The sequence below is a fragment of the Streptomyces sp. NPDC020958 genome (genome assembly GCF_055562175.1).
In genome coordinates, this window is the sequence record NZ_JBVHFU010000010.1 from 110,472 (window position 1) to 157,575 (window position 47,104).

General features: G+C 71.8%; 40 protein-coding genes and 1 tRNA gene (1 of these 41 running past the window's edge). 22 read left to right on the top strand and 19 right to left on the bottom strand.

Annotated features, from left to right (window positions below; genetic code table 11):
- Window positions 1-494, bottom strand: partial view of an acyltransferase domain-containing protein gene (locus ACZ3KP_RS26500; protein WP_467502187.1) — the 5' portion only. 421 nt of this gene lie to the left of the window's left edge; the window shows 494 of its 915 coding nt (coding positions 1-494); it begins with the start codon at window positions 492-494; the stop codon falls past the left edge of the window.
- Window positions 495-566: 72 nt separating this feature from the next.
- Here ACZ3KP_RS26500 and ACZ3KP_RS26505 point away from each other — a divergent pair, with 72 nt between their 5' ends.
- Window positions 567-860 carry a DUF6343 family protein gene (locus tag ACZ3KP_RS26505; RefSeq protein WP_358975490.1) on the top strand — a complete coding sequence of 98 codons (294 nt, stop codon included), beginning with the start codon at window positions 567-569 and terminating at the stop codon, window positions 858-860.
- A gap of 66 nt (window positions 861-926) precedes the next feature.
- On the opposite strand, the gene ACZ3KP_RS26510 is transcribed toward ACZ3KP_RS26505, so the two are convergent.
- From ACZ3KP_RS26510 to rpsA, 4 genes are all read right to left on the bottom strand, one after another.
- Entirely contained in the window at window positions 927-1,313 is a 387-nt protein-coding gene (locus ACZ3KP_RS26510) for a tetratricopeptide repeat protein (protein WP_358975493.1), read from the bottom strand.
- A gap of 299 nt (window positions 1,314-1,612) precedes the next feature.
- Window positions 1,613-2,224 (bottom strand): dephospho-CoA kinase, encoded by a 612-nt coding sequence (gene coaE / locus ACZ3KP_RS26515; RefSeq protein WP_467502190.1) that lies wholly within the window; start codon window positions 2,222-2,224, stop codon window positions 1,613-1,615.
- Between the two features lie 62 nt (window positions 2,225-2,286).
- Window positions 2,287-3,225: a PAC2 family protein gene (locus ACZ3KP_RS26520; protein WP_467502192.1), complete on the bottom strand. Its 939-nt coding sequence runs from the start codon at window positions 3,223-3,225 to the stop codon at window positions 2,287-2,289.
- A 228-nt stretch (window positions 3,226-3,453) separates the two neighbouring features.
- Window positions 3,454-4,950 (bottom strand): 30S ribosomal protein S1, encoded by a 1,497-nt coding sequence (gene rpsA / locus ACZ3KP_RS26525; RefSeq protein WP_046729628.1) that lies wholly within the window; start codon window positions 4,948-4,950, stop codon window positions 3,454-3,456.
- 227 nt (window positions 4,951-5,177) lie between these two features.
- Here rpsA and ACZ3KP_RS26530 point away from each other — a divergent pair, with 227 nt between their 5' ends.
- Both ACZ3KP_RS26530 and ACZ3KP_RS26535 read left to right on the top strand, forming a co-directional pair.
- Window positions 5,178-6,134, top strand: coding sequence for a class I SAM-dependent methyltransferase (locus ACZ3KP_RS26530; protein ID WP_467502194.1), 957 nt, complete (start codon window positions 5,178-5,180; stop codon window positions 6,132-6,134).
- 72 nt (window positions 6,135-6,206) lie between these two features.
- Window positions 6,207-8,975 carry an ATP-dependent RNA helicase gene (locus ACZ3KP_RS26535; protein WP_467502195.1) on the top strand — a complete coding sequence of 923 codons (2,769 nt, stop codon included), beginning with the start codon at window positions 6,207-6,209 and terminating at the stop codon, window positions 8,973-8,975.
- Here ACZ3KP_RS26535 and pgfA read toward each other — a convergent pair.
- From pgfA to ACZ3KP_RS26550, 3 genes are all read right to left on the bottom strand, one after another.
- Window positions 8,965-9,957, bottom strand: coding sequence for a cell envelope lipid trafficking protein PgfA (gene pgfA, locus ACZ3KP_RS26540; RefSeq protein ID WP_467502197.1), 993 nt, complete (start codon window positions 9,955-9,957; stop codon window positions 8,965-8,967). The two genes, ACZ3KP_RS26535 and pgfA, sit on opposite strands and share 11 nt — an antisense overlap.
- A 21-nt stretch (window positions 9,958-9,978) precedes the next feature.
- Window positions 9,979-10,113, bottom strand: coding sequence for an SPW_0924 family protein (locus tag ACZ3KP_RS26545; RefSeq protein ID WP_467502199.1), 135 nt, complete (start codon window positions 10,111-10,113; stop codon window positions 9,979-9,981).
- A gap of 164 nt (window positions 10,114-10,277) precedes the next feature.
- Window positions 10,278-12,077: a lytic transglycosylase domain-containing protein gene (locus ACZ3KP_RS26550; RefSeq protein ID WP_467502201.1), complete on the bottom strand. Its 1,800-nt coding sequence runs from the start codon at window positions 12,075-12,077 to the stop codon at window positions 10,278-10,280.
- A gap of 311 nt (window positions 12,078-12,388) precedes the next feature.
- Here ACZ3KP_RS26550 and ACZ3KP_RS26555 point away from each other — a divergent pair, with 311 nt between their 5' ends.
- On the top strand, window positions 12,389-13,225 hold the full coding sequence (locus ACZ3KP_RS26555) for a DUF4184 family protein (RefSeq protein WP_467502203.1): 837 nt from the start codon (window positions 12,389-12,391) through the stop codon (window positions 13,223-13,225).
- Here the strand turns inward: ACZ3KP_RS26555 and ACZ3KP_RS26560 are convergent.
- Together ACZ3KP_RS26560 and polA are read right to left on the bottom strand one after the other, a co-directional pair.
- A complete protein-coding gene (locus ACZ3KP_RS26560) occupies window positions 13,164-13,532 on the bottom strand; it encodes a hypothetical protein (RefSeq protein WP_467502204.1) in 369 nt (122 codons plus the stop codon). The genes ACZ3KP_RS26555 and ACZ3KP_RS26560 overlap by 62 nt on opposite strands.
- Before the next feature lie 167 nt (window positions 13,533-13,699).
- Window positions 13,700-16,426, bottom strand: coding sequence for a DNA polymerase I (polA, locus tag ACZ3KP_RS26565; RefSeq protein WP_467502206.1), 2,727 nt, complete (start codon window positions 16,424-16,426; stop codon window positions 13,700-13,702).
- 143 nt (window positions 16,427-16,569) lie between these two features.
- On the opposite strand from polA, the gene ACZ3KP_RS26570 reads away from it, so the two are divergent.
- The 9 genes from ACZ3KP_RS26570 to ACZ3KP_RS26610 all read left to right on the top strand — a co-directional run bounded on the left by ACZ3KP_RS26570 (window position 16,570) and on the right by ACZ3KP_RS26610 (window position 26,476).
- The gene (locus ACZ3KP_RS26570) at window positions 16,570-18,849 is read left to right on the top strand and encodes an FdhF/YdeP family oxidoreductase (protein ID WP_467502208.1); all 2,280 of its coding nucleotides are present in this window, start codon (window positions 16,570-16,572) and stop codon (window positions 18,847-18,849) included.
- A 50-nt stretch (window positions 18,850-18,899) separates the two neighbouring features.
- Complete coding sequence (locus ACZ3KP_RS26575) at window positions 18,900-19,385, top strand: PaaI family thioesterase (RefSeq protein WP_132886180.1); 486 nt, start codon at window positions 18,900-18,902, stop codon at window positions 19,383-19,385.
- 54 nt (window positions 19,386-19,439) lie between these two features.
- The gene (locus ACZ3KP_RS26580) at window positions 19,440-19,832 is read left to right on the top strand and encodes a hypothetical protein (protein WP_467502210.1); all 393 of its coding nucleotides are present in this window, start codon (window positions 19,440-19,442) and stop codon (window positions 19,830-19,832) included.
- A complete protein-coding gene (locus tag ACZ3KP_RS26585) occupies window positions 19,829-20,419 on the top strand; it encodes a Tat pathway signal sequence domain protein (RefSeq protein ID WP_467502212.1) in 591 nt (196 codons plus the stop codon). Before ACZ3KP_RS26580 ends, ACZ3KP_RS26585 begins: the two co-directional genes overlap by 4 nt.
- Before the next feature lie 304 nt (window positions 20,420-20,723).
- A complete protein-coding gene (locus ACZ3KP_RS26590) occupies window positions 20,724-21,962 on the top strand; it encodes a branched-chain amino acid ABC transporter substrate-binding protein (RefSeq protein ID WP_358975533.1) in 1,239 nt (412 codons plus the stop codon).
- Between the two features lie 113 nt (window positions 21,963-22,075).
- Entirely contained in the window at window positions 22,076-23,008 is a 933-nt protein-coding gene (locus ACZ3KP_RS26595; RefSeq protein ID WP_467502215.1) for a branched-chain amino acid ABC transporter permease, read from the top strand.
- A gap of 5 nt (window positions 23,009-23,013) precedes the next feature.
- Window positions 23,014-24,855 (top strand): branched-chain amino acid ABC transporter permease, encoded by a 1,842-nt coding sequence (locus ACZ3KP_RS26600; protein WP_467502217.1) that lies wholly within the window; start codon window positions 23,014-23,016, stop codon window positions 24,853-24,855.
- 5 nt (window positions 24,856-24,860) lie between these two features.
- Window positions 24,861-25,763, top strand: a complete 903-nt coding sequence (locus tag ACZ3KP_RS26605; RefSeq protein WP_358975542.1) for an ABC transporter ATP-binding protein — start codon at window positions 24,861-24,863, stop codon at window positions 25,761-25,763.
- Window positions 25,760-26,476 (top strand): ABC transporter ATP-binding protein, encoded by a 717-nt coding sequence (locus ACZ3KP_RS26610; RefSeq protein WP_467502219.1) that lies wholly within the window; start codon window positions 25,760-25,762, stop codon window positions 26,474-26,476. The genes ACZ3KP_RS26605 and ACZ3KP_RS26610 overlap by 4 nt, the downstream gene beginning before the upstream one ends.
- 137 nt (window positions 26,477-26,613) lie before the next feature.
- Here ACZ3KP_RS26610 and ACZ3KP_RS26615 read toward each other — a convergent pair whose 3' ends face one another.
- Window positions 26,614-27,270 (bottom strand): ANTAR domain-containing response regulator, encoded by a 657-nt coding sequence (locus ACZ3KP_RS26615; RefSeq protein ID WP_467502221.1) that lies wholly within the window; start codon window positions 27,268-27,270, stop codon window positions 26,614-26,616.
- Window positions 27,271-27,370: 100 nt separating this feature from the next.
- Between ACZ3KP_RS26615 and ACZ3KP_RS26620 the strand changes: the two genes are divergently transcribed.
- Window positions 27,371-27,445, top strand: a tRNA-Leu gene (locus tag ACZ3KP_RS26620).
- Window positions 27,446-27,523: 78 nt separating this feature from the next.
- On the opposite strand, the gene pyk is transcribed toward ACZ3KP_RS26620, so the two are convergent.
- On the bottom strand, window positions 27,524-28,960 hold the full coding sequence (gene pyk / locus ACZ3KP_RS26625) for a pyruvate kinase (RefSeq protein ID WP_467502223.1): 1,437 nt from the start codon (window positions 28,958-28,960) through the stop codon (window positions 27,524-27,526).
- A 256-nt stretch (window positions 28,961-29,216) separates the two neighbouring features.
- On the opposite strand from pyk, the gene ACZ3KP_RS26630 reads away from it, so the two are divergent.
- A complete protein-coding gene (locus ACZ3KP_RS26630; protein ID WP_467502225.1) occupies window positions 29,217-31,013 on the top strand; it encodes a bifunctional metallophosphatase/5'-nucleotidase in 1,797 nt (598 codons plus the stop codon).
- Window positions 31,014-31,060: 47 nt separating this feature from the next.
- Here ACZ3KP_RS26630 and ACZ3KP_RS26635 read toward each other — a convergent pair whose 3' ends face one another.
- Together ACZ3KP_RS26635 and ACZ3KP_RS26640 are read right to left on the bottom strand one after the other, a co-directional pair.
- The gene (locus ACZ3KP_RS26635; RefSeq protein ID WP_467502226.1) at window positions 31,061-32,467 is read right to left on the bottom strand and encodes a lysine N(6)-hydroxylase/L-ornithine N(5)-oxygenase family protein; all 1,407 of its coding nucleotides are present in this window, start codon (window positions 32,465-32,467) and stop codon (window positions 31,061-31,063) included.
- Window positions 32,464-33,822, bottom strand: a complete 1,359-nt coding sequence (locus ACZ3KP_RS26640) for a pyridoxal phosphate-dependent decarboxylase family protein (RefSeq protein ID WP_467502228.1) — start codon at window positions 33,820-33,822, stop codon at window positions 32,464-32,466. The genes ACZ3KP_RS26635 and ACZ3KP_RS26640 overlap by 4 nt, the downstream gene beginning before the upstream one ends.
- A gap of 229 nt (window positions 33,823-34,051) precedes the next feature.
- Here ACZ3KP_RS26640 and ACZ3KP_RS26645 point away from each other — a divergent pair, with 229 nt between their 5' ends.
- A complete protein-coding gene (locus ACZ3KP_RS26645; RefSeq protein ID WP_467502229.1) occupies window positions 34,052-34,600 on the top strand; it encodes a GNAT family N-acetyltransferase in 549 nt (182 codons plus the stop codon).
- Window positions 34,601-35,063: 463 nt separating this feature from the next.
- Here ACZ3KP_RS26645 and pepN read toward each other — a convergent pair whose 3' ends face one another.
- The 3 genes from pepN to ACZ3KP_RS26660 form a co-directional block, all read right to left on the bottom strand.
- On the bottom strand, window positions 35,064-37,547 hold the full coding sequence (gene pepN, locus ACZ3KP_RS26650) for an aminopeptidase N (RefSeq protein WP_467502231.1): 2,484 nt from the start codon (window positions 37,545-37,547) through the stop codon (window positions 35,064-35,066).
- Window positions 37,548-37,721: 174 nt separating this feature from the next.
- Complete coding sequence (locus tag ACZ3KP_RS26655) at window positions 37,722-38,072, bottom strand: chorismate mutase (RefSeq protein WP_467502232.1); 351 nt, start codon at window positions 38,070-38,072, stop codon at window positions 37,722-37,724.
- A gap of 11 nt (window positions 38,073-38,083) precedes the next feature.
- Complete coding sequence (locus tag ACZ3KP_RS26660) at window positions 38,084-38,938, bottom strand: helix-turn-helix domain-containing protein (protein ID WP_467502425.1); 855 nt, start codon at window positions 38,936-38,938, stop codon at window positions 38,084-38,086.
- Window positions 38,939-39,060: 122 nt separating this feature from the next.
- On the opposite strand from ACZ3KP_RS26660, the gene ACZ3KP_RS26665 reads away from it, so the two are divergent.
- Window positions 39,061-40,812: a glycoside hydrolase family 35 protein gene (locus tag ACZ3KP_RS26665; RefSeq protein WP_467502234.1), complete on the top strand. Its 1,752-nt coding sequence runs from the start codon at window positions 39,061-39,063 to the stop codon at window positions 40,810-40,812.
- A gap of 68 nt (window positions 40,813-40,880) precedes the next feature.
- The gene (locus ACZ3KP_RS26670) at window positions 40,881-41,780 is read left to right on the top strand and encodes a hypothetical protein (protein WP_467502236.1); all 900 of its coding nucleotides are present in this window, start codon (window positions 40,881-40,883) and stop codon (window positions 41,778-41,780) included.
- 30 nt (window positions 41,781-41,810) lie between these two features.
- Here the strand turns inward: ACZ3KP_RS26670 and ACZ3KP_RS26675 are convergent, their stop codons facing one another.
- Both ACZ3KP_RS26675 and ACZ3KP_RS26680 read right to left on the bottom strand, forming a co-directional pair.
- Window positions 41,811-42,734, bottom strand: a complete 924-nt coding sequence (locus ACZ3KP_RS26675; protein ID WP_467502238.1) for an SDR family oxidoreductase — start codon at window positions 42,732-42,734, stop codon at window positions 41,811-41,813.
- Window position 42,735: 1 nt separating this feature from the next.
- Window positions 42,736-43,497 (bottom strand): SDR family oxidoreductase, encoded by a 762-nt coding sequence (locus ACZ3KP_RS26680; protein ID WP_467502239.1) that lies wholly within the window; start codon window positions 43,495-43,497, stop codon window positions 42,736-42,738.
- Window positions 43,498-43,598: 101 nt separating this feature from the next.
- Here ACZ3KP_RS26680 and ACZ3KP_RS26685 point away from each other — a divergent pair, with 101 nt between their 5' ends.
- From ACZ3KP_RS26685 to ACZ3KP_RS26700, 4 genes are read left to right on the top strand one after another with little or no spacing between them, the layout of a single operon-like run.
- Window positions 43,599-44,351, top strand: coding sequence for an enoyl-CoA hydratase family protein (locus ACZ3KP_RS26685; protein ID WP_467502240.1), 753 nt, complete (start codon window positions 43,599-43,601; stop codon window positions 44,349-44,351).
- The gene (locus tag ACZ3KP_RS26690; protein ID WP_467502242.1) at window positions 44,344-45,195 is read left to right on the top strand and encodes a CoA transferase subunit A; all 852 of its coding nucleotides are present in this window, start codon (window positions 44,344-44,346) and stop codon (window positions 45,193-45,195) included. Before ACZ3KP_RS26685 ends, ACZ3KP_RS26690 begins: the two co-directional genes overlap by 8 nt.
- A complete protein-coding gene (locus ACZ3KP_RS26695; RefSeq protein ID WP_467502244.1) occupies window positions 45,192-45,920 on the top strand; it encodes a CoA-transferase subunit beta in 729 nt (242 codons plus the stop codon). Before ACZ3KP_RS26690 ends, ACZ3KP_RS26695 begins: the two co-directional genes overlap by 4 nt.
- Window positions 45,920-46,969 carry an NAD(P)H-dependent flavin oxidoreductase gene (locus ACZ3KP_RS26700; protein WP_467502246.1) on the top strand — a complete coding sequence of 350 codons (1,050 nt, stop codon included), beginning with the start codon at window positions 45,920-45,922 and terminating at the stop codon, window positions 46,967-46,969. Before ACZ3KP_RS26695 ends, ACZ3KP_RS26700 begins: the two co-directional genes overlap by 1 nt.
- Window positions 46,970-47,104: the final 135 nt, after the last annotated feature.

Sequence of the window (47,104 nt, forward strand, 5' to 3'; positions counted from 1 at the left end):
CTGGTGATCGCCTGTGCCGTACGGGTGCCGAGGCCCGCCCGCTCGTACTGCAGCCGCCCCAGCTGATAGAGCCTGCCGCAGAAGTGGCGGGTGAGCCAGTGGGCCTGGCGGACGCCCAGCCCGCCTCGGCCGTACCGTCTGCGGTGCAGTGCCATGCCGCGGCCGAGGTCGGTGAGCGTCATTCGGGTGATGTCGCCGGGGATGCCGAGTTCCCGGTGCGCGGCGCGCACGTGGGGCACCGCGACGAGGAAGGCGTACACGAGGAAGTACTCGCCGAGGGCGGCCGGGGCGTGGGCGGCCCGGTCCCCGAGCCCGGCCGGGTCGTCGGCCTCCCGGACGACGCTGGTCACGTCCTCGGCGCACTCGTCCAGGAGCCGTCGTACGCCGGGATCGGCGGTCACGGTCCGCAGGCGCGCGGTCACCTCGTTGATGTCCTCGTGCGGCACGGCGAGGTCGAGGAGCAGGTCGGGCAGGTCGTCGGCGTCCGGCAGCACGAGGTTCCCCTTCCCCCCTTTGGTGAACGTCCTCGTCGAAGAGTACGTTGCTGGGAGGAGTGGTGATCCGCGATGCGTACAGGCAGTGAACCGGTCACCGCGCGCAGTCCGCTGCGGGCGCGGTTGTGGCTGAGCGTGTGGGGAATCGTCTGGGCGGTCTTCGGCACGGCGGTGTTCGCGGTCGTCGGACGTCCCGGCTGGGCGGCGGCCTGCGGGGTGCTGTGGCTGGTGGCCAGCGTCGACCTGGCTCTGATCGTCAGGCACCTGCGGCAGGGGCCGCACTACCAGCCGGGCCGTGATGTGCCGCCGTACCGGCCGGTGGACGCCCCGCCGTTGCGGCGCCCGCCGCGGCATCGGCACCCCTGAGCACGTGTCCTGCGCGGTCGGCGGTGAGCGGCCGGCCGCCGCGATGAGCCGTGCGCGAACGTCCGCTCACGTACCGCTGTCGAATCGGGCCGCCTTCAGGTACTCCGGGTTCGGGTCCAGCGCGGCCGCCAGTCGGAAGTGACGTATCGCGAGGTCGGAACGGCCCTGGCGTTCATAGGTGCGGGCGAGCGCGAAGTGGGCGAACGCGTTGTCCGGCTCCCGCTCCAGGACGATGGTGAACTCCAGCTCGGCGGGCCGCAGTTGCGCGGCGGCGAAGAACGCACGCGCGCGCAGCAGCCGGGCGGCGGTGTTCTCGGGGTGCGCGGCGATCACTCCGTCGAGGAGTTTCACCGCGCCCCGCGGGTCCCGTGCGTTGAGCAGCTGCTCGGCGGCACGGAAGTCGATGACATGCGTCTCCGGAGTACGTCCGGTCGAACCGCTGGTCTCGGGCACGGCAAAGTCCTTCCCTCGCTGAAGCGGTTCAACGCGCGGACGGGTGTCCGCTATTTCGTGGCCCGCTTCCCGCTAGGGCCTGTCGTCACATTCCCGTCGTCGCCCGGAGGGCGGCCCTGCGGCGTCAGGTGCGTGCTCTGGGGGTCCCCCCGGCCGAAGGCTGGGGGACTGCCGGGCCCTGGCCCACGTACTGGATGTACTTGGGTCTGGGCCCGGTGCGGCGAGTGGGGGTCCCCCCGGCCGGAGGCTGGGGGAGCGTGCATGGCGTCGCGGAGCAGGCGGGAATGTGACGACAGGTCCTAGCTCGGAGCCGCCTGCCGTGCGCGGCGCACGAGGTCCGCCCACACCTGCGCGACGCGCTGCCGCAGCGCGTCCAGCGGCACGTCGTTGTCGATGACGATGTCGGCGATCTCCAGACGCTTCTCCCGGGTCGCCTGCGCGGACATGCGCGCGCGTGCGTCCTGCTCTGTCATGCCTCGCAGCCGGGTGAGCCGGTCGAGCTGGGTCTCGGGGGCGGCGTCCACGACCACCACGAGGTCGTAGAGCGTGGCGAGGCCGTTCTCCGCGAGGAGCGGGACGTCGTGGATCACCACCGCGTCGTCGGCGGCCGCCTGCTCCAGCTCTCGGGAGCAGGCGCCCACGAGGGGGTGCACGATCGAGTTGAGTACGGCGAGCCGCTCGGGGTCGGCGAAGACGATCGCGCCCAGCTTCGGCCGGTCCAGGCTGCCGTCGGCGGCCAGCACGTCCGGACCGAAGGCGTCGACGACGGCCCTCAGGCCGGGGGTGCCGGGCGCGACGACCTCACGCGCGATGCGGTCGGCGTCGATCAGGACGGCGCCGTGCCCGACCAGCAGCCGTGACACCTCGCTCTTGCCGGCGCCGATCCCGCCGGTGAGGCCAACTTTCAGCATGCCCCGAAGCTTAGGGCCTGCCACCGACACCGCCTTGGACAGGGCCCGGATCCGGGGAAGCCCTAGTTGTCGCCCTCTCGCTCCGCGAGGAAGCGTTCGAACTCCAGGCCGATCTCGTCCGCCGAGGGGATCTCCACCGGCTCGGCGAGCATGTTGCCCCGGGTCTCGGCGCCCGCGGCCGCGTCGTACTGGTGCTCAAGGCCCTGCACGAGCGCGGTGAGCTCCTCGTCGCCCTCCTGGACCTGGCGTTCGATCTCCGTCTGCGTGCGGTGCGCGTCCGTGCGCAGGCCGTGGGCGATGCCGGGGAGCACGAGTCCGGTGGCGCCGGTGACGGCCTCCAGGACGGTCAGGGCGGCGTCCGGGTAGGGCGAGCGGGCGATGTAGTGCGGGACGTGCGCGGCGACGCCCAGGACGTCGTGGCCCGCCTCCATGAGGCGGTACTCGAGCAGCGCCTCGGCGCTGCCGGGCACCTGGGCCTCGTCGAAGGGGCTGCGGTGGCCGGGGACGAGGTCGGTGCGGTTGCCGTGCGGGGTGAGACCCACCGGGCGGGTGTGCGGCACGCCCATCGGGATGCCGTGGAAGTTCACCGACAGGCGCACGCCGAGCCGTTCCACGATCTGCCGCACGGCCGCGGCGAAGCGCTCCCACTCGACGTCCGGCTCGGGGCCGGAGAGCAGCAGGAACGGCGCGCCCGTGGCGTCCTGGACCAGCCGGACCTCGATGCCGGGCTCCTCGTACTCGGTCCAGCGGTCCCGCTTGAAGGTCAGCAGCGGGCGACGCGCCCGGTAGTCCACGAGCCGGTCGTGGTCGAAGCGGGCGACGACCTGGTGGGGCAGCGAGTCGAGGATCCGGTCGACGATCTGGTCGCCGGTCTCACCCGCGTCGATGTATCCGTCGAAGTGGTAGAGCATGACCAGACCGGCCGACTCCTGGGCGAGCGCCATGTCGACGACGGCCAGGCCCTTCGGCTCCCATGCGTACAAACCCTGCGGATCAAGCACTGTGACCGCTCCTCCTCGTGTTCGTACGTGACAACGCACCGTCCGACGCGGGCATTCCTGATCAGCCGGCCTCCCGTGGCCTTTTCCCACTGGGGCAGCAGGGCAACTACCGGGGGCTGCCGGGAAGTTCCCGGGACACACCCGTGCGATGCCTCGGAACACGCCGAAGGGCCCGCACCTCGAAAGGTGCGGGCCCTCGGTGAAGCGGCTAAGCCCAGGGGGCCGGCGTCAGCTCTGGCCGCCGGCCAGCTTCTCGCGGAGCGCGGCGAGCGCCTCGTCCGAAGCGAGCGCGCCGGAGGTGTCCGCACCCTCGGAGGAGTACGAACCGCCACCCGCGGCCGGAGCGGCACCCGCGGCGTCGCCACCCTCGGCGGCGGCAGCGGCGTCGGCCTCGCGGCTCTTGATGACCTGCTGCTGGTGCTGCTCGAAGCGCTGCTGCGCCTCGGCGTACTGGTGCTCCCACGCCTCGCGCTGGGTCTCGTAGCCCTCGAGCCAGTCGTTGGTCTCGGGGTCGAAGCCCTCGGGGTAGATGTAGTTGCCCTGGTCGTCGTAGGACGCGGCCATGCCGTACAGGGTCGGGTCGAACTCGACCGTGGCCGGGTCGGCACCGAAGGCCTCGTTGGCCTGCTTCAGCGAGAGGCTGATGCGGCGGCGCTCGAGGTCGATGTCGATGACCTTGACGAAGATCTCGTCGTTGACCTGGACGACCTGCTCCGGGATCTCCACGTGGCGCTCGGCCAGCTCGGAGATGTGGACCAGACCCTCGATGCCCTCGTCCACGCGGACGAACGCACCGAACGGAACCAGCTTCGTGACCTTGCCGGGCACGACCTGGCCGATCTGGTGGGTGCGGGCGAACTGCTGCCACGGGTCTTCCTGGGTCGCCTTCAGCGACAGGGAGACACGCTCGCGGTCCATGTCGACGTCGAGGACCTCGACGGTGACCTCCTGGCCGACCTCGACGACCTCGGACGGGTGGTCGATGTGCTTCCAGGACAGCTCGGAGACGTGGACCAGACCGTCGACGCCACCCAGGTCCACGAAGGCACCGAAGTTGACGATCGAGGAGACCACACCGGAACGGACCTGACCCTTCTGGAGGGTCGTGAGGAACGTCTGGCGGACCTCGGACTGGGTCTGCTCCAGCCAGGCACGGCGGGACAGGACCACGTTGTTGCGGTTCTTGTCCAGCTCGATGATCTTCGCCTCGAGCTCCTTGCCCACGTAGGGCTGGAGGTCGCGGACGCGGCGCATCTCGACCAGGGAGGCCGGGAGGAAGCCACGGAGGCCGATGTCGAGGATGAGACCACCCTTGACGACCTCGATGACGGTACCGGTGACGATGCCGTCCTCTTCCTTGATCTTCTCGATGGTGCCCCAGGCACGCTCGTACTGGGCGCGCTTCTTCGAGAGGATCAGGCGGCCTTCCTTGTCCTCCTTCTGGAGGACCAGGGCCTCGATCTCGTCACCGACGGCGACGACCTCGTTCGGGTCGACGTCGTGCTTGATCGAGAGCTCTCGGCTCGGGATGACACCTTCGGTCTTGTAACCGATGTCGAGCAGGACCTCGTCCCGGTCGACCTTCACGATGACGCCGTCGACGATGTCGCCGTCGTTGAAGTACTTGATCGTCTCGTCGATCGCGGCGAGGAAGGCTTCCTCGTTACCGATGTCGTTGACCGCTACCTGCGGGGTGGTGGCGGTGGTCTCGGTGCTGCTCGTCATGTGGGAAAGGGCTCCGGTACGGACATTGAAGTCGTAGGTACTGCTTACGCCGGGAGCCCGTTTCGCTCTGATGAAGACCGGACAGCCAAGGAAGCGCCACACAAAACCGCTGGTGGCGCCTCGAAAACCGAGGGGACATACAACAGATGCGAGCGCAGCCTGCTACGTCTGAGGTGCGCAGGCCCGCAGCGCAACTTGTAGCATACGGGGGCAGCCGGGCAGGGTCAATGCGCGAAGGCGCACACCCGGGGCGGATCGCCGCATACCCGGCACAAGAACCGTCCCGCGAGGCCACGCAGGTCCGGAAAACCTCTTCCGCGACGCCCCGCCGACGGGTTGCAGGGAAGAGTACGACGAGGGAGCCGATCATCCAAGAGCCCGATTCGTTCGACCTCGAACCGGAAGCCACCCGGCGGACCGCCGGGGCCGCCGAGAGCAGCAGGGCCAACCGGGGCTGGTGGGACCGCAACGCCGACGAGTACCAGATCGAACACGGCACGTTCCTCGGCGACGACCGTTTCGTGTGGTGTCCGGAAGGCCTCGACGAGGTGGAGGCGGAGCTGCTCGGCCCGCCGGAGGAGCTGAAGGACAAGGACGTCCTGGAGATCGGCGCCGGCGCGGCCCAGTGCGCGCGCTGGCTGGCCGCCCAGGGTGCGCGGCCGGTCGCCCTGGACCTCTCGCACCGCCAGCTCCAGCACGCGCTGCGCATCGGCGGATCGTTTCCGCTCGTCTGCGCGGACGCGGGCGCGCTGCCCTTCGCGGACGCCTCCTTCGACCTGGCCTGCTCGGCGTACGGCGCGCTCCCCTTCGTCGCCGACCCGCGTCAGGTGTTGCGCGAGGTGCACCGGGTGCTGCGTCCCGGCGGCCGTTTCGTCTTCTCGGTCACCCACCCGATCCGCTGGGCGTTCCCGGACGAGCCGGGACCCGAGGGCCTCACGGTCGCGAGCTCCTACTTCGACCGCACCCCGTACGTCGAGCAGGACGAGGACGGTCGCGCGGTGTACGTCGAGCACCACCGCACGCTCGGCGACCGCGTCCGTGACATCGTCTCCGCGGGCTTCCGGCTCGTCGACCTGGTCGAGCCGGAGTGGCCGGCCTGGAACACCTCCGAATGGGGCGGCTGGTCCCCGCTGCGGGGCGGTCTCGTCCCGGGCACGGCGATCTTCGTGTGCGAGCGTGCGTGACGGAGCCCTCCGCCCAGCCGGCGCGCACGCGCGGCGTGAAGGGCGTTCACGAGGGCGTACGACACTAGGGGCGTGATCCGTTACGACGCCTTGGACGCCCTGCCCGTACGACAGGCCCTGCCCGGTCTGGACGACGCACTGGCCGGGCACGGCACCGCCGTCCTGGTGGCGCCGCCCGGCACCGGGAAGACGACGCTGGTGCCACTGGCGCTGGCCGGGCTGCTGGACCAGGGACCGGCGCGGCGGGTGGTGGTGGCCGAACCGCGCCGGATCGCCGCCCGCGCGGCGGCTCGGCGGATGGCGTGGCTGCTGGGTGAGCAGGTCGGGCGGAGTGTCGGCTACACCGTGCGCGGCGAGCGGGTCGTCGGGCCACGCGCGCGCGTGGAGGTCGTCACGACCGGTGTGCTCCTGCAGCGCCTGCAACGCGACCAGGAGCTGTCCGGTGTCGACGTCGTCGTCCTCGACGAGTGCCACGAGCGGCATCTGGACGCCGACACGGTGGCGGCCTTCCTCTGGGACGTACGGGAGACGCTGCGGCCGGAGCTGCGCCTGGTGGCCGCTTCGGCGACCACGGACGCCGAGGGCTGGGCCGGGCTGCTGGGCGGCGCGCCGGTGGTCGAGGCGCGCGGCGTCTCGTACCCCGTGGACGTGGTGTGGGCGCCGCCGGTGCGGGCGGTGCGGCCGCCGCACGGGATGCGGGTCGACCCGGCGCTGCTGACGCATGTGGCGTCGGTGGTGCGGCGGGCGCTGGCCGAGCGGGACGGGGACGTGCTGTGCTTCCTGCCGGGTGTGGGCGAGATCGCGCGCGTGGCGGGGCACCTGGAGCACCTCGGGGACACCGAGGTGCTCCAGGTGCACGGCAGGGCGCCGGCCGCGGTGCAGGACGCGGTGCTGGCGCCCGGGGAGCGGCGTCGGGTGGTGCTGGCGACGGCGGTCGCCGAGTCCTCGCTGACCGTCCCCGGGGTACGGGTGGTCGTCGATTCCGGGCTCGCGCGGGAGCCGCGGGTCGACCACGCGCGCGGGCTGGGCGCGCTGGCGACGGTACGGGCGTCCCGTGCGGCCGGGCGGCAGCGGGCGGGGCGAGCCGGGCGTGAGGCGCCGGGGGCGGTGTACCGCTGCTGGTCCGAGGCCGAGGACGTGCGTCTGACGGCCTTTCCGGCGCCGGAGATCAGGGTGGCCGACCTGACCGCGTTCGCCCTTCAGGCGGCCTGCTGGGGCGATCCCGAGGCCACCGGGCTGGCCTTGCTGGATCCGCCGCCGGGCGGGGCGATGGCGGCGGCGCGGGCCCTGCTGACGGCGATCGGGGCGGTGGACACCGCCGGGCGGGCCACGGAGCGGGGGGCACGGTTGGCCCGGCTGGGTCTGCACCCCCGGCTGGGGCGGGCCCTGGTGGACGGAGCCGCGGCGGTGGGGGCGGAGCCGGCCGCGGAGGTGGTGGCGCTGTTGAGCGAGGAGGTGCCTCGGGAGTACGGGGACGACCTCGGGGCCGCCCTGCGGCGCGCGCGGCGCGGGGGCGACGCCTACGCCGGGAGGTGGCGTGCGGAGGTCCGGCGCCTCCGGGGCGCCTTCACCGAACTCGCCCGCCCGACGGGCCGCGCCTCATCCCCGGAGGGCGAGGCCGGTGGCGGGACCCAGGCCGGGGCCGGGACCGGGACAGGGACCGGTGCCGGGGCAGCAGGCGGGGTCCGGGCCGGAGGCGGCGCCGGGGCCGGAGGCGGGACCGGGGCCGGAGGCGGGACCGGGGCCGGAGGCGGGACCGGGGCCGGAGGCGGCGCCGGGGCCGGAGGCGGCGCCGGGGCCGGAGGCGGCGCCGGGGCCGGAGGCGGGACCGGGGCCGGAGGCGGGACCGGGGCCGGAGAGGGGGGTTCTGGGGATCACGTTGCCGGGCTCGTCGTTGCGCTCGCCTTTCCTGAGCGGATCGCCCGGGCCGACGGCGGCTCTCATCTCATGGCCTCCGGGACCCGTGCCGAGCCCCGCGAGGGATCACCGCTGCGCTCCGCGCCCTGGCTCGCCGTAGCCGTGGCCGACCGGCCCGTGGGGAAGGGGCACGCGCGCGTGCAGCTCGCGGCGACGGTGGACGAGGAGACCGCGCGTAGCGCGGCCGGTCCCCTGCTCGACACCCGGGACGAGGTCCGCTGGGCGGACGGGGACGTGGTCGCGCGGCGGGTGGCCCGGCTCGGGGCGATCGAGCTGGCGGTGCGGCCGCTGCGGGACGCCGACCCCGCCCTCGTACGCGACGCGCTGCTCGACGGGCTGCGACAGGAAGGGCTCGGCCTGTTGCGGTGGACGGCGGACGGCGTCGCACTGCGGCAGCGGCTCGCGTTTCTCCGGCTGCGGGTCGGGGAGCCCTGGCCCGATGTCGGCGACGACGCGCTGCACGCGCGCGTGGCCGAGTGGCTGGAACCGGAGCTGAGCAGGGCCCGGCGGCGGGCCGATCTCGGGCGCCTCGACGCCGGGGAGGCGCTGCGGCGGCTGCTGCCGTGGGCGAGCGGGGAGGCGGGGCGGCTGGACGAGCTGGCGCCGGAGCGGATCGCCGTACCCAGTGGGTCGCGGATCCGGGTCGATTACGGGAACCCCGAACAGCCGGTGCTCGCAGTGAAGTTGCAGGAGATGTTCGGGTTGCAGGAGTCGCCCGCCGTGGCAGGGGTGCCGGTGCTGGTGCATCTGCTGTCGCCGGCCGGGCGGCCCGCCGCCGTCACCGCCGACCTCGCCTCCTTCTGGCGGGACGGCTACCAGGGCGTACGGGCCGAACTGCGGGGGCGCTACCCGAAGCACCCCTGGCCCGAGGACCCCGCGGGCGCCGAACCCACCCGGCACACCAACGCGCGGCTCAGGCGCTGACCGGTTCGGGGACGTCGGCCGGCGACGGCCGCGGGTCGGCGGGACGGCGGCCGACTGCCTCCAGGTACAGGGCGAGCGCGAGCAGCGCGATACCGAGGGAGAGGAAGCCCCAGGGGAGGTAGGAGGTCAGCAGCAGGACGATGGTGCGGTTGTGCTTGACCAGGGCGACCGTGTGCTCGACGTAGTCCTCGCGCATCTTCACGTCACCGGCGAAGGCGGTCACCTTGGCGCGCCCGCCGAGCAGGGTGCCGCCGCGCAGTTCCTCCTGGTGGATCTCCTCGCCGTTGACGGGTGCGCCGGTGACAGGTTCCACCCAGAACTTGCGGACCGTGGTGTACCAGCGGGTGGTGCCGGTCCTGGCGACCGACTCGGGGGTGATGCCCTGCACCGGCATCTTCTTGGGCAGGGCGACCCGGGTCCACGGGACGGTCTGTTCGAAGTAGTAGACCTTGACGCCACGGAAGGTCCGCGTGCCCTTGTAGTGGATGGGGTTGGTGGTGCGGGTCTGCGCGTCGAAGTACTCGTAGTCCCGTTTCTCCGTCAGGAAGGGCCACTTGAACTCGATGCCGTCCCGTTTCACCGGGTCGCCGTCGACCATCTCGCCGGTGGCGTGGACGGGTTCCTGGCTGTGGGCGTCGAAGATGTACCGCTCGGGGATCTCGGAGACCATCTTGCCGTCGGGTCCCTGGACGTAGGACAGGCCGTCCCAGACGACGACGTCCCGCCCGGCCGTCTTCTCGATCCGCTTCGCGGCCGCCACGTCGCCCTTGAGGGTCTGCACGATGGTGACCCGGGGGACCTTCTTCGCCTTCATGGTGCCGTAGTCGAGCAGCGTGGCGTTCTGCGCCACCATGACCACGGCCTGGTACTGGTTCGCCGGGATCTTGGCCAGGCGCGGAAAGGCGTACCAGCGCAGCAGCGGGGACAGCGCCGCGAAGAACACGGCGCAGGCGAGCAGGACCAGACTGGCCGTGCGGCGCATCTCGGCCTCCCGGGGCGGCGGTTACGGGTGTGCGGGCACCGTCGTGAGCAGCGGCTCGGGGGACGTCTTTCCGGTCGGCGCTCCCATGGCACTGACGGTCACCACCAGGACCACCGCGAGAACGAGGCCGGTCGCGGCGGCGATCAGGGCGCGCATGCGAGACCTCCCTGCGGACGGTTTCCTGATGGTTCGTCAGGTCTGGGCACGGTAGCAACGGGAGGACGAGATGAGAACACGTCGCACACGGCCGTACGACGGCGAGGGCGCCGTCCCGCGTCGGCGGGAGGGCGCCCTCGTGGTCGTACGGCCGGGTCGGCGGATCAGGGCGTGGCGGAGGCGGACGGACTCGCCGAAGCCGAGGCGGAGGCCGACGCGGAGGCGGTCGGCGACGGGCTCGGCGAGGCGTCCGCCGCGGCCACCGTCAGTTCCACGGTGAGCGTCGCGCCGCCGGTGGTGGTGATGCGCAGCAGGAACGTGCCGGTGGTGTCGTCCGCGTACAGCTTGGGCAGCGTGAGCAGACCGTTCGCGTCCGTCTGGAGGCTCGTGAGGGTACGTACGGCGTTGCCGTCGGCGTCCTTGAAGTACGGACCCTTGTCGTCGGTGCTCGGGTCGTCCGCGGACTTGATCAGTGTGGCGGTGGCGGCGACCTTGCCGGCGACGGCGCCCTTGTAGGTGGCCTTCACCTGGACCTGGTCGGCGAACTCGCCACCGGGGGTGCAGGTCAGCGCGGTGTCGCTGGTGCGGGCGAGGGTGTCCGCGGTGCGCGCGGTGACGGTCGCGGCGTAGTCGACGCCCTTCACCGTACGGCCGACCACACTGGCGCGGACCGTGAAGTCGCCGGTCTTCTCGCCCGCCTGGAGCGCCGGCGCGACGGCGACTCCCTTGCTGTCGGTGACGACCGTGGCGGTGTTCTCGCCGCCGGTGAAGGTCGTGTCCGTGTCCCCGACGATGGTGAAGCGGACGCGCACCTTGGCGACGGTACGGCCGACCTTGGTCTCCGCGCGCGTGCTGATCCTCTTGGCGAACGCGTCACCGGCCGTCGCGGTGAGTTTGGCGGTGCCCGCGTCCTCCAGGTGGTCCACGCTGTCGGTGGCCGTGGGCGGCAGGCTCGGGGGCGTGCTCGGGGTGCCCGGGGCGGGCTCGCCGGGGTGCGGCGTGGAGGTCCCCGGCGTGCCGGGCGCACTGGGCGACGGGGAGGTGGTCGCGCCGCCCGAGCCACCTGAGCCCGAGCCCGAACTCGAGCCCGAGCCGACACCCGAGCCGGAGCCGCTGCGGTGGGAGGGCACGGTGCCGGTGCCGTTCGGGACCGAGTGGGTGCCCTTGCGGTAGAACTCGTACCAGGACAGGACCAGATTCAGGTAGTCCTGTGAGTTGTTGTAGCTGAGGATCGCGCTGTTCATGTCGGCCTGGACGGACAGGTCCCAGCCGTTGCGGCACAGGTAGTGCCCGGCGGCGAGCGCCGCGTCGTAGACGTTGTTCGGGTCCTTGACGCCGTCGCCGTTGCCGTCGCGGCCCGCCCACGCCCACGTCGACGGGATGAACTGCATCGGGCCGACGGCCTGGTCGTACTGACTGTTGCCGTCGTACTTGCCGCCGTCGGTGTCCTTGATGAGCGCGAAGCCGTTGCCGTCGAGTTCGGGGCCGAGGATCCGGTGCAGCGTGTTGCCCTCGGCGTCGACGTCACCGCCGCGGGCCTGGCCGGACTCCACCTTGCCGATGGCGGCGAGCAGTTGCCAGGGCAGGTTGCAGCCGGGCTTGGAGGCGCGCAGTTCCGCCTCTGCCTTCTGGTAGGCGTCCAGGACCGTGGCGGGTATGCCGGCTTCGGCCGCGCCCCGGGAGACGGCGGTGCCGATGCTCGACGAGGAGGCGGTCGGACTGGCACTGGGGTTGGGGCTGTTCAGCGGCGGCAGGTCCGTGTAGTAGGGCGAGTTGCCGGTGGCGCCGCCGGCCGCTCCGCCGTCCCCGGCAGCGGTGGTGCTGGCGCCGGCGTTGGCCTGTCTGCCCGTGTCCGCGTTCGTGACACCGGGAGCCTGGGACGCGGACAGAGCCGCCACCGCCAACGCGGCCGCGGCGGTGGTCGCCGCCCCCTTGCGCAGCCGCCTGCCGAATTGCGCCGCCATAGTGGTGAACCCCTCCCCTGGACGCCTTCTGGGCGCCCGTCTCCGTCTGCCTGCTCGCCCTGGTGTGACGATGGACCCGGTGCTGTGGTTGCCCCCGTTGCCTCTTTCGGGTTGTGAGGTCGTGCACCCGGCCGTACGCGCCCCGGGCTGCGACCCAGGCGACCCTACGACAACTTGCTTTCCACCGACACCCGCCGGTGCCCGTTTTTCACCAGTTGGCCATCCGCCGTTGAACGACGGTGGTGTCACGGATACTTGTCGTACGCGATCACTGTTCGGCGCTCCGGCCGACGACTGCTCCAGGGGGACCGGTGCCGTTCACTCTCAGCCACGCCGCCGCCGTGCTGCCCGCCGTGCGCGGTGACGGGACCGGCCGCGGGCGGCTGGTGCCGGCGGTGCTCGTCGCGGGGTCGTTCGCTCCCGATCTCACCTTCTACGCGGCGAGCGCGGTGCCGGACGCGATGGCGTTCGGCGGCTTCACGCACTCCTTCACCGGGGTCCTCACCGTGGACGTGCTGTTCTCCTGGGCGCTGGTGGCGCTGTGGCTGCTGGTACGGGAGCCGCTGGTGGCGCTCCTCCCCCGGGCTCGGCAGGGGCGGCTCTCTGCTCTGCTCCACTGCGGTGCGCCACGCGCGCGTGCCGGGCTGCGGCTGACGGCCCGGTGGTACGTCTGCGCCGTGCTCGGCGGTCTCACCCATGTCGTCTGGGACGCCTTCACGCACCACGACCGCTGGGGCAGTCGGCTCGTCCCCGCGATCGGCCGGAACGTCGCCGGAGTGCCGCTGTACACCCTGCTCCAGTACGGCAGTTCGGCGGTGGGGGCGGCCGTTCTCGCCGTGTTCCTGGTACGCGCGGTACGGCGGGCGCCGGACGGGGAGCCGGTGGGGGTGCCGCAGTTGTCGGTACGGGACCGGTGGTGGGCCGGGGCCGCGCTGGCGGGCTGCGCCCTGCTGGCGGCGGTGCAGCGGGCGACGCGGTGGTGGGAGTACTGGGGGGCCACGGCGAAGCCCTGGGAGCTGTTGCCGACCGTGCTGTTCGGAGCGGGCGCGGGGCTGCTGCTGGGGGTCGTCGGATACGCCGTGGCCGTCAGGGTGTGGCGTCCGGTTCCGGTGGCCGAGGTGCGGCGGAGCCGGGCCGCCGTTCGATGAGGGTGGCCACGAACACGGTCATGGTGCGGGGGCGGCGCGGGCCGGGGAGCGCGGTGAGGACCAGCGCCAGGTAGCCGCGGCCGAGGTCGAGCCACTGACGCGGGCCGGGACGGGCGCGGAGCCGCCGGCGGAGGCGGGTGACCGTGCGACGCGCGGTGGCGGCGAGGTCGGCGGGGATGCGGGCGGAGCTGGCGTCGGCCGCCTGGGCCGGGGCCGACGGAACTGCCGTGACCTGTGCCGCGGCGGAGCGGGCCTTGGCCGGGGGCCTGCTCTGGGGCGTCCGGCGGTGAACCATGCGTATACCCATGGCCGCATCCTTGCCGGTGGCGATGGCTAGGGCGTTCTGGCGGGGTCCAGGTGAGTGACGGGCTCCGCGGGCCCGCAGGGCCGGGGCGACGGCACTGGGCCCGCCGCCCCCTGGCCCGCCGCGACGGCTGAGCGCCGACCACGGCGGCGGGCCAGGGGCGACGGAACTCAGTGTGCTGCCGACTCCCAGTCCGGGCCGACGCCCACCGACACGTCCAGCGGGGCCCTGAGGTGGACCGCGCCGGCCATCTGGGCGCGCAGGAGGGACTCGACCTCGGCGCGCTCGCCGGGGGCGATCTCCAGGACGATTTCGTCGTGGACCTGGAGGAGCATGCGGGACCTCAGGTCCGCCTCGCGCAGGGCGCCGTCCACCCGGAGCATGGCGATCTTGACGATGTCCGCCGCCGTGCCCTGGATGGGCGCGTTGAGGGCCATCCGCTCGGCGGCCTCCCGGCGCTGGCGGTTGTCGCTGTTGAGGTCGGGGAGGTAGCGGCGGCGGCCGAACAGGGTCGCCGTGTAGCCGGTGGCCCGGGCCTCGTCGACCACCCGGCGCAGGTAGTCGCGCACCCCGCCGAACCGCTCGAAGTACGTGTCCATGAGGGCCCTGGCCTCGCCCGCGTCGATGTTCAGCTGCTGGGAGAGGCCGAAGGCCGAGAGACCGTACGCGAGGCCGTAGGACATCGCCTTGATCTTGCGGCGCATCTCCGCGTCGACGGCCGAGCGGTCGACGTCGAACACCTGGGAGGCGACCGTGTTGTGCAGGTCCTCCCCGGAGGTGAAGGCCTCGATCAGGCCCTCGTCCTCGGAGAGGTGGGCCATCACGCGCAGCTCGATCTGGCTGTAGTCGGCCGTCATGAGCGACTCGTAGCCCTCGCCGACCACGAAGCCGCGGCGGATCGCCCGGCCCTCGTCCGTGCGGACCGGGATGTTCTGGAGGTTCGGGTCCGTGGAGGAGAGCCGGCCGGTCGCGGCGACGGTCTGGTTGAAGGTGGTGTGGATACGGCCGTCGGCGGCGACGGTCTTGATCAGGCCCTCGACCGTGACCCGCAGCTTGGCCTGCTCACGGTGCCGGAGCATGATCACCGGCAGTTCGTTCTCGGTCTGGCCGGCGAGCCAGGCGAGCGCGTCCGCGTCGGTGGTGTAGCCGGTCTTGGTCTTCTTCGTCTTCGGGAGCGCCAGCTCGCCGAAGAGGACCTCCTGGAGCTGCTTGGGCGAGCCCAGGTTGAACTCGTGCCCGGCCGCCGCGTGCGCCTCCTTCACAGCCTGCTGCACCGCGCCCGCGAACATCTGCTCCATCGCCTCGAGGTGCGGGCGGTCGGCCGCGATGCCGTGCCGCTCCATGCGGGCGAGGAGGATCGAGGTGGGCAGTTCCATGTCGCGCAGCAGGTCCGCCGCGCCGACCTCCTCCAGCAGGCTCTCGAAGGCCTCGCCGAGGTCGAGGATCGCGCGGGCCTGGATCATCAGGGCCTCGGCCTCCGCACCGTCGTCCGCGCCGAAGGCCAGCTGACCGTCGGCCGCCGCGGCGGGGGCCAGCTCGCGGTGCAGGTACTCCAGGGACAGCGCGTCCAGGTCGAAGGAGCGACGGCCGGGCTTGACCAGGTACGCGGCGAGCGCGGTGTCCATGGTGACGCCTTCGATGCGCCAGCCGTGCTCGGCGAAGACCCGCATCGCCCCCTTGGCGTTGTGGAAGACCTTGGGCCTGGTGGCGTCGGCGAGCCAGGCCGCCCACGCGTTCTCGTCGGACTCGTCGAGCTGGGCGGGGTCGAACCAGGCGGCCGGGCCGCCTCCGGTGGCGAGGGCGACCTCGGCGACCGAGCCGGCGCCGAGGGCCCAGGCGTCGAGGGTGGCGACGCCCAGTGCGGCGGTGCCGTGCTCGGCGAGCCAGCCGGCGAGTTCGCCGGTGCCGAGGACGGTGGCGTCGACCTCCACGCCCGCCTCGGCGACCGGGGTGGACTCGGCCTGCTCGGCGCCGGGGTCGACGGCGTAGAGCCGCTCGCGCAGCGAGGGGTTACGGATCTCCAGGGTGTCCAGGATCATCGCGACGCTCTTGCGGTCGTACGGCGCGCGCTCCAGGTCGGCGACCGCCTTCGGCAGCTCGACGCCGCGGTCCAGCTCGGTGAGCCGGCGGTTCAGCTTGACCGATTCCAGGTGGTCGCGGAGGTTCTGACCGGCCTTGCCCTTGACCTCGTCGACGCGTTCGACCAGTTCGGCGAAGGACCCGAACTGGTTGATCCACTTCGCCGCGGTCTTCTCGCCGACGCCGGGGATGCCGGGCAGGTTGTCGGACGGGTCGCCGCGCAGGGCCGCGAAGTCGGGGTACTGGGCGGGCGTCAAGCCGTACTTCTCGAAAACCTTCTCCGGGGTGAACCGGGTCAGCTCGGAGACGCCCTTGGTGGGGTAGAGGACCGTGGTGTGCTCGGTGACCAGCTGGAAGGAGTCGCGGTCGCCGGTGACGATGAGGACCTCGAAGCCCTCGGCCTCGGCCTGGGTGGCGAGGGTGGCGATGATGTCGTCGGCCTCGAAGCCCTCGACGGCGAAGCGCTGCGCGTGCATGGCGTCGAGCAGCTCGCCGATCAGCTCGACCTGGCCCTTGAACTCGTCCGGGGTCTTCGAGCGGTTCGCCTTGTACTCCGTGAACTCCGCCGAGCGCCAGGTCTTGCGGGAGACGTCGAACGCCACCGCGAAGTGCGTGGGCGCCTCGTCACGCAGGGTGTTGGCCAGCATCGAGGCGAAGCCGTAGATCGCGTTCGTCGGCTGGCCCGTCGCGGTCGTGAAGTTCTCCGCGGGCAGCGCGAAGAACGCGCGGTACGCCAGCGAGTGCCCGTCCATGAGCATCAGCCGGGGACGGGTGCCGCCGGGGGTCTTGTCGGTCTTCTTCGATGCTGTCTCTGCCACGCCCCCGATCCTGCCACGCCGCACTGACAGTCAGGGCGGCGAGGAGACGGGAGCCGCCCGGTGCCCGTCCTCGATGGCTGTCGGTGGTACGTGCGAGGATCTGGTGTGCAGGGCAGTGGTGCCGGCATAGAGGAGAGCGTGCGATGGCGACGAAGCCGCCCCAGGGGGATCCCGTTCAGGACGCGCCGCGGGTCGCGGAGCCCAAGCACGCGGCCGCGGGGCTGCCCGCCGTCGGGCACACGCTGCGCATCGCCCAGCAGCAGATGGGTGTGAGGCGTACCGCACTGACGCTGCTGCGGGTCAACCAGAAGGACGGCTTCGACTGCCCGGGCTGTGCCTGGCCGGAGCCGGAGCACCGGCACACCGCCGAGTTCTGCGAGAACGGCGCGAAGGCGGTCGCCGAGGAGGCCACCCTGCGGCGGGTGACGCCGGAGTTCTTCGCCGCGCACACCCTGACCGACCTGCACGGCCGCAGTGGCTACTGGCTGGGTCAGCAGGGCCGGCTCACCCACCCCATGTACCTGGCGGAGGGCGCCGAGCACTACGAGCCGGTCAGCTGGGAACGCGCCTTCGACATCATCGGCGCGGAGATCGCCGCCCTCGGCTCCCCCGACGAGGCCGTCTTCTACACCTCTGGCCGGACCAGCAACGAGGCTGCGTTCCTGTACCAGCTCTTCGCGCGCGAGCTCGGCACCAACAACCTGCCGGACTGCTCCAACATGTGCCACGAGTCGTCGGGCTCGGCACTGAGCGAGACCATCGGCATCGGCAAGGGCAGTGTCCTGCTGGAGGACCTCCACCAGGCCGACCTGATCATCGTCGCCGGGCAGAACCCGGGGACGAACCACCCCCGGATGCTCTCCGCCCTGGAGAAGGCCAAGGCCGGCGGCGCGCGGATCATCAGCGTCAATCCGCTCCCGGAGGCCGGTCTGGAGCGGTTCAAGAACCCGCAGACCGCCCAGGGGATGCTCCGGGGCGCCGCGCTCACCGACCTGTTCCTGCAGATCCGCATCGGTGGCGACCAGGCCCTGTTCCGCCTCCTGAACAAGCTGGTCCTGGAGACGGACGGCGCGGTCGACGAGGAGTTCGTACGCGAGTACACCTCAGGGTTCGAGGAGTTCGCGAAGGCCGCCCGCGCCGCCGACTGGGACGAGACGCTGGCGGCGACCGGGCTGTCCCGCGCGGAGATCGAGGAAGCGCTGCGCATGGTGCTCGCCTCGAAACGCACCATCGTGTGCTGGGCGATGGGCCTCACCCAGCACAAGCACTCGGTGCCGACCATCCGCGAGGTCGTCAACTTCCTCCTGCTGCGCGGCAACATCGGCCGCCCCGGCGCGGGCGTCTGCCCGGTCCGCGGCCACTCGAACGTGCAGGGCGACCGCACGATGGGCATCTTCGAACGCCCCGCCCCGGCCTTCCTGGACGCCCTGGAGAAGGAGTTCGGCTTCGTGCCCCCGCGCGAGCACGGTTTCGACGTCGTGCGGGCCATCCGCGCGCTGCGCGACGGCCAGGCGAAGGTCTTCTTCGCGATGGGCGGCAACTTCGTCTCCGCCACCCCCGACACGGACGTCACCGAGGCGGCCATGCGGCGCGCGCGGCTGACGGTGCACGTGTCGACGAAGCTCAACCGCTCGCATGTCGTCACCGGCGCGCGGGCGCTGATCCTGCCGACGCTCGGCCGCACCGAACGCGATCTGCAGCGCGGCGGCGAGCAGTTCGTGACCGTGGAGGACTCCATGGGCATGGTGCACGCCTCGCGCGGCCGGCTGGAGCCCGCGAGCCCGCACCTGCTGTCGGAGCCGGCGATCGTGTGCCGGCTGGCCCGCCGGGTGCTCGGGGCGGACAGCCGCACGCCCTGGGAGGAGTTCGAGAAGGACTACGCGACGATCCGCGACCGCATCGCGCGCGTGATCCCCGGCTTCCAGGACTTCAACGCGCGCGTGGCGCACCCGGGCGGCTTCGCCCTCCCGCACGCCCCGCGCGACGAACGGCGGTTCCCGACGGCCACCGGCAAGGCGAACTTCACGGCGGCCCCCGTCGAGTTCCCCGAACTGCCCGAGGGCCGCCTGCTGTTGCAGACCCTGCGCTCGCACGACCAGTACAACACCACGATCTACGGCCTGGACGACCGCTACCGGGGAATCAGGAACGGCCGCCGGGTGGTCCTGGTGAACCCGCAGGACGCGCGGCGGCTGGGGGTCGCCGACGGGTCGTACGTGGACCTGGTGAGCGAGTGGAAGGACGGCGTGGAACGCCGGGCTCCGGGCTTCCGGGTCGTGCACTACCCGACCGCGCGCAACTGCGCGGCGGCGTACTACCCCGAGACCAACGTGCTGGTGCCGCTCGACGCCACCGCGGACACCAGCAACACCCCGGCCAGCAAGTCGGTCGTGATCCGTCTGGAACAATCGGCGACCGACTGAGCGTTTGCTCAGCGGAGAGAGACAGCCGCACGACGATCGGAGCCGGCCCCATGGGCGAGCAGCAGCACGTGAAGTTCCCGCAGGAGGTCATCGACGAGTACGCCTCGCTCGGCGTCGACCTGCCGGCCCTGTTCTCCGCGGGGCACCTCGGCACCCGGATGGGCGTGCAGATCGTCGAGGCCTCCGCGGACCGCGTCGTCGGCACCATGCCGGTGGAGGGCAACACCCAGCCGTACGGGCTGCTGCACGGCGGGGCCAGCGCGGTGCTGGCGGAGACCCTGGGCTCGGTCGGGTCGATGCTGCACGGCGGCAGCTCGAAGATCGCGGTCGGCGTCGACCTGAACTGCACGCACCACCGGGGCGCCCGCTCCGGCCTGGTCACCGGCGTGGCCACGCCGGTGCACCGGGGGCGCTCCACGGCCACGTACGAGATCGTGATCAGCGATGAGGAGGGCCGCCGGGTGTGCACCGCCCGGCTGACCTGTCTGCTGCGCGACCTGGAGGGCTCGGCGCTGCCCTCGGCCGCCCAGGGCTGACCCACCGGCGGCGCATCCATTGCCCCCCGCCGTCGGCGCCCGTAACGTCGGCGCATGGGACGGCGAGGAGGCCCCCTGGCGGGGGTGACCGCACTGGGGCTCGGGCTCGCGCTGCTGACGGCCTGCGGCGCCGCCACGGCGCCCACTGCCGCGCGGCACACCCCGACCGGTCCTCCGTCGACGGCGGTCTCGGACGCGACCCTGTGCGCCACGATCGTCGCGCACTGGTCGCGCGAAGCGCTCGACGACGGCACCTACGGCGACTACCAGTCGATGGGGCTGTCCAACGGGCAGTACGAGATCCTCCGGGACGTCGTGGACGCGGCGCGGGACGTGGCACGGCGTCACGGCGCCGCCGCCGCCGACCGGTTGATCGACCGTCGGTCGCGGTCCGCCTGCGCCGACCGGTACCGCCACGGCGCGCCGAGCGGAGGTCCCTGGCGATGAGCGGGACGAGCGGCATCGGTCCCGTCGAACCCGGTGACGGCACCCACGCCTGGGACACCCCCGGGGCGGCCGCCCCTGCTCCCGCGCGCCCCGCCCGCCGTCGCGCCGCCCTCCTCCTCGGCACCGCGGCGGTGCTCCTCGCGGGCGGCGGCTACCTCGTCGCGACCCGCCCGCATCGGCCGCCGCCGCCCGAAGTCCCCTACCCCGCGCAGACGGTGGCGTTCTCCTTCGTGGGCGGCCGGTCCACGCCGCCGGATGCGCCGCCCCGCAGCTTCAGCTTCGCGGTACGGATGACCGTCATGGACGGGCCGCCGGTCACCGTGCCCCGGATGACGCAGCCCTACGCCGGCCTCACGCTGTCCGAGGCGCCACGCGCACCCTTCCGGACAAAACCGGGCTCACCCCGAGAGATCACGATCACCATGCATGTGACCGATTGCCGAACAGTCCCGAAGGATGCCGGACTCCCTTTCCTCGACGTAACTCTACGTAATACGCGCGCAATACAGGTACAGAGTTTCATCCTGGGATCCCGCTACGCACGGCATCTCTCACACGCCCTGAAAGTCGCCTGCAGCAACAGTTAGCGACGGCGTGGAGTAACCACCAAAAGGCTTGAGACTCCTGATCCCATCACAGCCGGTCCTGCGGGTTCTCACCATGCGGACAGGGCGAATCGGCTGGAATTCCTCCGTTCTCCGCACCGTGTACCGCTCTGCATTACCTCGTGTCATAACAAGAGCGTCACAGCATCGGCCAGACCCTCCTACACGTTCCCTACACCCGCCTAGAGTCACGGCCAGTCACGGCGCCGTCGGATTCTCTCTTCGGTCGGTCGCGCGACTCGACCGTTTCCACGGGGATGCGGTTGTTCAGGGGAAAGGACTGATCGTGCGTCAACGTTCGCTCATCGCCATCACCGCCGCGCTGGCAGCGGGAGCACTCACCCTCACCGCCTGCGGTTCGCGAGACAGCGGCGACAAGGGCTCCGACTCCGGCAACGGCGGCACCACCGTCACCATCGGCGTCGACGCCCCGCTGACCGGCGACCTGTCCGCGCTCGGCCTGGGCATCAAGAACTCGGTCGACCTGGCGGTCAACCAGGCCAACAAGAAGAACTACGTCAAGGGCGTCACGTTCAAGATCGCGGCCAAGGACGACCAGGCTCAGCCGTCCTCCGGCCAGGCGAACGCCACCGCGTTCGTCGGTGACAACAGCGTCTACGGCGTTGTCGGCCCGCTGAACTCCTCCGTGGCCCAGTCGATGCAGAAGGTCTTCGACGACGCCAAGCTGGTCGAGGTCTCGCCGGCCAACACCAACCCGGCGCTGACCCAGGGCGACAACTGGCAGACGTCGAAGTCGCGTCCGTACAAGTCGTACTTCCGTACCGCGACCACGGACGCCATCCAGGGCCCGTACGCCGCGCAGTACGTGTACAACACGGCGAAGCTGACCAAGGCCTTCATCATCGATGACAAGAAGACCTATGGCGCGGGCCTCGCCGCCACCTTCACCGGGGAGTTCAAGAAGCTCGGCGGCAAGGTGGTCGGCACCGAGCACATCAACCCCGACTCCAAGGACTACTCCGCGGTCGTCACCAAGGTGAAGAACTCGGGCGCCACCGTGGTCTACTACGGCGGCGAGTACCCGCAGGCCGGTCCGCTGAGCAAGCAGCTCAAGGCCGCCGGCGCCAAGGTCCCGCTGGTCGGCGGTGACGGCATCTACGCCGACGACTACCTCAAGCTGGCGGGCTCCGCCGCCACCGGCGATCTGGCCACCTCGGTCGGCGCCCCGGTCGAGACCCTGGCCTCCGCCAAGGAGTTCGTCGCCAACTACAAGGCGGCCGGCTACAAGGAGGCCTACGGCGCCTACGGCGGCTACTCCTACGACTCGGCCTGGTCGATCATCGAGGCCGTGAAGAAGGTCGTCGACGACAACGGCGGCAAGCTGCCGTCCGACGCCCGCGCGAAGATCACCGCCGCGGTCCAGAACGTCTCCTTCGACGGTGTGACCGGCAAGGTCTCCTTCGACGAGTTCGGTGACGCGACCAACAAGCAGCTCACCGTCTACAAGGTCGACGGCGGGGCCTGGAAGGCTGCCACCTCGGGCACGTTCACGCCGAGCAGCTGACCCACACCCGCACGCAGAACCGAGCCGCGCGGGGCGCTGTTCCACTGGCGCCCCGCGCGGACTCGCATCCGACCTCATTCGTCGAACTTTCCGAACGTCTCGGAGGACATGCGGTGAACGAACTGCCGCAGCAGCTGGTCAACGGCCTGCTACTGGGATCCATGTACGGGCTGGTCGCCATCGGCTACACGATGGTCTATGGCATCGTCCAGCTCATCAACTTCGCCCACGGCGAGATCTTCATGACCGGCGCCTTCGGCGCGCTCACGGTCTACGCGTACGTACTGCCGGACGGCACCTCGATGTGGATAGCCCTCCCGCTGATGCTGGTGGGCGCCATCATCGTCGCCGTCCTGGTCGCCGTCGGAGCGGAACGGTTCGCCTACCGCCCCCTGCGCACCGCCCCGCGCCTCGCCCCCCTCATCACCGCCATCGGCCTCTCGCTGGCCCTGCAGCAGGCGGTGTGGGCCTGGTACCCCGAGGCCAAGTCCGCCCGTACCTTCCCCACCATCCCGGGCGGTCCCTTCACCATCGGCAACGTCACGATCCAGACCGGTGACATCTTCCTGGTGATCGTGGCCCCGCTCAGCATGGCCTTCCTCGCCTACTTCGTGATGCGCACCCGCACCGGCCGCGGTATGCAGGCGACCGCCCAGGATCCGGACACCGCGAAGCTGATGGGCGTCAACACCGACCGCATCATCGTGATCGCGTTCGCCCTCGGTGCCGCCTTCGCCGCCGTCGGCGGTGTCGCCTACGGCCTCAAATACGGCCAGATCGACTTCAAGATGGGCTTCCTGCTCGGTCTGAAGGCCTTCACCGCGGCCGTCCTCGGCGGTATCGGCAACATCTACGGCGCCATGCTCGGCGGCCTCGTCCTCGGCGTCGCCGAGGCCCTGTCGACCGCCTACATCTCGGACATCCCCGGCATGGGCCAGTTCGGCAGCCAGTCCTGGGCCGATGTCTGGGCGTTCGTACTCCTCATCCTCGTACTGCTGTTCAGGCCACAGGGTCTGCTCGGCGAACGCGTCGCGGACAGGGCGTGACACCGATGACCACAGAGACCACCGCATCCGAGACCCCCGAGACCCCCGGGACCACGAGCGCCCCGGCGCCCGCCGCGTCCGGTCTGATCGGTCTGCCGGCCCCGCTCGGCCGCGCCCTCGCCACCGGCGGCGGCGTCCTCGCCATCGTCTCCACGTTCATGTCGTGGACCTGGACCTCCGACTTCCCCGGTGACCTCACCGTCTACGGTTACCCGGGCGGCCTGCAGGTCCTGGTGCTGATCGGCGGCATCCTCACCACCCTGTTCGGCCTGTCCTCCTACGGCGTCAAGGGCCTGTCCTGGCTGACCCCGGGCAGCGCCGACAGCGCGCTGAAGATGGCCGCGCTCGGCACCTTCGGCACCGCCTGGTACACCGTGATCGCCATCAGCGTGAAACTCGGCGGCCTGGTCAACCTGGACCCGGGCGGCTTCCTCGTCGCGATCGCCACCCTGGTCTCCGTGATCGGCGCGCTCGCCCTGCCGTTCGAGCGGCCGGAGCCCGACCCGGTCGACCCGGACGACACCGGCTGGGAGCTGTTCAAGCACAACGCCCGGCAGAACTGGAACACCTTCCGCGCCGCCTTCGCCGCCAAGACCCCGCCTCCCGCGGCCCCGCTGCCGTCCTGGGCCGAGATCCTGGTCATCATCGCGGCCATGGCCGTGGGCCTGATCGTCTTCAGCTACGGCATCGGCACGTCGTACGACCAGCTGTTCATCGGCTTCCTGATCATCGCCGGCTTCGGTTTCGCCTCCCTCTCCAAGGCCGGGATCGTGGCCCGGGTCTCGGCGATCACGGGGAAGCACCGGAACATCACCATGACCGGCGCCTTCGTCGCCGCCGCGGCCTTCCCGTTCACCCAGTCCAACGACCAGTACGCGACGATCGGCGTCTACATCCTGATCTTCGCGACCGTCGCGCTCGGGCTGAACATCGTCGTCGGCCTCGCCGGCCTCCTCGACCTCGGTTACGTCGCCTTCCTCGGTGTCGGCGCCTACACCGCGGCCCTGGTCTCCGGCTCGCCGTCCTCGCCGCTGCACGTGCAGTGGCCGTTCTGGGCGTCGGCGCTGCTGGGCGCGGTCGTCGCCATGATCTTCGGTGTCGTCATCGGCGCCCCGACCCTGCGACTGCGCGGCGACTACCTGGCCATCGTGACCCTCGGCTTCGGTGAGATCTTCCGGATCACCGTCCTCAACCTGGACGGCACCTCGGGCCCCGACGTCACCAACGGCTCCAACGGCATCTCCTCGATCCCGAACCTGAACATCCTCGGCTTCGACTTCGGCGCCGAGCACCAGATCCTCGGCACCACCATCGGGCGGTTCGCCAACTACCTGCTGCTGATGCTGATCATCACGTTCATCGTGGTCATCGTCTTCCGGCGCAGCAGCGACTCCCGTATCGGCCGCGCCTGGGTCGCCATCCGCGAGGACGAGACCGCCGCGCTCGCCATGGGCATCAACGGCTTCCGCGTCAAGCTGATCGCCTTCGCCCTGGGCGCCTGCCTGGCCGGCCTGTCCGGCTCGGTCCAGGCCCACGTCACCTACACGGTGACCCCGGAGCAGTACCAGTTCGCCTACGTGGTCCCGCCCAACTCGGCGTTCCTGCTGGCCGCGGTGGTCCTCGGCGGCATGGGCACCATCTCCGGCCCGCTGGTCGGCGCGTCCCTGCTCTACCTGATCCCGGCCAAGCTGCAGTTCCTCGGCGACTACCAGCTCTTCGCCTTCGGCGTCACGCTCATCCTGCTGATGCGCTTCCGCCCGGAGGGCCTCATCCCCAACCGGCGCCGCCAGCTCGAGTTCCACGAAGAAGCCGAAGCGCCCGCCGTCCTCACCAAGGCAGGGGCCTGACCACGATGACCACGGAAACCACCGTCAAAGAAGCCGCCCCCGGCGAGGTCGTGCTCGACGCACGCGGCGTGACCATGCGCTTCGGCGGCCTCACCGCCGTGCGCGGTGTCGACTTCACCGTCAGGAGCGGCGAGATCGTCGGTCTGATCGGCCCCAACGGCGCCGGCAAGACCACCTTCTTCAACTGCCTCACCGGTCTGTACATCCCCACCGAGGGCGAAGTCCGGTACAAGGGCGAGGTCCTGCCGCCGAAGTCCTTCAAGGTCACGGCGGCCGGCATCGCCCGCACCTTCCAGAACATCCGGCTGTTCGCCAACATGACGGTCCTGGAGAACGTGCTGGTCGGCCGGCACACCCGCACCAAGGAGGGCCTCTGGTCCGCCTTGCTGCGCGGCCCCGGCTTCCACAAGGCCGAGGCCGCCTCCCGGGCCCGGGCCATGGAACTCCTGGAGTTCGTGGGCCTGGCGGAGAAGGCCGAGCACCTCGCCCGCAACCTGCCCTACGGCGAGCAGCGCAAGCTGGAGATCGCACGGGCGCTGGCCAGCGAGCCGGGGCTGCTGCTCCTGGACGAGCCGACGGCCGGCATGAACCCGCAGGAGACCCGCGCCACCGAGGAGCTGGTCTTCGCGATCCGCGACAAGGGCATCGCCGTCCTCGTCATCGAGCACGACATGCGGTTCATCTTCAACCTCTGCGACCGCGTCGCCGTCCTCGTGCAGGGCGAGAAACTCATCGAGGGCGACAGCGCGACCGTGCAGGGCGACGAGCGGGTCGTCGCCGCGTATCTGGGCGAGCCGTTCGAGAACGCGCCCGGCGACGAGGAGGCCGCCGAGGTCGAGGCGGCGGAAGCCGCAGCCGAGGCCGACACCCCGACCGACGCCGCGCCCGGCAAGGAGAACGACCGATGACCGCACTGCTCGAAGTAGAGGACCTGCGGGTCGCCTACGGCAAGATCGAAGCCGTCAAGGGCATCTCCTTCAAGGTCGAGGCCGGCCAGGTCGTCACCCTGATCGGCACCAACGGAGCCGGCAAGACGACGACCCTGCGCACGCTGTCCGGACTGCTCAAGCCGGTCGGCGGGCAGATCCGGTTCAACGGCAGGTCGCTGAAGAAGATCCCGGCCCACCAGGTGGTCTCGCTGGGCCTCGCCCACTCCCCCGAGGGGCGGCACATCTTCCCGCGCATGACCATCGAGGACAACCTGCGCCTCGGGGCGTTCCTGCGCAGCGACAAGCCGGGCATCGAGAAGGACATCCTGCGGGCGTACGACCTCTTCCCGATCCTGGGCGAGCGGCGCAAGCAGGCCGCGGGCACCCTCTCGGGCGGCGAGCAGCAGATGCTGGCCATGGGCCGGGCGCTGATGTCCCAGCCGAAGCTGCTGATGCTGGACGAGCCCTCGATGGGGCTTTCACCGATCATGATGCAGAAGATCATGGCGACGATCGCCGAGCTGAAGTCGCAGGGCACCACGATCCTGCTCGTCGAGCAGAACGCCCAGGCGGCGCTGTCGCTGGCCGACCAGGGGCACGTCATGGAGGTCGGCAACATCGTCCTGTCGGGCAGCGGACAGGATCTGCTGCACGACGAGTCGGTCCGCAAGGCCTACCTGGGCGAGGACTAGGCGTAGTCGATCGGCTGCGGGTGCGCGGGGGGCTGGTCGCGCCGTTCCCCGCGCCCCTTCAGGGCGCTGACCGCAGCAGGCGGCACAAAGGCCCGCGTCCCCTTCTCCGGGGCGCGGGCCTTGTCGTACGTGCGGGGTCAGCCCTTGCCGGCCTTCTTCTCCTCGCTGTCCGCGATGACCGCCTCCGCGACCTGCTGCATCGACATGCGGCGGTCCATCGACGTCTTCTGGATCCAGCGGAACGCGGCCGGTTCGGTCAGGCCGTACTCGGTCTGGAGGACGGACTTCGCGCGGTCGACCAGCTTGCGGGTCTCCAGGCGCTGGGTGAGGTCGGCGATCTCCGACTCCAGCTGCTTCAGCTCGCTGAACCGGGAGACGGCCATCTCGATCGCCGGGACGACGTCGCTCTTGCTGAACGGCTTGACCAGGTACGCCATGGCACCGGCGTCCCGGGCCCGCTCGACCAGGTCGCGCTGGGAGAACGCGGTGAGCATCAGGACCGGGGCGATGGACTCCGCGGCGATCTTCTCGGCGGCCGAGATGCCGTCCAGCTTGGGCATCTTGACGTCGAGGATGACCAGGTCGGGGCGGTGCTCGCGGGCCAGCTCGACGGCCTGCTCGCCGTCACCTGCCTCGCCGACGACCGTGTACCCCTCCTCCTCCAGCATCTCTTTGAGGTCGAGCCGGATCAGGGCCTCGTCCTCGGCGATGACGACACGGGTCGTCAGCGGAGGCACGTGCGACTTGTCGTCGTCGGGTGCGTCGACTGGCTGGGGCGACTCGGCGGCGGTCACGGGGGCTCCTCGTTCAGGGCAGGGGTACTGCTGACAAGAGCCTACCTAGCTACGGTATGGTGGACGCGCGGAGGGTCGGGGATAACCTTGGATTCTTCGAGCCCCGGTAGCCCAATTGGCAGCAGGCAACGGATTCAAAACCCGTACAGTGTCGGTTCGAGTCCGACCCGGGGCACTTTTCCTTGGATTCCAAGGTCGCATCACGTCACGTGAGCGAGGGGCCCCTCCACCCGGACGAAGGGGCCCTCCGGTGTCACTTCGGGCTGTCGTCCTCGCCGATGTGGTGGACGCGGACCATGTTGGTGGAGCCGGAGACGCCGGGCGGGGAGCCCGCCGTGATGACCACGACGTCGCCCTTCTGGCAGCGCCCGTACTTCAGCAGGAGTTCGTCGACCTGGTCGACCATCTTGTCCGTCGAGTCGACGTGCGGGCCGAGGAAGGTCTCGACGCCCCAGGTGAGGCTGAGCTGCGAGCGGGTGGCCGGTTCCGGGGTGAAGGCCAGCAGCGGGATCGGCGAGCGGTAGCGGGACAGCCGGCGGACGGTGTCCCCGGACTGGGTGAACGCGACCAGGAACTTCGCGCCCAGGAAGTCGCCCATCTCGGCGGCGGCCCGGGCGACCGCGCCGCCCTGGGTACGGGGCTTGTTGCTCTCGGTCAGCGGCGACAGCCCCTTGGCGAGGATGTCCTCCTCGGCCGCCTCGACGATCTTCGCCATGGTGCGCACGGTCTCGATCGGGTACTTGCCGACGCTGGTCTCGCCGGAGAGCATCACCGCGTCCGTGCCGTCGATGACCGCGTTGGCGACGTCGGAGGCCTCGGCGCGGGTGGGGCGGGAGTTGTCGATCATCGAGTCGAGCATCTGGGTGGCGACGATGACCGGCTTGGCGTTGCGCCTGGCCAGTTTCACGGCGCGCTTCTGGACGATCGGCACCTGCTCCAGCGGCATCTCCACGCCGAGGTCGCCGCGGGCCACCATGATGCCGTCGAAGGCGGCCACGATGGAGTCGATGTTCTCGACGGCCTGCGGCTTCTCGACCTTGGCGATCACGGGGAGGCGGCGGCCCTCCTCGTCCATGATGCGGTGGACGTCGCGGATGTCCTCGCCGCTGCGCACGAAGGACAGCGCGATCACGTCGCAGCCGGTGCGCAGCGCCCACCGCAGGTCGGCCTCGTCCTTGTCGGAGAGGGCCGGGACGGAGACGGCGACCCCGGGCAGGTTGAGTCCCTTGTGGTCGGAGACCATGCCGCCCTCGACGACCCTGGTGTGCACCCGGGGCCCGTCGACGTGGGTGACCTCCAGGCAGACCTTGCCGTCGTCGACGAGGACGCGCTCGCCGGGGGTGACGTCGCCGGCGAGGCCCGCGTACGTCGTCCCGCACTGCCGGCGGTCGCCCTCGGCGCCTTCCTCGACCGTGAGGGTGAAGGTGTCACCGCGTTCGAGGAGTACCGGGCCTTCGGTGAAGGTGCCGAGCCGGATCTTCGGGCCTTGAAGGTCGGCGAGGACCCCGACGCTGCGGCCGCTCTCGTCGGAGGCCTTGCGCACCCGCCGGTAGCGCTCCTCGTGCTCGGCGTGGTCGCCGTGGCTGAGGTTGAAGCGGGCGACGTCCATGCCGGCCTCGACCAGGGCCTTGATCTGGTCGTACGAGTCGGTGGCGGGCCCCAGAGTACAAACGATCTTTGCTCGGCGCATGGTTCGAGCCTAGGCCTTACCGACGGGTAGAGAATCGGGCCTGCATGACGACCCAACAACCTTTGGATGAAGGCCCGTTGACAAGTGTTGAATGTGCGGGAGTCCGCTCCTATGAGCATCTCGCAGGTGTTGAACGCGTCGGCATCGCAGCCCGGGATCAGGTCACCGGATCGCAACCTTCGGCACCTGTTGCCGTAAGGCATGCACAGGACACAATCTACGCGCGTCGTTGACCGTTTCCCGAGGAGATCGAGACATGCCCTTGAACCGCCGGAAGTTCCTGAAGAAGTCCGCCGCCACCGGCGCGGGGGTGGCGATCGCCGGTGCGGCGGCGGCTCCGGCGCAGGCGTCGGTGCGGCCCGCCGGGCGCCCCAAGCGGTACTCGCTGACCGTGATGGGCACCACCGACCTGCACGGGCACGTCTTCAACTGGGACTACTTCAAGGACGCGGAGTACTCCGACAAGGCCGGCAACGCGATGGGCCTGGCGCGCATCTCGACGCTGGTGGACCAGGTGCGCAAGGAGAAGGGCCGCCGCAACACCTTGCTGCTGGACGCCGGTGACACCATCCAGGGCACCCCGCTGACGTACTACTACGCCAAGGTCGACCCGATCACCGCCGAGGGCGGCCCCGTGCACCCGATGGCGCAGGCCATGAACGCGATCGGGTACGACGCGGCGGCGCTCGGCAACCACGAGTTCAACTACGGCATCGAGACCCTGCGCAGGTTCGAGGAGCAGCTGGACTTCCCGCTGCTCGGCGCCAACGCGGTCGACGCGAAGACCCTGAGGCCCGCCTTCCCGCCGTACTTCGTCAAGAAGTTCCACGTCCCGGGCGCCCCGCCGGTCAAGGTCGCCGTCCTGGGCCTGACCAACCCGGGCATCGCCATCTGGGACAAGGCCTACGTCCAGGGCAGGCTGGCGTTTCCCGGTCTTGAGGAGCAGGCCGCGAAGTGGGTGCCCAAGCTGCGTGCGATGGGCGCGGACGTGGTCGTGGTCTCGGCCCACTCCGGCTCGTCGGGCACCTCGTCCTACGGCGACCAGGTGCCGTACGTCGAGAACGCGGCGGCGAACGTGGCCCGGCAGGTGCCGGGCATCGACGCCATCCTGGTCGGCCACGCGCACCTGGAGATCCCGGAGCTGAAGGTCACCAACGAGGCGACCGGGAAGACCGTCGTGCTCTCCGAGCCGCTGTGCTACGCGGAGCGCCTCACCCTCTTCGACATCGAGCTGGTGTTCAGCAGGGGCGCGTGGACGGTGGAGTCGGTCGCGGCCTCGCTGCGCAACTCCAACGCGGTCGCCGACGACCCGAAGATCACCAGGCTGCTCTCGGACGAGCACGCGAAGGTCGTCGCGTACGTCAACCAGGTCGTCGGTACCGCCACCGAGACGCTCACCACGGTCGAGGCCCGGTACCGCGACACCCCGATCATCGACCTGATCACCAAAGTGCAGGAGGACGTGGTCAAGGCGGCCCTGGCGGGTACGGAGTACGCAGCGCTGCCGGTGGTCGCGCAGGCCTCGCCGTTCTCGCGGACGTCCGAGATCCCGGCCGGCAAGGTGACCGTCCGGGACCTGTCGAGCCTCTACGTGTACGACAACACGCTGGTCGCCAAGTTGATGACGGGGGCCCAGCTCCGCGCGTACCTGGAGTACTCGGCGGAGTACTACGTCCAGACGGCCGCCGGTGCGCCCGTCGACGTGGAGAAGCTGACGAACTCCGGCAACCGTCCCGACTACAACTACGACTACGTGTCGGGGCTGCGCTACGACATCGACATCGCGCAGCCGGCCGGGTCCCGGATCAGGAACCTGACCTACGACGGGGCCGCCCTGGACGACGCCCGGCAGTTCGTGCTCGCGGTGAACAACTACCGTGCCAACGGCGGCGGAGCGTTCCCGTACGTCGCCTCGGCCAAGGAGCTGTGGTCGGAGTCGACGGAGATCCGTACCCGGATCGCGGAGTGGGTGACCGCCAAGGGTGTCCTGGACCCGAAGGACTTCGCCTCGGTGGACTGGCGGCTGACCCGTGACGGCACGCCGGTGTTCTGAGAGGTGGGCGGCGCCGGCCGGTGCGGGCCGGCGCCGTGCGCCCGGTCTCAGTCGACGAGCGGGGTGAGCTGCCTGGGCTGCTGCTGGGCCGGAACCCTGTCCTCCGGCCCCTCCAGGCCGAAGCTGGTGAAGGCCGTGCGCGCGGGCAGCGGGTAGGGGTCCTTGCCGGTCAGGGAGTTGAGGATGGTGGCACTGCGCCAGGCGGCGAGGCCCAGGTCGGGGGCGCCGACGCCGTGGGTGTGCAGTTCGGCGTTCTGGACGTACGCCGCTCCGGTCACCACGGGGTCGAGAACCATCCGGAACCGCTCGTCCACGCGCGGGCGTTCGCTGCTGTCACGGCGCAGATAGGGGTCGAGTCCGGCGAGCAGGCGGCCGAGGGGGCGCTCACGGTAGCCGGTGGCGAGGACCACGGCGTCGGTGGTGAGCCGGGAGCGGCCGCCCTGCTGGACGTGTTCGAGGTGGAGTTCGACCTTGGTGGTGGCGATGCGTCCGGCCGTACGGACCTGGACTCCGGGGGTGAGGACGGCGTCGGGCCAGCCGCCGTGCAGGGTGCGGCGGTAGAGCTCGTCGTGGATGGCGGCCATGGTGTCGGCGTCGATGCCCTTGTGGAGCTGCCACTGGGAGGCCACGAGCCGGTCCCGGACGGGTTCGCCGAGAGCGTGGAAGTAGCGGGTGTAGTCGGGGGTGAAGTGCTCCAGTCCGAGCTTGGAGTACTCCATGGGCGCGAACGCCTCGCTGCGGCCGATCCAGTGCAGCTTCTCGCGGCCGGCCGGCCGGTTCCGCAGCAGGTCGAGGAAGACCTCGGCGCCGGACTGGCCGGAGCCGACGACGGTGACGTGCTCGGCCGCGAGGAAGGCCTCGCGGTGGTCGAGGTAGTCGGCCGCGTGGACGACGGGTACGCCCGGTGACTCCACCAGCGGCTTGAGCGGGTCGGGCACGTAGGGCACGGTGCCGACGCCGAGCACGACGTTCTTCGTGTAGGTACGGCCGAGGGCCTCGGCCTCCCCGTCGGCGTCGAGCTGGGTGTAGTCGACCTCGAACAGGTCGCGTTCGGAGTTCCAGCGGACGGCGTCCACCTGGTGGGAGAAGCGCAGTCCCGGCAGGCTTTCGGCGACCCAGCGGCAGTAGGCGTCGTACTCGGCGCGCCGGACGTGGAAGCGCTCGGCGAAGTAGAACGGGAAGAGCCGCTCGCGGTCCTTGAGGTAGTTGAGGAACGACCAGGGGCTGGTGGGGTCGGCGAGGGTCACGAGGTCGGCGAGGAAGGGCACCTGGATGGTGGCGCCGTCGATCAGCAGTCCGGGGTGCCAGTCGAAGCCGGGGCGCTGTTCGTAGAAGACGGTGTCGAGTTCGGCGAGCGGGTGGGCGAGCGCGGCGAGGGAGAGGTTGAACGGTCCGATGCCGATGCCGACCAGGTCGCGGGGTGCTTCGGGCTCGTGGTGTGGGGGGTGGGTCATCTGGGGGTCGTTCCTTCCACGAGTTTCAGGAGGAGGGCCAGGTCGTCCGGCCGGGTGTGGGGGTTGAGGAGGGTGGCCTTGAGCCAGAGCCGGCCGTCGAGCCGGGCCCGGCCGAGGACGGCCCGGCCGTCGTGCAGGAGGCTGCGCCGTATGCCGGCGACGGCCTCGTCGGTGGCTCCGGTGGGGCGGAACAGCACGGTGCTGATGTCCGGCCGGTCGTAGAGCTCGAATCCGGGGTGTTCGCGGACCAGGGACGCGAACTCGCGGGCGCGTGCGCACACCTGGTCGACGAGGGCGCCGAGTCCTGAGCGGCCCAGGGTCCTGAGGGTGACCGCGATCTTGAGGACGTCGGGGCGGCGGGTGGTGCGCAGCGACCGGCCGAGCAGGTCCGGGTAGCCGGACTCGGTGTCGTCGTCGGCGTTGAGGTAGTCGGCGCGGTGGTGCAGGACGCCGAACTCGGTGGGGCGGGCGACGGCGAGGAGGCCGGCGGCGACCGGCTGCCAGCCGAGTTTGTGCAGGTCGAGGGTGACGGTGTGGGCCCGCTCCAGGCCGGCCAGCTTGTCCCGGTGCCGGTCGCTGAAGACGAGGCCGCCGCCGTAGGCCGCGTCGATGTGGAGCCGGGCGCCGTGGGCGGCGCAGAGGCCGGCGATCTCGGGGAGCGGGTCGATGAGACCGGCGTCGGTGGTGCCGGCGGTGGCGGCGACGAGGCAGGGCCGGGGCAGGTGGGTGAGGGCGTCGTGGAGAGCGGCCGGGTCGAGGGTGCCGTTCGGGGTGGGGATGACGACCGGGTCGGGCAGGCCGAGCAGCCAGGCGGCGCGGGGCAGCGAGTGGTGGGCGTTGGCTCCGAGGACCAGCCGGACACCGCTGCCGCGGGCCTCGCGGGCGAGGAGGAGGGCGAGTTGGTTGGACTCGGTACCCCCGCTGGTGACCACGGCGTCGGCGAGGCCGATGGTGTGGGCGAGGGTACGGGTGACCATGGCTTCCAGGGCGGCGGCGGCCGGGGCCTGGTCCCAGGAGTCGAGGGAGGGGTTGAGGGCGCTGACGGCGAGGTCGGCGGCGGTGGCGACGGCGAGCGGCGGGCAGTGCAGGTGTGCCGCGCACAGCGGGTCGGCGGGGTCGGCGGCGCCTTCGGCGAGGGCGGTCACCAGGGTGCGCAGGGCGTCGGGATCACCGTCGTCGGGGAGGACGTCGCCCACGGCGCCCGCGACGCGTTCGGCGACCGCTTCCGGGCCGCCCGCGGGCAGTGGCCCACCGCGTGCCCGGCCGCCCTCGCGCAGGGCGCCGAGCACGGTGTCCAGCAGGGGCCGCAACGCGTCGGGGTCGTGTGGTCCTGATGCGAGGGGCGGCATGCCCATGGGCTCTCCTCGGGTCGCTGGCCGAAGGGGGTGGTCCGCGGGGGGAGTTCCAGCTTGTACGGGATTGGGTCTGCGCGCCCATAAAGCTCAACGATCGAAACCCGAAAGTGGGTACTGCCGTGCGGGGAAAACCTGTCGGGACGGTCGGCCGGGGGTGCTGTGCCGGGCGCCGGACCAAGCGGGGCAGGGGCGTTGAGGGCGAGGGCTGAGCGGGGTTAACGTCGGTCGGATGGTTGACGCGTGGATGATCGACGTGCCCGGTGAGCGGGTGCTGGTGCGGGAGCCGCTGCCCTCGGACGAGGCGCCGCTGCTGGACCTCTTCGAGGCCTGCGAGGACTGGTTCGTGGCGGCGACGGGGCTGCCGTCGGGGCCGGGTGACGTGCAGAGCCTGTTCTACGGGCTGCCGGAGGGGGCCGACCCCGACGACAAGGTGCTGCTGGTGCTGGAGCGGGACGGGGTCGTCTCGGGCCTGGTGGACGCGGTGCGGAACCATCCGGCGCCCGGCGCGGTGGCGGTGGGCCTGTTCCTGCTGGCGCCGTGGGCGCGGGGCCGGGGTCTCGGGCGGGCGCTGGCCGAGTCGTTGCTCGCGCGTGCCGAGGGGGTGGTCCTGGTGACGGCGACGGTGCCGCCGGGCTGGCGCGCCGGGGAGCGGTTCCTGGAGCGTCTCGGCTTCACGCTGGGCGCCGAGACGCCCGGCACGGCCGAGGTGGGCAACCGCCGCGCGGGCCCCCGCGAGGGCGGCGTACGCCGGGCGGAGCTACGGCCGGCCGGGGCCTGAGGGGCCACGGCACACGACGACCCACGGGCCGCCCCCGGCAGGACGACCGCGGCACACCCCGAGCCAGAGGCCACCCCCGCCGGAACAACCGCGGCACCCACCCGCCCCGAACCAAGTACGGGCAGGACGACCGCGGCACACCACCAGCCACGGGCTGGCCGACCCCCGGCAGGACGACCGTGTCCCGGACCCGGTACGAGCCCGACTGCGGCCACAGCGGCCCGGGGCCGGTGTGAGCCCGGCCACGGCCACGGCGTCCCAGGCCCAGAGTGAGCCCGGCCACGGCCACAGCGTCCCAGGCCCAGAGTGAGCCCGGCCACGGCCACAGCGTCCCAGGCCCAGAGTGAGCCCGGCCACGGCCACGGCGTCCCAGGCCCAGAGTGAGGCCACGGCGTCCCGGGGCCGGTGTCGTGTTCGCCGGGGAGTCTCTGGGCCGGGGCTGCGTACCGGTCGCCCCGGTGGCCTACGCGCCGCGGATCCGCAGGGCTCTTTGCAGGTCGTCCAGTTCGTCGGTCAGGCGGCGGCGCAGGGCGGTGACCGGGTCGGCGTCGCGCAGGCAGTCCTGGCCGAGGGCGAGGTTCCCGGAGTCGACGGCGTGCGCGGGGAAGGCCTCGCGGCCGACGACGCCGGCGATGGCGGGCCCGCGCCGGGCGGCGACGGCGACCGCGTCCTGGTAGTAGCGCGGCACGTACTCCCGGACCAGGTCGGCCTGTTCGGGGTGCCAGAAGCCCTGGGCGGTGGCCGAGAACAGGTAGTTGGACAGGTCGTCGCCGCTGAACATGGCCTCCCAGGCGGCGCGCTTGGCCTCCGGGTCGGGCAGCGCGGCCCGGCAGCGGGCGGCGCCCTCCTGGCCGCTGGCGCTGGGGTCGCGGGCCAGCTCGGCGGCGATCCGGGCCTCGTCGACGGCGCCGAGGACGGCGAGCCGGCCCATGATGCGCCAGCGCAGCTCGGGGTCGAGTTCGGGGCCACCGGGCACGGTGCCCTCGGCGAGCCAGGCGGCGATGGTGTCGGGCTGGGCGGCGGCGCGGATGAAGTGCCGTACGGCGATCAGGCGCAGACCGGGGTTGTCGCCGTCCTCGGTGCGCCGGATGAGGTCCCGGCACAGGGCGGACAGGGTCGCGAGAGCGGCCGGGCGTTCCTCGGGCGTGAGGTAACGGTCGACGACGTGGACGGCGGCGAACGCCAGCACGCCCTGGACGAGGGCGAGGTCGGTCTCGTGCGGGAGGTGTGTGCGGGCGGTCTCCAGGTAGACGGCGGGCGGCAGTTCGCCGTCGCGGACGGCGTCCCGCAGGGCGTTCCACACCACCGCGCGGGAGAGCGGGTCGGGCAGGCCCGACAGGTGGGCGCGGACCGTGGCGGCGGAGGCGGCGTCGAAGCGGACCTTGGCGTAGGTCAGGTCGCCGTCGTTGAGCAGGAGCAGCGCGGGACGCTTGCCGAGGGGCTGCGGCGCGGTCCCCGGGATGTCGAGGTCGATGCGCTCGCGCAGGGTGAGCCGGCCGTCGTCGGCGAGGTCCTGGTCGTAGACGCCGACGCAGACGCGGTGCGGGCGGCTGCCGGTGCGCTCGACGGTGAGGGTGCGGGTGCCGTCGGCGGCGGTGGCGAGGACCGGGGTGAGGGTGTCGACGCCGGTGGTGCGCAGCCAGGCGTCGGCCCAGGCGTGCACGTCGCGGTCGGTGGCGGCGGCCAGGGAGTCGATGAAGTCGGCGAGGGTGGCGTTGCCGAACCGGTGCCGCCGGAAGTGGATGTTGATGCCGGCGAGGAAGTCCTTCTCGCCCATCCAGGCGACCAGTTGGCGCAGTGCGGAGGCGCCCTTGGCGTAGGAGATGCCGTCGAAGTTGAGCAGCGCGGCGGCGGTGTCGTCGACGGCCTCGGGGGCGACGGGGTGGGTGGAGGGGCGCTGGTCGGCGTCGTAGCCCCAGGCCTTGCGGGCGACGCCGAAGTCGACCCAGGTGTCGGTGAAGCGGGTGGCCTCGGTGAGGGTCTGGTAGCCCATGTACTCGGCGAAGGACTCGTTCAGCCAGATGTCGTCCCACCACCTGAGGGTGACGAGGTCGCCGAACCACATGTGGGCCATCTCGTGGGCGACGACCATCGCGCGGGTCTGCCGTTCGGTGTCGGTGACGGCGGAGCGGTAGACGAACTCGTCGCGGAAGGTGACCAGGCCCGGGTTCTCCATGGCGCCGGCGTTGAACTCGGGGACGAACGCCTGGTCGTAGGAGTCGAAGGGGTACGGCTCCTCGAACTTCTCGTGGTAGCGGTCGTAGCACGCGCGCGTGATGTCGAGGATCTCGTCGGCGTCGGCGTCGAGGTGCGGTGCGAGGGAGCGGCGGCAGTGGATGCCGAAGGGCAGTCCGCGGTGCTCGGTGCGCACCGAGTGCCAGGGGCCGGCGGCGACGGCGACCAGGTAGGTGGAGATCAGCGGGGTGGCGGCGGCCCGCCAGCGGCCCTCGCCGAGGTCCTCGGTGACCCCGTTGGCGAGGACGGTCCAGCCTTCGGGCGCGGTCACGGACAGCTCGAAGACGGCCTTCAGGTCGGGCTGGTCGAAGGCGGCGAAGACCCGCTGCACGTCGTCCATGAACACCTGCGTGTAGACGTACGTCAGGTCGTCCGCGGGGTCGGTGAAGCGGTGCATGCCCTCGCCGGTGCGCGAGTAGCGCATGGTGGCCTCGACGCGCAGCTCGTGCTCGCCCGCGGTGAGGTTCCTCAGCGGCAGCCGGTCCCGGTCCAGCATGTCGGGGTCGAGGGAGTGTCCGTCGAGGGTGACGGCGCGCAGTTCGGCGGGCTTCATCTCGACGAAGGTGTCGCCGTCGGATCGGGCCGTGAACCGGATCACGGTGCGGGAGTCGAAGGTCTCGTCCCCGGTGGTCAGGTCGAGGTCGATCGTGTAGCGGTGGACGTCGAGGAGCTCGGCGCGGCTCTGCGCTTCGTCGCGAGTCAGTACGGACATGCGGGCCATGCTGCCCGATGACACCGGCGACGCACAGGGGCGGGGGCGGTGTGCGGCTTATGTCCGTCCCGGGGCCGGATGGTGCCGTACGACGGCGCTGGTGGGCGGTGTGCGGGGGTGGCGGCGGGTGTGGACGGGCCGTGCGGTCCTCGGGCACACCCCCGCGTCCCGTGGTCAGGGTGTGTCGCCTGTCCGGCTGTTGACGGTGTACTCGGCGATGGACTCGTGGTGTCTGATCACTTCGGCGATGATGAAGTTGAGGAACTTCTCCGCGAAGGCCGGGTCGAGTTTCGCGTTCTCGGCGAGGGCGCGCAGCCGGGCGATCTGCCGGGCCTCGCGGGCCGGGTCGGCCGGGGGCAGCCGGTGGACCGCCTTCAGGTGCCCGACCTGCTGGGTGGCCTTGAAACGCTCTGCGAGCATGTGGACGACGGCCGCGTCGATGTTGTCGATGCTGTCGCGCAGCCGGCCGAGCTCCGCGCGGACGGCGGGGTCGACGTCACCGGTACCGGTGTTGCTGGTGGTCATGGACGTCAACCCTAAGGGGGGTCGGCCGGGTGATCCCCTAGGGCGTCGGTCCGGTCCTCGGGCACGGCCCGGCTCTGCTGGGCGCGGAAGCGCACGGGGGCGGTGCCGACGCGGCGGGTGAACAGCCGGGAGAAGTAGGCCGGGTCGTCGTAGCCGACGCGGCGGGCGACGGCGGCGACGGACAGTGCGGTGGTCGCGAGGAGTTCCTGGGCCCGGCCGAGCCGGATGCCGATCAGGTAGTCCTTGGGGCTGCAGCCGGCGACCCGGCGGACGGCGGTGCGCAGCTCGGCGGGGGTCATGCCGTGCCGGGCCGCGTGGTCGGCGACGGTCATGCCGGTGCAGGCGTCCCGGGCGAGCGCGTGCAGCACCGGGTCGCCGTCGGGGGCGAGGTCGGCGCGCGCGCGACGCAGGGCGACGAGGAGCTCGTGCACGGCGGCGCCGGTCTCGACCTCCAGGAGGGGGTTGCCCTGGCGGGCGGCGCGGGCGATGCGGGTGATGACGTCCCGGGGCCCGGCGGCGTCCGCGAGGGGCACCACGGGCCGCTCGGGCTCGATGTAGCCGAGTTCCGTGTAGGTCGCGGTGTCGGGGCCGGTGAAGGTCACGAAGGCCTCGTCCCAGCCGGTGTCCGGGTCGGGTCCGTAGTGGTGCGGGACACCGGGCGTGAGCCACACCAGCGCGGGCGCGACGACGGCGGTGCCGCGACCGTCGGGCGTGCGGTACCAGCCCCGGCCCGAGCTGATCACCACGGCGACGTGGTGCTCCAGCAGGCGCGGTCCCACGGCGGGCACCGCCCCGTACTGGAGGCCTACGCCCCAGCAGACCAGACCGAGCCGGCGGTGTACGGCGCCGGGTGTGAAGAACCGCATCCAGGTGTGGAAGGTCGGCGGTCCGCCCGGCACTGCGCGCTCCTCGCTGTCGGCTCTTTCGTCCAAGTGCTGCCGATCTTTGTCCATGGTCCGGGCGCCCGCCAGCAGGCCAGAGTGAACCCATGAGTGACTTCACGGTGGGCGAAACCGATTTCCTGCTGGACGGGCGGCCGGTACGGCTGCTGTCCGGCGCGCTGCACTACTTCCGGGTGCACGAGGAGCAGTGGCGCCACCGGCTGGCGCTGCTGCGTGCCATGGGACTGAACTGCGTGGAGACGTACGTGCCGTGGAACCTGCACGAGCCGCGTCCGGGTGACTTCCGGGACGTCGGGGCACTCGGCCGTTTCCTGGACGCGGCGCGGGAGGCGGGCCTGTGGGCGATCGTGCGGCCGGGTCCTTACATCTGCGCGGAGTGGGAGAACGGCGGTCTGCCGCACTGGGTGACGGGCGAGCTGGGCGCACGCGCGCGCACGCGTGACGAGCGTTTCCTCCAGTACGTGGACAGCTGGTTCGGCCGGCTGCTGCCCGAGGTCGTCCCCCGGCAGCTGGACCGCGGCGGCCCGGTGATCATGGTGCAGGTGGAGAACGAGTACGGCAGCTACGGCTCCGACGCCGCCTACCTGGCCCATCTGACCGACCTGCTGCGCGCGAAGGGCGTCACGGTGCCGCTGGTCACCTCGGACGGCCCCGAGGACCACATGCTCACCGGCGGTTCGGTGCCCGGGCTGCTCGCGACGGTGAACTTCGGCTCCCACGCGCGCGCGGCCTTCGAGACGCTGCGCCGCCACCAGCCCGCCGGTCCGCTGATGTGCATGGAGTTCTGGTGCGGCTGGTTCGACCACTGGGGCGGCGAGCACGTCGTACGGGACGCAGGTGACGCGGCGGACGCGCTGCGGGAGATCCTGGACTGCGGCGCGTCGGTCAACGTCTACATGGCGCACGGCGGCACCAACTTCGCCGGCTGGGCGGGCGCCAACCGGCCCGGCGGCGACCTGCACGAGGGGCCGCTGGAGGCGGACGTGACGTCGTACGACTACGACGCGCCGATCGACGAGTACGGGCGCCCCACGGAGAAGTTCTGGCGCTTGCGCGAGGTGCTCGCCGCCCACCACGACGGCCCGCTGCCGCAGCTGCCGCCCGCACCGGCCGTGCTGGGCGCGGCGGCGGACGCCGAGGTGACCGGCTGGGCTCCCCTGGCCGCCGTGCTGGAGACCCTGGGCACCCCGGAGCGCGTCCACGCCGTCCCGCCGGCCTTCGAGGATCTGGGCATCGCCCGTGGCCTGGTCCGCTACGTGGCGGACGTCCCCGGTCCGCGTCAGCCGTACCCGCTGACCGCGCGGGGCCTGCGCGACCTGGCGGTGGTGTACGTCGACGGGGCGCGGTCCGGGGTCCTCACCGAGGAGGAGCCCCAGCTCAAGGAGCCGATCGCGGGCCCCGCGCGCGTGGAGCTGTGGGTGGAGTCCCTGGGCCGGGTCAACTACGGCCCCCGCTCGGGCGAGACGAAGGGCATCACCGGTGGCCTCCTGCACGAACGCCAGTTCCTGCACGGGGTACGCGCGCGCGGCCTGGATCTCGACGCCTTCGAGGACGGTGTGGACGCGGTGCCGTTCGGTGTCCTTCCGGAGGACGGCGCCCCGGGTCTGTACCGGGGCACGGTCACGGTGCCCGGCGTCGGGGACGCGCGCGTGGAACTCCCCGGCTGGACCCGCGGCTTCGTCTGGATCAACGGTTTCAACCTGGGCCGCTACTGGTCGGCGGGACCGCAGGAGTCGCTGTACGTCCCCGGTCCGGTCCTGAAGGAGGGCGAGAACGAGATCTGGATCCTGGAGCTCCAGGAGACGAACCGGGCAACGGTGCGGCTGGCGTCCGTTTAGGGGCCCGATCCTCCCTGTCCCCCGCATACTGTGAAGGAAGCTCCGGCAGCCTCTGTGGGGGTAGGGACGTGGCGAACGGCGGCCCGGTGGAACACGGCTACCCGCACCTGGACACCGTGCGGGCCGCCATCACGGCGTTGTACCGGCGTCTGTCGTACGACACCGTGCAGACCTTCGCCACCAGCGTCGCCCCCGCCGACGTCGCGTTCTGCGACACCGACGACCTCCACCTCGGCGCCCAGCGCGTCGCCCACGAGATCGTCCGGCACTTCCGCCTCCCCGACGCCCGCATGATCGTCGGTTTCAGGGACATGACGCACGCGGCGAACGTCGAACTGACCGCGGGCCCCGAGTACTTCGTCGAGCTGAACGACCGTTTCCGCAGCCACCGCGGGGACATCGGCGCGGCCCTCGCCCACGAGGTGACGCACGTCTACCTGCACCGTCTGGACCTGTCCTTCCCGAGCACCGGGGAGAACGAGATCCTCACGGACACCGCGGCCACGTACCTCGGCGCGGGCTGGCTGCTGCTCGACGCGTACCGGGAGCACGGGGAGGCGTCCCAGAAGCTCGGCTACCTCACCCCGGAGGAGTTCGGCTACGTCCTCGCCAAGCGGGCCCTGGTCTTCCACGAGGACCCGTCGGTGTGGTTCACCAGCCCGCAGGCCTACACGGCGTACCGGAAGGGGATGGCGCGGGCCCGCGAGGACGAGGAGCAGCCGCCGCTGACCGCGGCGGGCTGGGCGGGTCGCCGCCGCTATGCGCGCGACCGCCGCCACGCCCCCGCCGCGCCCGCCGCCCTCGCCCAGCAGACCGGCGCCCCCTACGCCTTCACCCCCGACGGCAGCGGGCGGCTGCGGGTCTCGTTCCCGTGCCCGACCTGCCACCAGCGGATCCGGGTGCCGGTCCGGGGCCGGCTCAGGGCACGCTGCTCGCTGTGCCGGACGGTGCTGGAGTGCGACACGTAGGCCGCGCCCCCGGCCGCAGCCCCCGGTCTGTCACGTCCCGTACACCGCTCCCGGCGGTGCCGCCTCCGCCAGCAGCTTCAGTGCCGTCTCCCCCGCCTCGGCCGGTGTCCACCGGGCCCCCTTGTCGACGGTCGGGCCGGGCCGCCACCCCTCCATCACGGTGATCCGGCCGCCCTCCGTCTCGAACACCCGCCCGGTGACCCCGGCGCTCGCGGCGGAGCCCAGCCAGACCACGAGCGGGGAGACGTTCTCGGGGGCCATCGCGTCGAAGCCCGCGCCGGGGTCGGCCATGGTGGCGGCGAACACACGCTCGGTCATCCGGGTGCGGGCGGCCGGGGCGATGGCGTTGACCTGTACGCCGTAGCGGGCCAGTTCGGCCGCCGCGACCAGGGTGAGGCCCACGATCCCGGCCTTCGCGGCGCTGTAGTTGCCCTGCCCGACCGAGCCCAGCAGACCGGCCCCACTGCTGGTGTTGACGATCCGCGCCACCGGCGTCCGCCCCGCCTTGGCCTCGGCCCGCCAGTGCGCGGCGGCGTGCCGCAGCGGCAGGAAGTGGCCCTTGAGGTGGACCCTCATCACCGCGTCCCAGTCGTCCTCGGCGAGACTGACCAGCATCCGGTCGCGCAGGAACCCCGCGTTGTTGACGAGGGTGTCCAGGCGGCCGTACGCGTCCAGGGCCGTCGCGACCAGGGACTCGGCGCCGGCGTCGGTCGCGATGTCACCGCCGTGCGCCACCGCCTCGCCGCCGGCCGCCCGTATCTCGGCCACGACGGCCTCGGCGGGGCCTGCCTGGTCGGCCGGGCCTGCCTGGCCGGGCACGCCGTCGAGGCCGACGCCGAGGTCGTTGACGACGACCCGGGCGCCCTCGGCGGCGAAGGCGAGCGCGTGCGCCCGGCCGAGACCGCGACCGGCGCCGGTGACGATCACGACCCGGCCCGCGCAGATCTGGCTCATCTCAGTCCTCCCTGACTTGGTGGTCCTTGTTGGCGGTCGCGGCGTCGAGGAAGGCCGGCCGCTCCCCGCCGCCGTGCACGAGCAGGCTGGCCCCGGTGATGTAGGCGGCCGCGTCGGAGGCCAGGAAGACGGCGGCGGCGCCGACGTCGGACGGGGCGGCGAGGCGCCCGAGCGGGACGGTCCGGGAGACGGCGTCGACGCCTTCCTGCCCGCCGTAGTGCAGGTGGGCCAGTTCGGTGCGGACCATGCCGACGACGAGGGTGTTGACCCGGACCTCCGGCGCCCACTCCACCGCCATGGACCGGGCGAGGTTCTCCAGTCCCGCCTTGGCCGCGCCGTAGGCGGCCGAGCCCGGCGAGGGCCGGGCGCCGCTGACGCTGCCGACCATCACCACCGCTCCCTGGGCCCGTCTGAGCCGCTGGTATGCGGCGAGCGAGGCGGTCAGCGGGGCGACGAGGTTGAGCTCGATCACCCGGGCGTGCCGCTCGGCGTCGGCGTCGGCGAGCTGCCGGTAGGGGGTGCCGCCCGCGTTGTTGACCAGCACGTCGACCCGGGGCAGGGCGTCGAAGAAGGCGCGGACGGCGGGCGCGTCCCGCAGGTCGAGAGGGGCGTACTCCACGCCGTCCAGGGGGTGTCGGGGCGGCCGGCGGGCGCAGGCGAGGACGCGGGCGCCGGCCTCGGCGAAGGCGCGGGCGATCCCGGCGCCCACGCCCCTGGTGCCGCCGGTGACGACCACGGTCCTGCCGCTCGGCGAGTTATCCACAGGGCCTCCCGCTCGTCGGTACCGGCTGCTAGCTTCGAAGCCTCACACCTAACAAATGTTTGGTGGAAAGGCAGCTGAGTGCGAAGGTAGCTGATGCGTCCATGGGTGTCTCCACCTCGTCCCCGGAAAAGGGAATCTCGCTCGTCACGGTCGGCTTCCCGCCGGTGAACGCCCTGCCGGTGCGCGGCTGGTTCGAGCTGGCCGACGCCGTGCGCGCCGCCGGCCGTGACCCGGCGGTGCGCTGTGTGGTGCTGGCCGCCGAGGGCCGGGGCTTCAACGCGGGCGTGGACATCAAGGAGATACAGGCCGAGGGGAACGAGGCGCTGATCGGCGTCAACCGGGGCTGCGCGGAGGCCTTCGCGGCAGTGTACGAGTGCGAGACCCCGGTGGTGGCCGCGGTGCACGGTTTCTGCCTGGGCGGCGGGATAGGCCTGGTGGGCAACGCGGACGCGATCGTGGCGAGCGAGGACGCCGTGTTCGGCCTGCCCGAGCTGGACCGGGGCGCCCTGGGCGCGGCCACCCAGCTGTCCCGGCTGGTCCCGCCGCACCTGATGCGGACGCTGTACTACACCTCGCGCACGGCGACCGCGGCCGAGCTGCACGCGCACGGATCGGTGTGGCGGGTCGTGGCACGCGAGGAACTCGGGTCCGCCGCGCTGGAGCTGGCACGGGAGATCGCCGCGAAGGACGGCCGGCTGCTGCGGCTCGCCAAGGCCGCCATCAACGGCATCGACCCGGTCGACGTACGGCGGAGCTACCGCTTCGAACAGGGCTTCACCTTCGAGGCCGCCCTCAGCGGGGTGGGCGGCCGGGTCCGTGACACCTTCGGGAAGGAGGGTGCGGCAAGTGACTGACAAGACGATGACCGCCGACGAGGTAGTGGCCCGGCTGACCAGTGGCATGACCCTCGGCATCGGCGGCTGGGGTTCCCGCCGCAAGCCGATGTCCCTGGTCAGGGCGTTGCTCCGGAGCGGAATCGACAATCTGACCCTGGTCTCGTACGGCGGTCCGGACGTGGGGATGCTGGTCGCGGCCGGCCGGGTGCGCAGGCTGGTGACGGCCTTCGTCACCCTCGACTCCGTCCCGCTGGAACCGCACTTCCGCGCGGCCCGCGAACGCGGCGACCTGGAACTGACCGAGGTCGACGAGGGCATGTTCCTGTGGGGTCTGCGCGCGGCGGCGAACCGGCTGCCGTTCCTCCCGGTGCGGGCCGGCCTCGGCTCGGACGTCATGCGGGTCAACCCGGAGCTGCGGACCGTCACTTCGCCGTACGACGACGGGGAGACGTTCGTGGCGATGCCCGCTCTCCGGCTGGACGCGGCCCTGGTCCACGTCAACCGCGCCGACCGGCTCGGCAACGGGCAGTACCTGGGCCCGGACCCGTACTTCGACGACCTGTTCTGCGCGGCGGCGGACCGCGCCTACGTCTCCTGCGAACGGCTGGTGGACACCGCGGAGCTGACGAAGGCGGCGCCCCCGCAGTCGCTGCTGCTGAAACGGCTGGACGTGACGGGGGTGGTGGAGGCCCCGGGGGGCGCGCACTTCACGTCCTGCGCACCGGACCACGGCCGGGACGAGGACTTCCAGAAGCTGTACGCGAGCACCCCGTGGGAGGAGTTCTCGGCACGCTTCCTGGCCGGTGACGAGCAGGCGTACCGGTCGGCGGTGCGCGACTGGCGGGAGGAGCAGGTCCGATGAACGTTCTCCGCTCCGAGTACTGCGTGATCGCCTGCGCCGAGGCCTGGCGCGGCTCGGGTGAGATCCTGGCGAGCCCGATGGGTCTGATCCCCTCCCTGGGCGCACGGCTGGCCCGGCTCACCTTCGCACCGGACCTGCTGCTGACCGACGGCGAGGCGACGCTCGTCCGCCCGGACGGGACGCCCGAGGGCTGGCTGCCCTACCGGCAGCATCTGGAGCTGGTGGCCGGCGGGCGGCGGCACGTGATGATGGGCGCGAGCCAGCTCGACCGGTACGGCAACCAGAACATCTCGTGCGTCGGCGACTGGACACGGCCCCGGCGGCAGCTGCTCGGGGTGCGCGGGGCGTCGCTGAACACACTGAACAACCCGACGAGTTACTGGGTGCCGAAGCACTCCAGGCGGGTGTTCGTGGAGCGGGTCGACATGGTGTGCGGGGTGGGGTACGACCGGGTGGCCCGGCACCCGGGCACGGAACGCTTCCACCGGATCCCCAGGGTCGTCACCGACCTCGGCGTCCTCGACTTCGAGACCCCGGACCACTCGATGCGGCTGGCTGCGCTGCATCCGGGGGTGAGCGTGGACCAGGTCCGGGAGGCGACGGACTTCGCTCTCGTGGTGCCGGACGAGGTGCCGTTCACCCGTGAGCCGGACGAGGAGGAGCTGCGGCTGATCCGCGAGGTTCTGGATCCCGGTGGCGCGCGGACGAGGGAGGTCGCCGGCTGATGGAGACGGCGCTGACCCGGCTGGTCGGGATCCGGCATCCGATCGTGCAGACGGGGATGGGGTGGGTGGCGGGCCCCCGGCTGGTCTCGGCCACGGCCAACGCCGGAGCCCTCGGCATCCTGGCCTCGGCCACCATGACCCTGGACCAGCTGCGGGCCGCGATAGCGGAGGTGCGGTGCCGTACGGACGCGCCGTTCGGGGTGAACCTGCGGGCGGACGCGGCCGACGCGGGTGACCGGGTGCGGCTGATCGTCGACGGGGGCGTGCGGGTGGCGTCGTTCGCGCTGGCCCCCTCCCCCGAGCTGATCACCGAGCTGAAGGCGGCGGGCGTGGTGGTGATCCCGTCCGTCGGGGCGCGGCGGCACGCCGAGAAGGTGGCGGCGTGGGGCGCGGACGCGGTGATCGTGCAGGGCGGCGAGGGTGGCGGGCACACCGGTGAGGTGGCGACGAGCGTGCTGCTGCCCCAGGTGGTGGACGCGGTGCGGATACCGGTGGTGGCGGCGGGGGGTTTCTTCGACGGCCGGGGGCTGGTGGCGGCGCTGGCGTACGGCGCGGCGGGGGTGGCGATGGGCACGCGGTTCCTGCTGACCTCGGACTCGACGGTGCCGGACGCGGTGAAGGCGAGGTACCTGGCGGCGACGGTCAAGGACGTCACCGTGACCCGGGCGGTCGACGGGTTGCCGCACCGGATGCTGCGGTCCGATCTGGTCACCGCGCTGGAGCGTTCGGGCGGGGCCCGGCGTCTGCTGCACGCGATACGGCGGGCGGCGGGGTTCCGGAGAGTGTCCGGACTCACCTGGGGGCACCTCGTCCGGGACGGCCTGGCGCTGCGGCACGGCAAGGAGTTGTCGTGGAGTCAGGTACTGCTGGCGGCGAACACACCCATGCTGCTCAGGTCGGCGATGGTGGACGGGCGTACGGATCTCGGGGTGATGGCGGCGGGGCAGGTCGCCGGGGTGATCGACGACCTGCCGTCGTGCGCGGAACTGGTGGCACGGGTCATGAAGGAGGCGGAGGAGGTCAGGGCACGTCTCACAGCCGCTCGATGAACGTGCCGGTCACAGCCGCTCGATGATCGTCACATTGGCCTGACCGCCGCCCTCGCACATCGGCACCATCCCCGACGACCCCCTCGCACCGCTCGGCCCCAGGGGGCCTCCCAGGCTTCGGCGGCCTGCGCCGGA

Excerpts from the sequence above, each read along its gene's own strand:
- ACZ3KP_RS26505 (WP_358975490.1), top strand. The coding sequence starts at position 567 with ATGCGTACAGGCAGTGAACCGGTCACCGCGCGCAGTCCGCTGCGGGCG.
- coaE (WP_467502190.1), bottom strand. The coding sequence starts at position 2,224 with ATGCTGAAAGTTGGCCTCACCGGCGGGATCGGCGCCGGCAAGAGCGAG.
- rpsA (WP_046729628.1), bottom strand. The coding sequence starts at position 4,950 with ATGACGAGCAGCACCGAGACCACCGCCACCACCCCGCAGGTAGCGGTC.
- ACZ3KP_RS26530 (WP_467502194.1), top strand. The coding sequence starts at position 5,178 with ATGCGCGAAGGCGCACACCCGGGGCGGATCGCCGCATACCCGGCACAA.
- pgfA (WP_467502197.1), bottom strand. The coding sequence starts at position 9,957 with ATGCGCCGCACGGCCAGTCTGGTCCTGCTCGCCTGCGCCGTGTTCTTC.
- ACZ3KP_RS26545 (WP_467502199.1), bottom strand. The coding sequence starts at position 10,113 with ATGCGCGCCCTGATCGCCGCCGCGACCGGCCTCGTTCTCGCGGTGGTC.
- ACZ3KP_RS26550 (WP_467502201.1), bottom strand. The coding sequence starts at position 12,077 with ATGGCGGCGCAATTCGGCAGGCGGCTGCGCAAGGGGGCGGCGACCACC.
- ACZ3KP_RS26560 (WP_467502204.1), bottom strand. The coding sequence starts at position 13,532 with ATGGGTATACGCATGGTTCACCGCCGGACGCCCCAGAGCAGGCCCCCG.
- ACZ3KP_RS26570 (WP_467502208.1), top strand. The coding sequence starts at position 16,570 with ATGGCGACGAAGCCGCCCCAGGGGGATCCCGTTCAGGACGCGCCGCGG.
- ACZ3KP_RS26575 (WP_132886180.1), top strand. The coding sequence starts at position 18,900 with ATGGGCGAGCAGCAGCACGTGAAGTTCCCGCAGGAGGTCATCGACGAG.
- ACZ3KP_RS26580 (WP_467502210.1), top strand. The coding sequence starts at position 19,440 with ATGGGACGGCGAGGAGGCCCCCTGGCGGGGGTGACCGCACTGGGGCTC.
- ACZ3KP_RS26585 (WP_467502212.1), top strand. The coding sequence starts at position 19,829 with ATGAGCGGGACGAGCGGCATCGGTCCCGTCGAACCCGGTGACGGCACC.
- ACZ3KP_RS26600 (WP_467502217.1), top strand. The coding sequence starts at position 23,014 with ATGACCACAGAGACCACCGCATCCGAGACCCCCGAGACCCCCGGGACC.
- ACZ3KP_RS26605 (WP_358975542.1), top strand. The coding sequence starts at position 24,861 with ATGACCACGGAAACCACCGTCAAAGAAGCCGCCCCCGGCGAGGTCGTG.
- ACZ3KP_RS26610 (WP_467502219.1), top strand. The coding sequence starts at position 25,760 with ATGACCGCACTGCTCGAAGTAGAGGACCTGCGGGTCGCCTACGGCAAG.
- pyk (WP_467502223.1), bottom strand. The coding sequence starts at position 28,960 with ATGCGCCGAGCAAAGATCGTTTGTACTCTGGGGCCCGCCACCGACTCG.
- ACZ3KP_RS26630 (WP_467502225.1), top strand. The coding sequence starts at position 29,217 with ATGCCCTTGAACCGCCGGAAGTTCCTGAAGAAGTCCGCCGCCACCGGC.
- ACZ3KP_RS26635 (WP_467502226.1), bottom strand. The coding sequence starts at position 32,467 with ATGACCCACCCCCCACACCACGAGCCCGAAGCACCCCGCGACCTGGTC.
- ACZ3KP_RS26640 (WP_467502228.1), bottom strand. The coding sequence starts at position 33,822 with ATGGGCATGCCGCCCCTCGCATCAGGACCACACGACCCCGACGCGTTG.
- ACZ3KP_RS26645 (WP_467502229.1), top strand. The coding sequence starts at position 34,052 with ATGGTTGACGCGTGGATGATCGACGTGCCCGGTGAGCGGGTGCTGGTG.
- pepN (WP_467502231.1), bottom strand. The coding sequence starts at position 37,547 with ATGTCCGTACTGACTCGCGACGAAGCGCAGAGCCGCGCCGAGCTCCTC.
- ACZ3KP_RS26655 (WP_467502232.1), bottom strand. The coding sequence starts at position 38,072 with ATGACCACCAGCAACACCGGTACCGGTGACGTCGACCCCGCCGTCCGC.
- ACZ3KP_RS26660 (WP_467502425.1), bottom strand. The coding sequence starts at position 38,938 with ATGCGGTTCTTCACACCCGGCGCCGTACACCGCCGGCTCGGTCTGGTC.
- ACZ3KP_RS26665 (WP_467502234.1), top strand. The coding sequence starts at position 39,061 with ATGAGTGACTTCACGGTGGGCGAAACCGATTTCCTGCTGGACGGGCGG.
- ACZ3KP_RS26675 (WP_467502238.1), bottom strand. The coding sequence starts at position 42,734 with ATGAGCCAGATCTGCGCGGGCCGGGTCGTGATCGTCACCGGCGCCGGT.
- ACZ3KP_RS26685 (WP_467502240.1), top strand. The coding sequence starts at position 43,599 with ATGGGTGTCTCCACCTCGTCCCCGGAAAAGGGAATCTCGCTCGTCACG.
- ACZ3KP_RS26695 (WP_467502244.1), top strand. The coding sequence starts at position 45,192 with ATGAACGTTCTCCGCTCCGAGTACTGCGTGATCGCCTGCGCCGAGGCC.
- ACZ3KP_RS26700 (WP_467502246.1), top strand. The coding sequence starts at position 45,920 with ATGGAGACGGCGCTGACCCGGCTGGTCGGGATCCGGCATCCGATCGTG.